The organism is Lentzea sp. NPDC058450, from assembly GCF_042721395.1.
Taxonomy (GTDB): Bacteria; Actinomycetota; Actinomycetes; order Mycobacteriales; family Pseudonocardiaceae; genus Lentzea.
Genome location: NZ_JBHXLO010000047.1, coordinates 1 through 57,671 on the forward strand (window position 1 = coordinate 1; position 57,671 = coordinate 57,671).

Annotated in this window: 32 protein-coding genes and 1 tRNA gene (1 of these 33 running past the window's edge); 16 read left to right on the forward strand and 17 right to left on the reverse strand. The window is 70.3% G+C overall.

Annotated elements, in window-relative coordinates; genetic code table 11:
* Window positions 1-67 precede the first annotated feature (67 nt).
* The 3 genes from ACFWNN_RS42395 to ACFWNN_RS42405 form a co-directional block, all read right to left on the reverse strand.
* Window positions 68-736, reverse strand: coding sequence for a phosphoribosylformylglycinamidine synthase subunit PurQ (locus ACFWNN_RS42395; protein ID WP_382445644.1), 669 nt, complete (start codon window positions 734-736; stop codon window positions 68-70).
* Complete coding sequence (locus ACFWNN_RS42400) at window positions 733-3,504, reverse strand: AIR synthase-related protein (RefSeq protein WP_382445645.1); 2,772 nt, start codon at window positions 3,502-3,504, stop codon at window positions 733-735. Before ACFWNN_RS42400 ends, ACFWNN_RS42395 begins: the two co-directional genes overlap by 4 nt.
* A 169-nt stretch (window positions 3,505-3,673) precedes the next feature.
* Window positions 3,674-4,294: a hypothetical protein gene (locus ACFWNN_RS42405; RefSeq protein WP_382445646.1), complete on the reverse strand. Its 621-nt coding sequence runs from the start codon at window positions 4,292-4,294 to the stop codon at window positions 3,674-3,676.
* 165 nt (window positions 4,295-4,459) lie between these two features.
* Between ACFWNN_RS42405 and otsB the strand changes: the two genes are divergently transcribed.
* Both otsB and ACFWNN_RS42415 read left to right on the forward strand, forming a co-directional pair.
* Entirely contained in the window at window positions 4,460-5,263 is an 804-nt protein-coding gene (gene otsB / locus ACFWNN_RS42410) for a trehalose-phosphatase (RefSeq protein WP_382445647.1), read from the forward strand.
* A gap of 108 nt (window positions 5,264-5,371) precedes the next feature.
* Complete coding sequence (locus ACFWNN_RS42415; protein WP_382445648.1) at window positions 5,372-9,031, forward strand: BTAD domain-containing putative transcriptional regulator; 3,660 nt, start codon at window positions 5,372-5,374, stop codon at window positions 9,029-9,031.
* Here the strand turns inward: ACFWNN_RS42415 and ACFWNN_RS42420 are convergent.
* The gene (locus ACFWNN_RS42420) at window positions 9,024-9,647 is read right to left on the reverse strand and encodes a LuxR C-terminal-related transcriptional regulator (protein ID WP_382445649.1); all 624 of its coding nucleotides are present in this window, start codon (window positions 9,645-9,647) and stop codon (window positions 9,024-9,026) included. The two genes, ACFWNN_RS42415 and ACFWNN_RS42420, sit on opposite strands and share 8 nt — an antisense overlap.
* A gap of 363 nt (window positions 9,648-10,010) precedes the next feature.
* On the opposite strand from ACFWNN_RS42420, the gene ACFWNN_RS42425 reads away from it, so the two are divergent.
* Entirely contained in the window at window positions 10,011-13,616 is a 3,606-nt protein-coding gene (locus tag ACFWNN_RS42425) for a BTAD domain-containing putative transcriptional regulator (RefSeq protein WP_382445650.1), read from the forward strand.
* A gap of 16 nt (window positions 13,617-13,632) precedes the next feature.
* On the opposite strand, the gene ACFWNN_RS42430 is transcribed toward ACFWNN_RS42425, so the two are convergent.
* The 10 genes from ACFWNN_RS42430 to ACFWNN_RS42475 all read right to left on the reverse strand — a co-directional run bounded on the left by ACFWNN_RS42430 (window position 13,633) and on the right by ACFWNN_RS42475 (window position 32,256).
* A complete protein-coding gene (locus ACFWNN_RS42430; protein WP_382445651.1) occupies window positions 13,633-14,229 on the reverse strand; it encodes a hypothetical protein in 597 nt (198 codons plus the stop codon).
* 15 nt (window positions 14,230-14,244) lie between these two features.
* Complete coding sequence (locus tag ACFWNN_RS42435; RefSeq protein ID WP_382445652.1) at window positions 14,245-14,694, reverse strand: hypothetical protein; 450 nt, start codon at window positions 14,692-14,694, stop codon at window positions 14,245-14,247.
* A gap of 134 nt (window positions 14,695-14,828) precedes the next feature.
* Window positions 14,829-17,894, reverse strand: coding sequence for a BTAD domain-containing putative transcriptional regulator (locus ACFWNN_RS42440; RefSeq protein WP_382445653.1), 3,066 nt, complete (start codon window positions 17,892-17,894; stop codon window positions 14,829-14,831).
* A gap of 310 nt (window positions 17,895-18,204) precedes the next feature.
* Entirely contained in the window at window positions 18,205-20,451 is a 2,247-nt protein-coding gene (locus tag ACFWNN_RS42445; RefSeq protein ID WP_382445654.1) for a transglutaminase-like domain-containing protein, read from the reverse strand.
* Window positions 20,448-21,593 carry a DUF58 domain-containing protein gene (locus ACFWNN_RS42450; protein ID WP_382445655.1) on the reverse strand — a complete coding sequence of 382 codons (1,146 nt, stop codon included), beginning with the start codon at window positions 21,591-21,593 and terminating at the stop codon, window positions 20,448-20,450. Before ACFWNN_RS42450 ends, ACFWNN_RS42445 begins: the two co-directional genes overlap by 4 nt.
* Before the next feature lies 1 nt (window position 21,594).
* Complete coding sequence (locus ACFWNN_RS42455; RefSeq protein ID WP_382445656.1) at window positions 21,595-22,563, reverse strand: AAA family ATPase; 969 nt, start codon at window positions 22,561-22,563, stop codon at window positions 21,595-21,597.
* A 25-nt stretch (window positions 22,564-22,588) separates the two neighbouring features.
* Window positions 22,589-28,750: an Ig-like domain-containing protein gene (locus ACFWNN_RS42460; protein ID WP_382445657.1), complete on the reverse strand. Its 6,162-nt coding sequence runs from the start codon at window positions 28,748-28,750 to the stop codon at window positions 22,589-22,591.
* Between the two features lie 103 nt (window positions 28,751-28,853).
* Window positions 28,854-30,323: a protein kinase gene (locus ACFWNN_RS42465; RefSeq protein ID WP_382445658.1), complete on the reverse strand. Its 1,470-nt coding sequence runs from the start codon at window positions 30,321-30,323 to the stop codon at window positions 28,854-28,856.
* Window positions 30,320-31,504, reverse strand: a complete 1,185-nt coding sequence (locus tag ACFWNN_RS42470; RefSeq protein ID WP_382445659.1) for an FHA domain-containing protein — start codon at window positions 31,502-31,504, stop codon at window positions 30,320-30,322. The genes ACFWNN_RS42465 and ACFWNN_RS42470 overlap by 4 nt, the downstream gene beginning before the upstream one ends.
* On the reverse strand, window positions 31,501-32,256 hold the full coding sequence (locus ACFWNN_RS42475) for a PP2C family protein-serine/threonine phosphatase (protein ID WP_382445660.1): 756 nt from the start codon (window positions 32,254-32,256) through the stop codon (window positions 31,501-31,503). Before ACFWNN_RS42475 ends, ACFWNN_RS42470 begins: the two co-directional genes overlap by 4 nt.
* Window positions 32,257-32,441: 185 nt before the next feature.
* Here ACFWNN_RS42475 and ACFWNN_RS42480 point away from each other — a divergent pair, with 185 nt between their 5' ends.
* The 13 genes from ACFWNN_RS42480 (at window position 32,442) to ACFWNN_RS42540 (ending at window position 55,666) form a co-directional block, all read left to right on the forward strand.
* Window positions 32,442-33,218 (forward strand): maleylpyruvate isomerase family mycothiol-dependent enzyme, encoded by a 777-nt coding sequence (locus ACFWNN_RS42480; RefSeq protein ID WP_382445661.1) that lies wholly within the window; start codon window positions 32,442-32,444, stop codon window positions 33,216-33,218.
* 719 nt (window positions 33,219-33,937) lie between these two features.
* Window positions 33,938-36,289, forward strand: coding sequence for a VWA domain-containing protein (locus ACFWNN_RS42485; RefSeq protein WP_382445662.1), 2,352 nt, complete (start codon window positions 33,938-33,940; stop codon window positions 36,287-36,289).
* 24 nt (window positions 36,290-36,313) lie between these two features.
* Complete coding sequence (locus tag ACFWNN_RS42490) at window positions 36,314-39,436, forward strand: tubulin-like doman-containing protein (RefSeq protein WP_382445663.1); 3,123 nt, start codon at window positions 36,314-36,316, stop codon at window positions 39,434-39,436.
* Window positions 39,433-41,598 (forward strand): hypothetical protein, encoded by a 2,166-nt coding sequence (locus tag ACFWNN_RS42495; protein WP_382445664.1) that lies wholly within the window; start codon window positions 39,433-39,435, stop codon window positions 41,596-41,598. The genes ACFWNN_RS42490 and ACFWNN_RS42495 overlap by 4 nt, the downstream gene beginning before the upstream one ends.
* Entirely contained in the window at window positions 41,595-42,590 is a 996-nt protein-coding gene (locus tag ACFWNN_RS42500; RefSeq protein WP_382445665.1) for a hypothetical protein, read from the forward strand. Before ACFWNN_RS42495 ends, ACFWNN_RS42500 begins: the two co-directional genes overlap by 4 nt.
* Entirely contained in the window at window positions 42,587-43,684 is a 1,098-nt protein-coding gene (locus tag ACFWNN_RS42505; protein WP_382445666.1) for a hypothetical protein, read from the forward strand. The genes ACFWNN_RS42500 and ACFWNN_RS42505 overlap by 4 nt, the downstream gene beginning before the upstream one ends.
* Window positions 43,668-45,269: a hypothetical protein gene (locus ACFWNN_RS42510; protein ID WP_382445667.1), complete on the forward strand. Its 1,602-nt coding sequence runs from the start codon at window positions 43,668-43,670 to the stop codon at window positions 45,267-45,269. The genes ACFWNN_RS42505 and ACFWNN_RS42510 overlap by 17 nt, the downstream gene beginning before the upstream one ends.
* 1 nt (window position 45,270) lies before the next feature.
* Window positions 45,271-46,125 (forward strand): SLATT domain-containing protein, encoded by an 855-nt coding sequence (locus ACFWNN_RS42515; protein WP_382445668.1) that lies wholly within the window; start codon window positions 45,271-45,273, stop codon window positions 46,123-46,125.
* On the forward strand, window positions 46,122-47,360 hold the full coding sequence (locus tag ACFWNN_RS42520; RefSeq protein WP_382445669.1) for a toll/interleukin-1 receptor domain-containing protein: 1,239 nt from the start codon (window positions 46,122-46,124) through the stop codon (window positions 47,358-47,360). The genes ACFWNN_RS42515 and ACFWNN_RS42520 overlap by 4 nt, the downstream gene beginning before the upstream one ends.
* A 63-nt stretch (window positions 47,361-47,423) precedes the next feature.
* Window positions 47,424-48,362, forward strand: a complete 939-nt coding sequence (locus ACFWNN_RS42525) for an AAA family ATPase (protein WP_382445670.1) — start codon at window positions 47,424-47,426, stop codon at window positions 48,360-48,362.
* On the forward strand, window positions 48,352-49,296 hold the full coding sequence (locus ACFWNN_RS42530) for a hypothetical protein (protein WP_382445671.1): 945 nt from the start codon (window positions 48,352-48,354) through the stop codon (window positions 49,294-49,296). The genes ACFWNN_RS42525 and ACFWNN_RS42530 overlap by 11 nt, the downstream gene beginning before the upstream one ends.
* On the forward strand, window positions 49,293-51,917 hold the full coding sequence (locus tag ACFWNN_RS42535) for a hypothetical protein (RefSeq protein WP_382445672.1): 2,625 nt from the start codon (window positions 49,293-49,295) through the stop codon (window positions 51,915-51,917). The genes ACFWNN_RS42530 and ACFWNN_RS42535 overlap by 4 nt, the downstream gene beginning before the upstream one ends.
* Window positions 51,918-52,048: 131 nt before the next feature.
* A complete protein-coding gene (locus ACFWNN_RS42540) occupies window positions 52,049-55,666 on the forward strand; it encodes an NACHT domain-containing protein (protein ID WP_382445673.1) in 3,618 nt (1,205 codons plus the stop codon).
* Between the two features lie 451 nt (window positions 55,667-56,117).
* On the opposite strand, the gene ACFWNN_RS42545 is transcribed toward ACFWNN_RS42540, so the two are convergent.
* From ACFWNN_RS42545 to ACFWNN_RS42555, 3 genes are all read right to left on the reverse strand, one after another.
* Window positions 56,118-56,191, reverse strand: a tRNA-Pro gene (locus ACFWNN_RS42545).
* A gap of 173 nt (window positions 56,192-56,364) precedes the next feature.
* Window positions 56,365-57,207: a sensor histidine kinase gene (locus ACFWNN_RS42550; protein ID WP_382445674.1), complete on the reverse strand. Its 843-nt coding sequence runs from the start codon at window positions 57,205-57,207 to the stop codon at window positions 56,365-56,367.
* A gap of 266 nt (window positions 57,208-57,473) precedes the next feature.
* Window positions 57,474-57,671, reverse strand: partial view of a response regulator transcription factor gene (locus ACFWNN_RS42555; protein ID WP_285647320.1) — the 3' end only. It continues 435 nt past the right edge of the window; the window shows 198 of its 633 coding nt (coding positions 436-633); its start codon lies off the right edge, out of view — the gene reads right to left on this strand; its stop codon occupies window positions 57,474-57,476.

Below are 57,671 nucleotides of genomic sequence, written 5' to 3' on the forward strand. Positions count from 1 at the left end.
ATTACTCGCCTCTTTGGGGTCTACAGTCCTGTGGTGGTCTACGGAGGTAACTCGGAGGTCGTGCGGTCTAGCGGACGGCGCGCACGCCGTTCTCGAAGAACGCCAGCCGGGTCTCGCGGTCCATCGCGCGCTCCGGGTGGTCCATCAGGCCGAACGAGAGGCCGTCGGCGCTGGTGATGCCGGCGATGTCCTCGAACGAGCCGTCCGGGTTGGTGTCCTTCTCGTACCGCAGCGCGACGCGGTAGCCCTCGGTCTCGCTGCCCGGGTCGAACCGGCCCTCGCCGTGCGCGCACGGGAAGCTGAGGGTCTGGCCCGCGAGGCCCGCGAGCCACGGGCTGTCGTTGCCCGTCTCGACGACGTGCCGCTGGTTCTCCTCGTTGCGGAACGTGCCGGCGCTGTTGACCTTCAGGCCCACCTTGCCGAAGCAGCCGCCGCGCACCGCGATCTGGAACCCGTTGCAGATGCCCAGCAACGGACGGCTGCGCGCCGCCTCGAACTGGTCGGCGAGGTGGCTGCGCAGCAACGCCGCCGCCACCGCGCCACCGCCGAGGTGGTCGCCGAACGAGAACCCGCCGGGGATGCAGAGGATGTCGGCGTCGTCGAGGCGGTCGGTGCCCGCGAGCAGGTCGGCCGCGAACCTCATCCTCGGCTCGGCGCCCACCTCGGCGAACGCGCGGACGGTCTCCTCCTGGCAGTTGGTGCCGGGCAGGTACAGGACGTTGACGGTCGGCTTCATGCGATCCTCGCCGTGAACGAGTGGAACCAGCCGTCACGCGCGGCCGGGGTGAACAGGTCGGTGCCGTCGAGCACGATGCTCGTGCCGTCGAGCGTGCCGAGGACGACGGGGTGGAGCTCGGCGGGCAGCTTCGCGACGTCGCCGGGGGCGACCTCGACGACCGCGCCGACGCGGTGCTCGGCGAAGAGCGACTCAGTGGTCGCGTTCTCCAGCCGCACGCCGATGCCGCTCGCCAGGACGCCCTGGGCGAGGGTGGCCGCGACGCCGCCGGCGCCGATGCGGGCACCGCTGCGCAGCAGGTTCCTGCTCTGCCCCAACGCCTTCAGGTAGCAGTCCACTTCGGACAGTTCCAGGTCGTCCAGGCCACCGGAGGCCAGCCCCAGCTTGCGCGCGGCGACCGTGCCGACCGGGGACGACGTCCGCAGGCCGACCTGGACGAGCACGTTGCCCTGCGCGGTCCACTGCTCGGCCAGCAGGCCGTCGCGGTGCGGGACCTTGCCGAGCGCGCTCAGGAACACCGCGGGCGGCACGCTGACCAGGCCCTCGTCGGTGTGCACGGAACCCGCCGACGAGTCCTTGCCCGAGATCAGCGGCACGCCGAAGTGGCGGACCAGGCCCGCGAGCTCGTCGACCATGCCGACGAGCCACTCGCGCCAGTTCTCGGACAGGTGCGGGGTGTAGAAGTTGTCGCACATGCAGACGTCCTCGACGGCCACACCGGCGAGCACCTGGCCCGCGATGGCCGCGCAGAACATCTGGCGGGTGGCGGCGACCGGGTCGGCGTCGAACATCCACGGGTTGAACGCGGTGTTCAGCACGGCCGCGGCGGGCGAGCCGTCGACCGGCGTGCCCGCCCAGTAGGCGGTGCGGACCGGCCGCTCGGTGCCGTAGTGCGGGCCGTACCAGGTGTTGCCCTGGACCGTGGAGTCGTACTGCGAGTCGGCGAAGTGCTGCGAGGCGACCTCGGCGTCCGAGACGACCTGGGCCAGCAGGTCGGCGAGCTGCGACGCGTCCAGCGCCGGCCACTCGGGAGCGCCCTGCGGCCGTGGCGGTGCGCCGACCTCGACGCGCTCGACCTCGAGGTCGAGCAGGTCGTAGGCCACGTCGAAGCCGAGCTCGCCCTGGTGCGCGGGGACGATGGACGGGTCCGCCGCGATGAGCGCGTCCTCGGTCAGGTCCGGGGCGTGGAACACGTGGTAGCGGCCCGTGTCCGCGAACCGGCCGATGACCGTCGAGCGCACCATGTGCCGGTCGAGGATCTGCTTCGCGCGCTCCTGCTGCTCCGGCCGCACGGCGAGCAGCATGCGTTCCTGCGACTCGGACAGCAGGATCCGCCACATCGGCAGCGCGGCGGTCTTGAGCGGCACCAGCGCGGTGTTGATCCACACGCCGCACGCCTCGCCGATCTCGCCGACGGCGCTGTTCAGGCCCGCGCCACCGACGTCGGTGAGCGCGCTCATGCAGCCAGCCTCGCGCAGCTCGATCAGCGCCTTGCGGAACTTGACCTGCTCCAGCGGGGCACCGATCTGCACGGCCGTCGTGTCCATCACCGCGCCCGCGGAGCTGGCCGACGCGCCGTGGATGCCCTCGTTGCCGGTCAGGCCGCCGATGAGCACGACGAAGTCGCCGGGCCGCGGCGTGCCCCGCTGCGCCGCTTCGACGGGCAGCAGGCCGATGCTGCCGCCGAGCGCGAACGGCTTGGCGCGGTAGGCCGGGTGGAACGTCATGCGCGACGACATCATCGGCACGCCGAACGTGTTCCCGTACTCCTTGATCGCGCGGATCGTCTCGCCCGCGAGCCTGCGCGCGTCCGGGCGGCCCTTGATCGGCGCGGGTGCCTCGGGCTCGCCGACGGCGGTGTACTCGAAGCTGCCGATCGGGTCCGCGGACAGCCCCGTGCCGAGGATGTCGCGCAGCACGCCGCCGAGCTTCGTCAGCTGTCCGAAGTAGCCGGAGATCGCGGACGGCCCGTTGTGCGTCTCGGCCTTGATGGCGATCGCGTGGCCGTCGTAGAAGTCCCAGACGCCGGCGTTGTCGTGGAACATGCTGAGCACGTTCGGGTTGTCGACGTCCTTGGCCGCCTGGATGAGCCGGCCGAGCAGGCTGCCCAGCGACTTCCACGTCGTGTGCGCGCAGTGGTCGCTCCACCGGGCGTCCAGCGCCTCCAGCAGCACGTCCGTGACGAACTCGTCCCCGAGCGTGTTCTGCACGTGCTGGACGTGCTTCATCTGCGCGAGCGACAGGTTCCGCCCACCGGCCGTGCCGAGCGCCGCGAGCCCCTCGTCGTCGAGGCCGCGCAGGTCGTACTGCTCCGCCGGGTCGTAGTGCCCCTGCGGCACGAGCGTGTCGTAGTGCGGTTCCTCGACGTGCAGTTCCTCGATGGTCGAGTTGAACCGCGTGGTCTCGATGAGCTCCCTGAGCTTCGGCGCGGCCGACTTGTAGCTGGTGGCGACCTTGCCGGCCTTGGCGGCGACGCCGAGCAGCCCGCACACCGTGACGATGGAGTCGCTCTCGTTGTCGACCACCCCGCGCTTGTACGCCACCTGCACGGCCCCGGAGTCCAGCGGCGTGTCGAGAGTGACCTCGACGTCGAGCTGGTCGCCCAGCACCGCCGCCACCTGGGCGAGCGCCCCGGCGTCCGGCGTGCTCTCGAACTCGACGTAGTAGTCGCGCCAGACCTCGAGGTCCTCGAGCCCCCACGATCGGCCGAGCTCACGGATGTCGGGCTCCGCTACCCCCGCGGAGCGAACCGAGAACTTGTGGATCAACAATCCTCCTGGAGCTGAACGGTCGGGGCTGATTGTCCCCGGCGGCGACCGCGCTCGTGGAAGCACCCAGGCAACCGGGCGAGGCCGCACTGCGACACACGCAGCACCCTATGTGCTCAGCCCCCACCAGCCCGAATCGCGCGACGCGCGTCACTCGACCGCCTGACGCTCAGCGGCGCCGCCACACCTCGTCCCCGAGGGAGATCAGCTCGGCGTACCCGCGCGGCATCGCGTCACCGGGCCGGTACGACTCCATCGACCGGTTCGGCACCTGCCACTCGTCCAGCGCGAGGTCCAGGTCGCGGGCCGCCAGCAGGATGTCGTGGTCGGTCGCGGACCGCGCGAACTCCACCAGGTGCACCCGCACCGGCGACCGCCCGCCGCGCCACGCCACCCGCAGGCTCACCGCGTCCGGCACGCGCGCGCAGGCCTCGGCGGCGGCGCGGTCTACCAGCACGTGCTTCGACGTCGTCGGCATCCGGGACGGCGGCAGCACGGGAACGGCGACGGTCTGGTCGGCGAGCGGGGTGAGGCGGGCCAGCCGGGCCGTGACGACGGCGTCGCCGGTGAGGGCGCGGAGGTCCTTGATCTCCCGCGCGGTGAGGCCGATCTGGCCTTCGGCCGCGCGGCCCGTGATCAGCTCGACGCACGTCTCGACGCGGTGGTCGCACAGCAGGGTGCGCGCCTCCGCGGCCAGGCGGGACGCTCCCGCCGACGCCAGCCTCATCGTCACCACGCGCAACCGCGACGACAGCGCACCCTCGGCGCCGGTCGTCCGCTCGTCCAGCACATCGACCTCCAGTACCGCACCCGCACCGGAATTCGATCACGGCAGGAACGCCGGACGGGGCCGCGGAAGGCGACCGTGCCCCCTCGGCACGGCGAATGTCGCCCGAAGGTGCAGACAGGTGTTTCCCGAGGTCCGCGACGAGCACCGGTACGTACCGTCGCCGCCATGCCCGCTCTGCCCGCTGACCTCCTCGACGCGCTGGTCCCGTTGGCGCGCACCCCGCACCTGTTGCTGGCGTGCGACTACGACGGCACCCTCGCGCCGGTCGCGGCACGGCCGGAGCAGGCGGTGCCGGACCGCGAGGCCGTGGCGGTGCTGCGCCGGATCGCCGTGCTGCCGGACACGACGACCGCGGTGATCTCCGGGCGGGCGTTGCGGGACCTGGCGCTGCTGTCCCGGCTGCCGGGCGAGGTGCGGCTGGTCGGGTCGCACGGCGCGGAGTTCGACGCCGGGTTCGTGCACGAGCCGCGCCCGCGGGAGCAGCGGCTGCTCGCGGACCTGCGGCGGGTGATCACGGACGGGGTGGCGCGGTACTCGTCGCCGGCGGTGGTCGAGGTCAAGCCCCTGAGCGTGGCCGTGCACCACGGCCGCTGCCGGCCGCAGGAGGCGCGGTGGCTGCTGGCCCAGCTGCGCACCGGACCCGGCGGCTGGGAGGGCGTGCGGGTCACCGAGGGCAGGCGGGTGATCGAGTTCTCGGTCGTGCCCGCCGACAAGGGCAAGGCGCTCGACGTGCTGCGGCACCGGGCCGGCGCCACGGCGGTGGCGTTCCTGGGCGACGACGCGGCGGACGAGAAGGCGTTCGCGCAGCTCTCCGGCAACGACGTCGGCATCCGCGTCGGCGACGGTGACACCGTTGCGGCGCACCGGATCGAGGGCACCGCGATGGTCGTGGCCACCTTCACGGCCCTGCTGGAGCAGCGAACCGCCTGGTTGTCCTCCGGTTTTGCCCGGACGGCCATCACGGAGTGACAATCGGGGCAGACACCCCGGAGAAAGCTCCGCTCACCCGATTAGCCTCCGTCCGCGAGCGGTGGCGGGACGCGGTGGCGCCGGTCGTGGAGACGCAGAGGAGCGGGAGTGCCGGAAGCTGGTGCGGGACAAGGGTTGCGCATCGGGCTGCTCGGTCCGCTGCGCGTCGTGCACGACGACACCGAGGTCCCGCTCGGCCCGAGCCGGCAACGCGCCCTGTTCGCCGTGCTCGCCTCCAGGGCGGGGCAGGCGGTCGGCCGCGACGAGCTGATCGCGGCGGTCTGGGGCACCTCCGCACCGGCCAGCGCGGCGGGCAGCGTCTACACCTACGTGTCCGCGTTGCGCAGGAACCTGGCCGGCGCGGGCGTCGAGAACAGCCGGGAGGTCCTGCTCTCCACCAAGAACGGCTACGCGTTGCGGGTCGCACCGTCCCAGGTGGACCTGGTGGAGTTCGGCGACCTGGTCGCCGAGGCGGACCGGCTGAGCGCCGCCGGGGAGCACCACGAGGCCGTGGAACGGCGTTCCCAGGCGTTGCGGCTCTTCCGCGGTGACCCGTACACCGGGATCCCCGGTCCGCACGCCGAGTCCGAACGCGGCCGGTGGACCGATCGCGGACTGTCCGCCGTGGAGGCACGGGCGCGCGACCGGCTCGTGCTCGGCGAGACGGCCGACCTGCCCGCCGAGCTGGCCTCGCTGGCCAGGAACTTCCCGTTGCGCGAGTCGCTGCACGCGTTGCTGATGCTGGCGCTGAGCCGCACCGGACGGCAGGCCGAGGCGCTGGAGGTCTACGCCGCCGCCCGCGAGGTGCTGCGGTCCGAACTGGGCGCCGAACCCGGCCAGGCGCTGCTCGACGCGCACGCCGCCGTGCTGTCCGGTGCCCCCGCCCCCGGTGTCGCGGCCGAGCAGGAGGACGAGCGGGAGAGCGCGATCCCCTCCCGTGGCGCCACCGACGTGTTCGTCGGGCGGGAGGACGAGACCGAACGCCTGCGCGAACGCCTCGTCGAGCTGTCGACCGGCGCGGGCGGCACCGTCTACGTCGAGGGCGAACCGGGCATCGGCAAGTCCGAGCTGCTCGCGCTCGGCCTCGCGGGCGCCGAGAGGCTCGGCTTCCAGGTCGGCTGGGCGGTCGCGGACCAGCTCGCCGCGCACTTCCCCCTCCAGGTGCTGATGGAGTTCGCGGGCATCGACCCGGTCCAGGCGTGCTCCCAGCGCGGCGAGCTGAGCCGCAGGCAGCAGGCGGGCGAGCTGCCCGGCGAGGACGACACACTCCAGATGGTCGCCGACCACACGGCCACGATGGTGGACGAGATGACCGCGCAGGCCCCGACCGTGCTGGTGATCGACGACCTGCAGTGGGCCGACGAGGCGTCCGTGCACGTGTGGCGCAGGCTCGTCACGGCGACCGGCCAGCTGCCGTTGCTGCTGGTCACGGCGGCGCGGTCGCGGCACGGCCGGGCCGACCTCGACGCGCTGCGCGCGCAGGTCGCCGCCACCGGCGGGGACGTGCTGACGCTCGGGCCGCTGTCCGGGCCGGAGGCCGCCGCGCTGACCACCGAGCTGGTGGGCGGGCAGCCGGGAACCCGGCTGCGCCGGCTCGTCGCGCAGGCCGACGGCAACCCGATGTACCTGCGGGAGATGCTCGGCGAACTGCGCCGCGAGCAGGCGATCGACCTGTCCGGCGGGGTGGCCGAGGTCGCGGAGGAGCACCTGCGGGACGCGCCGCGCACGTTGTTCGCCGCCGTCCAGCGCACCTGGCAGGCGTTGCCGGACCGCACCCGCGAGGTGCTGCGCTGCGCCGCCGTGCTCGGCGCGGACGTCACCGCCGAGCAGATCGCCGGGCTGTGGCGCAGGCCCGTCGAGGAGGTCGTGCTCGCGGCCGAGGACGCGGTCAGGGCGAACGTGCTCACCGAGGGCACGCACCGGCTGGTGTTCCGGCACCCGGTGATGCGCGAGGCCGTGTACGACGCCGTGCCCGCGCCGATGCGCGAGCTGCTGCACCTGCAGGCGGCCAAGGCGCTCGCCGCCGAGCGGGCACCGGCCCGGCGCGTCGCCGAGCAGCTGGTGGCCGCCGCGTCCGAGCCGGAGCCGTGGGTGCTCGACTGGCTCGTCGCGAACGTCGCCGAGCTGACCTCGCGCGCCCCGTTGATCGCGGTGGACCTGCTGGAGCAGGCGCTCGAGGGCGGGGGCCCGCGCGACCCGCGCCGCGAGGTGCTGCTCACCGCGCTCGTGCGGGTGCTGTTCAAGCTCGTCCGGGACCCGGAGGCGCAGGTCAAGCAGGCACTCGCGATCTCGACCGACCCGACCCGCTCGACCGAGCTGCGGCAGATGCTCGCGGCGATCCTGCTGCGGCAGGGCAAGCGCGACCTGGCCGTGCGGGCGCTGACCGAGGTCGAGACGGACCCGTCGGTGCCGGAGATCTGGCGGCTGCGGCACAAGTCGCTGCTGGCGCACATCGGCCGGGACATCTCCAACGTCGACGACGCCGAGCTGACCGCGAAGACGGCGCACGCGGAGGCCGTCGCGAACAAGGACGCGTACCTGATCGCGCACGCGTTGCAGACCCGCTGGCTCGTCGACACGGTCCGGCGCGACCACCGGGCGGCGCTGCGGCACGTGGACGAGGCGGTCGTCGCCGTCACCGGCCGCACGGACCTGGTGGCGATGCACGCGATCCTGCTGGACAACCGCATGTTCACGTTGCAGAACCTGGACCGCCTGGGCGAGGTCGACGCGGCGTTGCGCAAGGTCGACGAGCTGACCGTCGCGCACCGGCTGCCGACCGGCCCGCAGGTGCCCGCCGCGATCCACCACTACTGGACGGGACGCTGGGACCAGGCGCTGGTGGAGCTCGACGCGGCCACCGAGGACGGCCCGGCGATCAACTACGGCGGACTGGTGGACCCCGGTCCGTCGTGGCTGCTGCTGCACGGCGTCGCGGCGCTGATCGCGTTGCGGCGCAACGACAACGCCGCCGCACGAGCTCACCTGGACGCGGCCGAGGAACACCTCGTGACCACGGTGGCCGAACGCGAGAGCCACGACTTCCTGCTGGCCGCGCGGTCGCTCGCGGCCGTGCAGAGCGGTGACCGGAAACGGGCGCTGGAGATCATGGCGCCCGTGCTCGACCCGGCCTACGCCGAGCTGATGCTGCGGCACCAGTGGCTGCCGGAGGTCCTCAAGCTGGCGCGGGAGGCCGGTGACGAGGACGTGGTCTTCGAGGCGCTGTCCGTGGCCAAGCTGGAGGCGGACCGCGAGATCGTGCCCGCGCGCGCCCACACGGCGTTGCTGCGGTGCGAGGCGCTCGCGACCGGCGACCCGGAACCGGCGCTCGCCGCGGTGGCGCACTACCGCGAGGTCGGCAGGACGGTCGAGCTGGCGGCGGCGCTGGAGGAGGCCGCGGCACTGCTCGTCGCGGCCGGGCGGCAGCCCGAGGCACGCAAGGCGTTCGCGGAGGCGGTGAACGTCCTCACGGCGCTGGACGCGCGGTGGGACGTCCACAGGATCCTGGACCGGTTCGGTGCCTTCGGCTTCCGGCACGACCGGGCGGTCGGTCGTGCGGGCACCGGGTGGGAAACGCTGACACCGGCCGAAAAGCGCATCGCCGGCCTCGTCGCGAACGGACTGTCCAATCCGGACATCGCGGTGCGGCTGTCGCTGCCGCGCCGGGTGGTGCAGGCGCACGTGGCGCGCATCCTGAAGAAGCTGGGCGTGCGTTCGCGCGCGCTGGTGGCGGAGCACGCGGACCTCTCCGGCGACGTGGTCAGATGACGCCGGCCCGCATCGCGTAGGCCACGGCGTGCGCTCTGTTGCGCAGGTTGAGGCGGTTCGTCACGTGGTGGATCACGTTCTTGACGGTCCGCTCGGAGTACCGCAGCTCCTTGGCGATCTCGTCGGTGGCCCAGCCCTCGGCGATCAACCTCAGGACGTCGACCTCCCGCGGCGCGAGCCCCGCCGCGTTGAGACCGTTGGGCGCGAGCACGTCGCGCTGGAGCATCTCGACGCGCTTGAGCAGCTTGCCCAGCACGTCCCGGGGCATGACACCGCTGCCGTTGGCCGCGGCCTGGATGCTGTCGACCAGTTGCTCCCCCGTCACGGCGGTGCGCGGCAGGATCGCCACCACGCCGCACTCGACGACGGCGAGCAGCGGGGCGTCGGTCAGGGCGGTCGCCATCAGCACGATCGGGACCCTGCGGTCCGCCGACGTCTGCCGGAGCCAGCCCATGGCCTCCGACGTCAGCCTCTCCGTGGAGAAGACGATGACGTCCGGCGGGGTCATGCCGTCCTTCTCGACGACCTGGACCTCGGGCCGCGCCTTGAGGAAGTACGAGAGCCCGACGTAGCCCATGGGGTCCGTGCTGTGCACGGCGACGCGTACTTGCGCCATCACAGAACCTCCACACGTTCGATCACGGAAATCGAGTGTGAAGAGGCAACCTCTATGAAGTCTTGACGGCCGGGGCCGCGAGACGGGCCCGATCTTGACGAATTGTTCGCCTGATGTGTGGATCTTGGCGCCCGCTCACGGGCCCCTGAACCGGGTGTTAGCGCCTGCACCCGGTTGACCTGGGAGTTCACCCGGATGGCCCATCTTGACGTTTACCGGGCCCCCGTCTCGCCTCGTCAAGACCACGGTGAGTTCCGCCACGGTCTCATTTGGTGGCCTCCGCTGAACCGTCTGGTGCTCGCGAGCCGTGGCTAGACTCGACAGCCGCGCCCGTCGGCGCGGCCGAAGCTCGGAGTGGGGCAAATGTCAACGGAGCCGACCGACACTCCCGCTCCGCTGCGGGTGCAGCTGCTGGGCGAGGTGTGCGCCTGGCGCGGTTCCGCCGAGCTGTCACTCGGATCCGCGCGGCAACGTGCCCTTTTCTCCGTGCTGGCGTTGCGCGCGAACACCGTCGTGTCCCGGGACGAGCTGGTGGACGCGATCTGGGGCGACGCACCACCGGGCGCCGTCGACAGCTCTCTCTACACCTACGTCTCCCGCCTGCGGCGCGCGCTCGAACCCGTCCGGTCCAAGTGGTCCACCGGCAACGTACTGGTCTCCGAGGGTTCCGGGTACTCGCTGCGACTCGACCCGACCGCCCTCGACGTGCACGAGTTCGACCGGCTGCGGGACGAGGCACGGCACCTCTGGGCCGTCGGCGAGGCCGGGTCCGCGCTGGCCGCGCTGGAGCAGGCGCTGGAGCTCTGGCACGGCGACCCGCTGATGGGCATCGCCGGCCCGTTCGCCGCCCGGCACCGCGGCCGGCTCGCCGAACTGCACCTCGACGCCCTGGAACGCCGGGCCGAGATCATGGCCTTCTCGGGCGAGACCGACCTCGCGATCGACGACCTGCTCGCGCTGACGTCCGCGCACCCGTTGCGGGAGACGCCGCGCGCGTTGCTGATGACGGCGCTGCACCAGGCGGGCCGCGACGACGAGGCGCTCGCGGTGTACCGGGCGACCAGGGAGCTGCTGGTCGAGCAGCTCGGCATCGAACCGGGCCCGCAGCTGCGCCAGGCCTACGAGGACGTCACGTCCGGCCGCGGCCGCGGTTTCACGGCGTCCTCGTCGTTTCCGGTCCTGCCGCCGGTGCCCGAGGCGCCCCAGGCGTTCGCGGGCCGGGTGGACGAGCTGGCCGCGGTGCGGCACGCGCTGGAGTCCGCGCTGCACGGCACCGGGACCGCGCTCTGGGTCGAGGGCGAACCGGGGTCGGGCAAGTCCGCGCTGCTCGCGGCCGCGCTCGCGGACGCCCACGAGCTCGGATGCGCCGTGCGGTGGCACGCGGGGGACGAGTCCGACGACGTGTTCCCGCTCGGCGTCGTGACCGAGGCCCTGAACGTGCAGTTGCCCGACTCGCCGTCGCCGGTGGAGCCCGAGGACCTGATCGTGCTGGTGGAGCACCTCGTCAGGACCGTGCACGAGCTGTGCGAGTCCGGCCCGGTCGTGCTGGTGCTGGAGGACCTGCAGTGGGCCGACGACGCGAGCCTGCTGGTGTGGCAGCGCCTCGCGAGGACGGCGCCGCACCTGCCGTTGCTGCTGGTCGGGTCGTCCCGGCCGCACCCGGTGCGCCCCGAGCTGGACCCGCTGCGCACGGCCGTGGCCGCGTACGGCGGCTTCCGGCTGCGGCTCGGCCCGCTGGACGAGACGGCGACGACGGAGCTGGTGCGCCAGGCCGTGGGCGCCGACCCCGGCGCCGCCCTGCTGGCCGTCATCGACTGCGCGGGCGGCAACCCGCTGGTCGTGCTGGCGATGGTCGACGCGCTGATCCGCGACGACGCGGTGGTGCTGCGCGGCGGTGCCGCCCACCTCGACCGGCCGGCCGGCGCGCCGCAGCCCGCGATGGACGCCGTGGTCGCGGGCCTGATGGAGCACCTCTCCGACAGCACCCGCCGGCTGCTGCGGTGGGCCGCGTTGCTCGGCATGGAGTTCAGCCTCAACGACCTCGCGACGGTCGCGCACGAGCAGGCGTCCGGGCTGCTGCCCGCCGTGGAGGAGGCGACGGCGGGGCGGGTGATCAGGGAGTCCGGCCGGCGGCTCGCGTTCGAGCACCCGATGCTGCGCCGCGTCCTGTACGAGGCGGTGCCCGCGACGGCCAGGGTCGCGTTGCACCGGCAGGCCGCCGAGACCCTCGACACGGCGGGCGCGCACGTGGAGCGGATCTCCGAGCAGCTGCTCGCGGGCCCGGTGCCGGTGGACACGTGGGTGACGCAGTGGCTGCTCACGCACTCGAACACACTGGCGAGCCGCAACCCGTCGCTCGCCGTCGAACTGCTGGAGTACGCCGTCGCGAGCCCCTCCGTCCGCGACCGCGCCCGCGAGGTGTTCCTGGTGCGCCTCACCCGGCTGCTGTTCTGGCTGGGCAGGCACCCGGTCACCGAGGCCCGCGCCGTCCTCAAGACGGCCGAGGACCCGACGCGGGCGGCCGAGATGCGCCTGATGCTCGCGTACATGGACCACACGGCCGGCGAGAACGACCGCGCGCTGGAGGTGCTGCGCCAGGTGGCGGCGGACCCGTCGGTCCCGGCGCACTGGCGGGCGCGGCACCACTCGTTGCAGGCCAGGGTGGAACGCCGGGCGCTCGACGACCCGAACACCGCGCACCAGACCGCGGTCATGGCACTGGACCGGGCGAAGGAGTCCGCGGACCTGGTCGCGATCGCGCACGCGTCGGAGAGCCTCTGGGAGATCGCGTCCGCGCAGGGCCGGCACACCGAGGCGCTGGCCCACGTCGACCAGGCGCTGGAGGCGATCGGCGGCGACCCGGCGGGTGCGGACCTCGAACTCTGCCTGCTGGACGACAAGATCTTCACGCTCCAGCAGCTCGACCGGCTGGGGGCCGCGTCGAGGGCGTTGGACGCGGCGCAGCACCTGGTGATCCACCGCGGCCTGACCGGTGGCCCGCACATCCCGGCGGCGGTGCACCACTACTGGCTGGGCGACTGGCACGACGCACTGTCCGAACTGGACGCCGTCGTGCAGGACCGGCCGGAGATCACGTTCTACGGCCTGCGCCAGCGCACGTCGATCGATCAGCTGCACGGCCTTAAGGCGTTGATCGCCGCGCACCGCGACGACTCGGCGGCGCTGGAGACGTTCCTCAAGTCCGCCACCGACTACCCGCGTGCCTCGGTGGAGACCCGCGACGACTTCCTGCGCATGGCCCACTCCGCGGCGGCGGAGCAACGCGGCCGCGCGGACGAGGCGATGGTCGCGCTGCTGCCGTTGCTGCGCGCCGACTACCCGCGCATGGTCCCCCGCCACCAGTGGCTGCCCCGGCTGACCCGCCTCGCCCTGGACCGCGGCGAACGCGAGGTGGCGACGGCCGCCCTCGCCGCCTGCGACACCGGCACGCCCAGGGGTGCGGTGGCCGCGCGCTGGTGCCGCGCCCTGCTGGAGGAGGACACGGCGGCGCTCGCGGCCGTGACGAGGCACTTCGCCGAGGCAGGCCGCAAGGTCGAGCACGCGACGGCATCGGAGGACCTGGCCGTCCTGCACGCCGCGCTGGGCCACGTGACCGAGGCGCAGGCCGCTCTCTACGACGCGATGACCGTCTACACCGAACTCGGTGCGACCTGGGACGTGCGCAGGACCGAGTCGCGTCTCAAGCCGTACGACGTGCGCTGGCGGGTCGGCGTGCACGGCGACCTGAACGGCAGGCCGCTCGACCACCTCGAGAGCCGGGTGGCCGAGCTGGTCGCCGCGGGCTGGCCGAACTCGGACATCGCCACCCGGCTGAGCATGTCCCGCAACACGGTCCAGACGCACGTGTCGCGGTTGCTGCAGAAGCTCGGCGTGGACTCGCGGCTGAGCGTGACCCGCGCGGTGCTGGACCGCTACGCCTATCGCGCCGGAGAGGCCAACACGGCCTGAGGCCCGCCGAGTGTCCTCAGCGGACCTCGCCGCTGGGCTTGATCTCGGCCTTGGCGTCACCGGACGGCGGCCTGCCGGGCGCGGAGGTGATGTTGTCGATGACGTTGTTGTAGCGGTACGGGAGGTAGCCGCCGGCGACCACGGCGCTCCAGGTGTGCTCCCGGGCGACGGTGGTCGGGCTGGTCTGCTCGTAGGTCCTCATGACCGTCTTCGCGGCGTCGGCCCAGCCCGTGAAGAGGCGGACGTGGCCCATCCCGTCGAGATCGGGGTTCCGCAGCACCGCGTCGCCCGGTCTGAGGTCGTCCTTCGTGATGCGGTGACTGATGCTCGGCAACGATCTCGTCGTGAAGCCGGTGCTCGCCGTCCAGGCGTGGGAGACGAAGCCGGAGCAGTCCGTCCGGTAGCCGTCGCGGCGGTTCGTGGTCGAGTACGGGACTCCGGCGTCGATCCACACCTGCGCACGGGCGAGGATCTGGTCGCGGGTGACCGCGCGGTCCTCGGCCTGGGCGGCGGCGTTCTGGCCGGCCAGGGCGGGCGTGGAGACGCACGCGACGCCGGTGCCCAGGGTGGCGACGGCGGTGACGGCGAGCAGGACGGTGCGCAGGGCGGTCATCTCAGGGTCCCTCTTTCAGTCCTGGATCATCGGGTAACGACGGGGTAGGAAGGCGTCCCGCTCCTCGTCGTACGGGTAGCGCACGGCCCTGCGGACGGTGCCGATTCCTCGCACCTGCTCCATTCCCAGGTACGAGTGCCGGGAACGGTCGGTCCAGCGTTCGAAGACGATCGCGTGCCGGGTGGCCGTGTCGTGGCAGGCGCAGATCAGCAGGTCGCCGGCGAGCAGGTCGTCGCGGGAGACCAGCGAGCAGAACGCGGTGAGCTCGTCGATGCTCGTCTGCGGCAGCGCCAAGGCCATGCAGACGAAGCCGGCGCTGTCGGTGCGGTAGCGGCCGTGCTCGTTGGCGAACCGGCGGCCGGGGTGGAACGACACCGACGGCCGGAGCCAGCTCTTCGCTCGGACGATCACCTCGGCGCGGGTGATCGGCGGACCCAGCAGAATCGTTCCGGCGGTCGGGGGCATCTTCAGCTCTCTTCGTGTCCGTTGTTCCCTGACACGAGAAAGACTGACGGGCCGGTCTGCACGCGGCCTCCACGCCACCTACAGGTCCCGGCCCGTCCAAAGGCTTCGCCTACAGGAGTTCTGCAGAACGACCTTCAGAGGTGCTGCCGGACGTGCGCCCGCCAGTCCGCTGCGGTGAGTCCGCGCAGCTCAGCGGCCTCTCGGCCACCTACGGACGCCGCCAGCTCGACGGCACGGGCCCACAGGTCGTCCTCGATCGCCACGGCAGCCAGGTCGCGGAGAGTGCGGGCCTGCCACTGGGGCAGCCCGAGCTGTTCCCAGCGCACCAGGGCGTCCTCCAGCAGCTCGCGCGCCCTGACGTCGTCCCCGCCCGCCAGCGCGGTCTCGCCCATCGTGCGGATGGCGAGCGCGACGCCGAACCGGTCGCGGTGCCGGGCGAACACCTCGTGGCACGTGTCGAGCAGCTCGGCCGCCTCCGCGACCTTCCCCTGCCGCACCAACGCTTTCGCGAGCGACTGGCGGGCGTAGGCGGCGCCGAGCGCGTCCCCGGCGCCGGTCAGGATCGTCACGGCCTGCGTGCTCAGCTCGACGGCCGCGGTCTGCTCGCCGCGCGCCCGGTGGCAGAGGCTCAGCCCGCGCAACGCCAGCGCCTCCCCGCGCGGGTCGCCCATCTCCCGGTAGAGGCCGACGCACCGGCCGAGCGCCTCCACGGCGGCGTCGACGTCACCGTTCTCGCGGCTGATCGCCCCGAGTCCGTACAACGCGGCCGCCGCGACCTCCGCGTCCCCCGCCTCCTGCGCGAGTTCGGCGGCGGCGACGAGGTGTTCCGCGGCCGGTCCGGTCTCGCCCAGCTCCCGCTGCACGGTGCCGAGTCCGGCCCGCGCGACGGCCTGGGTGTGCACGTCGGCGACGACCTCGGCGTGGTCGCGGGCCAGGCCGAAGTGCTCCAGCGCGGCCGTGAAGTCGTCCTGCTCGTACTTCAGCTGCCCGAGCCCCGCATGCACGGTGGCGAGCGCGCCCCTGTCACCCGAAGTGCGCGCGCTCGTCAGTGCGACGTCCAGAATCCGTTGCCAGCCGTCGAACTCGTTGCGCACCGCGAACGGCGACGCCAGCAACGACACGATGAGCGTCGTCGTGGACCCCATGACCCCGAGCTCGTGCGCGCGTTCGATGCTGCGCACCACCGCCGCGGTCTCGGCCTTGAGCCAGCCCGTCGGGTTCTCCTCGACGTCGGCGCTCAGCCGCCAGTCCACCTCGCCGGTGTTCAGCCCCGGCGGCCGCAGCCCGAGCGTGACCCGCGGCAGCTTGCGCGCACCGATCTCCACCAGGTGCATCCAGACCGTCATCATCCGCAGCACGGCCTCGTCCGCGCGTTCGCCGCCCGCCTGCTCCGCGCCGAAGAGCCGGATGAGGTCGTGGAAGCGGTAGCGCACCCTGCCCAGCGGATCGACCCCGACGACGTCGAGCAGCCGCAGGTCCACCAGGTGCTCGACGACGTCCTCGGCGTCGTCGGCGGAGATCTCCAGCAACGGCGCCGCGAGCCACGCGCCGAAGTCCGGCAGGTCGAGCACCGTGAGCAGGTGGAACGCCCTGCGGTGCAGCGGACCCAGCTCGGTGTAGTTGAGCTGCAGGCTGGACCGGATCGCGAGGTCCCCTGCCTGCAGCTCGTCGAGTCGCCGCCGTTCGTCGGAGAGCCGTCCCGCGAGCACCTTCAACGGCCAGTGCGGCCGCGCCAGCAGCTTCGCCGCCGCCACCCGGATCGCCAGCGGAATGCCCCCGCACAACCGCGCGATCGTCCGCGCCGCCTCGGGCTCGGCCGCGATCCGCTGCTCGCCGGCGATCCGGCTGAGCATCCGCACCGACGCCTCGGCGTCGAAGAAGTCCAGCTCGACGAACTCGGCGCCCTCCAGCCCGGTGAGCCGCGACCGGCTGGTGATGATCACCAGGCAGTGCGACGAGCCCGGCAGCAACCGGCGCACCTGGTGCTCGTGGCTGACGTTGTCCAGCACCACGACCAGGCTCCGCCCGGCCACCTTGCGCCGGTACAGCTCGACCCGGTCCGTGAGGTCGTCCGGCAGGTCGGTGTTCGCCACCCCCAACGCGTTGAGCAGCCGCCTCAGCGCGTCCCTCACCCCCAGATCGGGGTCGGCCTCGCGCAGGTCGGCGAACAGCTGCCCGTCCGGATACCGGTCCCGCAGCATGTGCGCCGCGTGCACGGCCAACGCCGACTTCCCGGCACCGCCGAACCCGGACACCACGACGGTCGCGGTCGCCGTCCGGCTCGCCACCGCAGTCTTCTCCGAGATGCGCTGCAGGAGGTCGAGCTGGTCGGCGCGCCCGGTGAAGTCGCCGATGTCCGGCGGCAGGTGCCGGGGAACCGTGTACTGGTCCACCGCGACGGCCACCGGCGCCTCGGCCACCACGTCCGCAGGCACCACGACGGCGGGCACCGCGACCCGTTCCAACGACCCGTTCAGCACCTTGATGTGCAACTGCTGCAACATCTCGCCGGGCTCGACCCCGAGCTCGTCGTCGAGATACCGCCGCACGTTCTGGTAGGCGGCCAACGCGTCCGCCTGCCGTTCGCTCTCGTACAGCGCGCGCATCAGCAGCCCGTGCGCCTCCTCACGAGCGGGGCTCCGCGCCACCAGCCCGGACATCCGCGAGATCACCTCGCTGAAGTGCCGCAGCACCAGCTGGCACCGCGCGATCCCTTCCTCGGCACCGGCGCGTTCCTCGTCCAGCGCCACCGCCTTGGCCCGCGCGAACGGCGCGTCGATCCCGCTCAGCGCCGGACCGCGCCACAGCTCCAGCGCCCGCTGGTAGTGCGTCACCGCGTCCGCGTGCTGCTCGGCACGTTCCAGCCGCCGGGCCCGTTCGACGAGCGCCTCGAACGCCTCCAGGTCGCTCTCGCCCTCCTGCACGGCGAGCGAGTAGCCGGGAGCCCGCGTCACCAGCACCTGGTCCCGCCCGGCGCTCGCGAAGGCGCGCCGCAGCGTCGACACGTAGGTGTGCACCAGGGCCGTGGCGGACCGGGGCGGATCCTCGTCCCACAGATGACCGATGAGCTGCTCGATCGGCACGACCTGCCGCGGCTGCAACATCAGCGCGGCGAGCATGGTCTTCGGTTTCGTTCCCCCCAGCCCGATGGATCTCTCCCCGTCGCGGAGATCCACAGGCCCCAGCAGCAGAACACGCACGCCAAACTCCCCAGTTTGTCTACCGCGCCGCCCACCACACCTCCCTTGCGGGCGACGACGCTCCGGCCATGATGCCAGCCGTTCCGCGTTTTGGGACCGTTACCAGCGGCCTTTCCACCCTTTGACACCTGACCGGCCTGCGCTGACCGCGCTGCCGAACCCTCTCGGCAGAGTCACCAGCGGTGTCTCAGCCGGTCCGCGACGGTCGGCGCCGCGACGGTCCGGCCCCGCCTCTCCTGACTGTCCATTCAGAACTTCCGCACCCACGCGACGCGTTCGTGCACGACCTCGAAGCCGTGGCGCTTCCCGGTCACCTCGACCGCACGGGCAGGAACGTCCGCACGTCCACGGCGGCGAGCCAGCGCCGCCACCACGGCACCGACGCCCGCATCCGGCTCCTGGCCTCCCGCACGGCCGCCCAGTACGCGTCCACCGCGGCCTGGTCCGGCGTGCCGGGGCCGAACACCTGGGCGTCCGCGGCGGCGGCGAGTCCCCGCAGGTCGAACCGCTCCTGCAGCCTCGTCGCCTCCTGCCGCCTGGTCAGCCCGCGCGGCACGGTCGCCCCCAGGTCGCGCGCGTGGTCCACGAGCTCGCGCCAGCCCGTGGCGAACCGCGTCGGGGTGCTGCCGCGCGTCCGCCGCCGGTGCCGCCGGGTGGTCTTCGCGCCGACGACGAGGCCGACCAGCGCGAGGACCGGGAGCACGACCGTGCCGACGTCGGCGAGGAGTTCCCTCAGCCACAACGGGAAGAACGGCGGGGCGATCGGCGGCGTGGTGATCCCGTTGACGTCGGTGCGGCTGGCGTCGACGAGCGAGCTCGGCATCTTCACCGTGTTCGGCGGCGGCACCACGGCGGCGTCGGTGTTCTCGATCTCCTGCGGTGGCTGGTGATCCGGCTTCTTCGAGCGGTCGGGCATGTACTCGGTGTTCGGGATGGCGGCCCAGGTCCCGTCCGCGAGGTGGATCTCCACCCACGCCTGGACGTTCTCGCCGCGCACCACGCCACCGGAACCGGGCACGGCACCCAGCACTACCCGCGCCGGCATGCCGATCTCGTTGGCCACCAACGCGTACGCGGCGGCGTACTGCTCGTCGTTGCCCGCGGGTCGCTTGGCGTTGAAGAACGCCGTCAGCCTCGCCGCGCTGTGCCCCGGCAGGTACTCGGTCTCCCCCGGACCGCCGTCGGTGTAGGCGCCGTTGTCGCGCAGGTACGTGGCGGCCGCCTTCAGCCGTTCGGCGATCGTCGTCGCACCACCGGTCCACTTCGCGACCTTGCTGCGCACGAACGCGAGGTCGCCGGTGCGCACCGAGGGCCGTCCGAACGGCTGCGCGTCGTCCGGGACCCCGGCCGCGGGGAGCACGGTCCGCAACCGGTAGGTGTCCCCCTCCTTCAGGCGGTCGGCGACGATGCCCGACGCCGTCGCGAGGTTGTAGCGCAGGCTCTCGGTGTGCCCGGCCTTCCGCTCGCCGTCGAACGCGATCTCCCGCGCCTGCCCGGCGGTCGGCAGCCACGCGCTCAGCTCGTCCGCCGTCGCGTAGGCCGCCTCGATCCGGACCGTGACGTCCGCCTCCGCGCCGGTTCCGGCGACCGGGATCCGCACGCCGATCCGTTGGAAGTTGTTGCGCTGCAACGGCCCCGCCGCGCCGGACGGGTCGTTGGTCGCGCCCCACACCCGGCCGTCGTAGCCGTCGAGCGTCGCGATCCGGACCCGTCCGCCCTCCGGCAGGCCCTCGACGGTGAAGAGCGTCTGGTCCCACAGCTGGTTGGCGTCCTTGGTGTGCTTGCGGTACCCGACGAGCGGGCTCGCGTAGGCGCCGACCTCGAACGGAGGCTCGACGTAGTTGCGCAGCACCAGCCGGTCCGCGCTGCCGGTGCCGGGCAACGCTGGCGAGACCAGCAGCACCAGCCCCGCCGCCACTCCCGCGAGCGCCACGGCGGTCACGGCCCGCGTCACGCGGACTCCGCTCACCCGCGCTCCAGTGCGCCGCCGGGCCGCGCGGACCGCAGTCCATCCCGTGCCGATCGCGGCGAACAACGCGCCCAGCAGTCCGGTCGCCTCGCCGGTGCCGAGCAGGATCACCACGACCAGCACGGCGAGCGGCGCGCCGGCCGGGGCCGCGCTGAGCGACACCCGGCGCGCCAGCGTGAACCCGCCCGCGCCGCACAGCAGACCGAGGATGTACGGGAGCACCAGCAGCGGGCCGGTGCCGTCGACCGGGGGCAGCGTGGTGAGCAGCTGCTTCCAGCCGTGCACGCCGAGACCGGCCAGGTCCGACATCGTGGCGGGGGTCGGCACCGCGCCGCTGCCGCGCATCGCGACCGCCCCGCCCAGCAGGAAGAACACCGCGACCGTCATCACCGCGACGGCGATCATCGGCCGGCGCAACACCGACGCCACGTGCCCGGACACGACGCCGAGCAGCAGACCGGCGCAGCCCACGAGCAGGAAGCCCCAGTCGCTGTAGGTGCCGTGGAAACCCAGCAGCGCCACCACGAACAACGCGGTGAGGAACGCGGCGTCGGCGAGGTCGTCGCGGCCGGGTACGAGTCTGGTCACTGCAGGGTCCCTCCCGCGAGCAGCCCCGGCAGGTCCGCGAGCCGCCGCAACGTGAGCACGGTGAAGGAGGTGCTCGCCGACCGCGTGGTGCGCTCGTCCGGATCCACCCGCAGCACGACCTTGCGCACCTCCGGTGAGAACGCGGACGCCGCGACCCGCAGGTCCGCGTACCCGTGCCGCGCGCCGGTGACGAGGACGACCAGGGTGGCGTCCGGCGCGGCGGCCACCGCGCGGGTGGCGGCCTGCGCGAGGCTCTGGCCGCCGAGCTCCGCCCGTGCGAACACGTCCAGCACGTGCCCGCCCTTTCGGCCAGAGAGGTGGCCTCCCGCGACGACGGTGGTGTCGATCTCGTCGAGCGCGGCGCGGGCCACCACGGAAGCACCGGCGGACAGCGCGGTCTCGAAGACCTCGGGGTCCGAATAGGACTGTTGCGCGCCGTCGACGATCACGGCGATGTGCGCGCGCCGCGTGTCGAGGTACTGCCGCACCAGGAACCGTCCGTCCTGAGTGGACGAAGCCAGCTTCGCCGTGGAACGCCAGTGGATGTGCCTGCGGTCGTCCCCCGGCGCGTACTCGCGCAGCGCGTGGAAGGCGAGGTCGCTCATCGAGACGTCGTTGGTGGTGCAGCCTTCGAGGTCGCGCAGCAGGCCGGTGCCGAGCGGCTCCAGCGGCACGGTCACCGGGTGCACGAACAGCTCGACGACGTCCGTCATGCCGACGGTCCGCCGCACCAGCCCGAGCGGGTCGCCGCGCACCGTCACCGCCGGGCCGACCGCGATCACACCGCGCCGCACCCCGGCGATCTCGATCTCCCGGCCCCGGTCGAACACCTCGACGCGGTCCTCGCCGATCGGCAGCTCGACCTCGGGCGCGAACAACGACCTCCGGCCGTGGTGCTCGACCTCGACCGAGCACGCGACGGACTCGTCGGCCCGCAGCCGGCGCCGCGCGACGTCGACGCGGACCCGCACCGCCCCGCGCCCCAGCGTGAGCGCGCAGGCCAGCCCGAGCAGCAGGACACCGGTGGCGCCGAGCAGCACGAACTCGTCCCAGCCGAGCACCGCGCCGAGGACCCACGTCCCCGCCGCCGTCACGCCGAGGAGCCGGCCGGACGGCGAGATCGCCTCCAGCAACCGCCCCACGTCAGGCACCTCGCCGCACGGGCGGCTCGATGTCCGCGAACAGCGAGTCGATCACCTTCTCCACCGTCGCGCCGTCGAACTGAGCCTCGGGGTGCAGCAGGATCCGGTGGCCCAGCACGGGATGCGCGAGCTCCTGGATGTCGTCGGGCACCACGAGACTGCGGCCCTGCGCCAGCGCCCACGTCTTCGCGCACCGCACGTACGCGAGACAGCCGCGCACCGAGACGCCCAGCCGCACCGCCGGATGCGACCGCGACGCCTCCGCGATCCGGCTGACGTACCCGAGCACCGCCGGGTCGACGTGCACCTGGTCCGCCAGCGCGGTCAGCTGCGCCACCGCGTTCGCCGCGATGGCGGGCGGCACGTTCGCCGACCGGTCCCGCGTGGCCGCGTCCGCGAGCAACGCCACCGTCGCGTTGTGATCGGGGTAGCCAACACTGGTCTTCATCAGGAACCGGTCGAGCTGCGCCTCCGGCAACCGGTACGTGCCCGCCTGCTCGATCGGGTTCTGCGTCGCGATCACCATGAACGGCGACCCCACCTGGTGGGTCTCGCCGTCGACGGTGATCCGGCCCTCCTCCATCACCTGCAGCAGGGCGGACTGCGTCTTCGGCGACGCGCGGTTGATCTCGTCCGCCAGCACGATCGAGCCGAAGATCGGGCCGGGGTGGAAGCGGAAGCTGCCGAGCTGCTGGTTGTAGATCTGCACGCCGGTCACGTCCGACGGCAGCAGGTCCGGGGTGAACTGGATGCGGGTGCTCTTGCCCTGCACGGTGTTCGCGAGCGCCTTGGCGAGCGAGGTCTTGCCCGTGCCGGGGTAGTCCTCCAGCAGCAGGTGGCCGTCGGAGAGCAGGCAGGTGAGCGCGAGACGGATCACGTGCTCCTTGCCGGAAATGGCGCGCGAGATGTTCAGGACCATCTGTTCGAAGGTCTGCGCGAACAGCCGAGCCTGTTCAGGAGTGGCGGTCATTTTCTTTCCCTCGCTGTTTCGCACGTCACCAGACGATTGATCCCGACACACCACCACAAGTGGCGGTGACCGTACTTCCCTTGAACCCGAAGAAATTCCTGGTCTGCCTGCGTTCGTTCGGACCGAAGTTCTCATCGAAGAACCCACCGCCGGCACTGCTGCTGAAACTGCACCGCACGTTCCCCGGGAAATTCGCTGTTTGCACAACGATGTAGGCGCACTCAGACGAACTGCAAGAACCCACCGTGCCGACACAGCCTCCGGCAGGACACTTCGCCCCCTTCGAGACGGTCACCGTCGGTGGTGGCGGCGGTGTCGCCTGCTGCCGGGACTGGTTCAGCGACGGCCGTCCCGCGTCGGACACCGTCACGCTGACCGTCACGTTCTGTGAGTGGCCGACGTCCTGGCTGCCCGACCAGCTCCATCCGCCGACGCCGGTCGTGAACGTCTGGTTGAAGCCGTGGCTCGTCGTCACCTGCACGGTCGCGGGCTTGCCGTTCGGATTGACCGAGACCGAGAAGTTGACCACCGTGTTGTTGGCGGACGTGTTCAGGGCGAGGTCGCGCATCGGCCCGTACGTCGTCACGCCCGCGGACACCGCGCTGTTGCAGGGGTTGCCGGCGTACGCACCACCACCACTGCCGTTGCACGCCTGGAGGTTGATGGTCACCGGCTGCCCGTTCGGCAGGCCGTTGATCGTCTGCGTCGCACCAGCCTGCCCGCCCGTCGGGTAGGTCCACGTCCCGCACGAGCCGCCGGACCACGTGCAGCTGACGGTGTTGGACTTGCCGTGCGAGGCGGGTGCGTCGAAGCGCAGCGTCGCCTGGCCGTCCGACCCGGTGGGCGTCGCGGTGAACCCGGTGATCGGGTCCGGCGTCGCCGTCGCCTCCATCTGCGCGGGCGCGCTGGCGGGCGAGGTGTGGCCCGCGGGCTCGGACTCGGCGGCGGCGTTCGCGGCGACGACGGTGTAGCTGTAGATCGTGCCGTCGTTCTGCAGGCCGTCGTCGAGGCAGGTCGTGGCGGTGACCTTCGAGCACACGGTCTTGGTGCCGCCGCCGGTGCGGGTGAGCGTGTAGCTGGTCGGGCCGGGACCGTTCGCCCCGACCGCGCCCCACGACACCGTCACGGCACGGGTCTGCGCGTTCGCCGCGTTGGTCGCGGTGAACGACGGCGCCCCGGGAGCGTCGGGAGCACCCGCCGACTGCCCTTCGACGGTGACCGCCGGGCCGGGGCCCTGCGAGTTGACGGCGATCACGGTGAAGACGGTCCGGGCGTTGTTGTCGAGGCCGGTCGCGGTCACGTTCGTGGCGCCACCGGGTGCGGTCGTGCGACCGCCACCGGACCACGAGATCTCATGGCGCAACACGGGCGTGCCCTCGTTCGCAGCAGCGGTCCAGCTCAGCTGCAACGAGCCGTCACGCGGCGTGGACGTGCTCAGCCCGGACACCGCTCCTGGCACCGTGTTCGGCTGTGCGGGCGTGGACCCGCCACTGGGCTTGCCCCAGCCGACGAGGTTGTGCGCGCGCACGGTGAACGTGTAGTCGGTGCCGTTCGACAGCCCGGTGATCGTGCACGGCGAACCGGGGCAGACCTGCTTGCCGCCGCCGTAGTCGACCTCGTAGGAGTCGATCGGGGCGCCGTTGCCGGACGGCGCGCTCCAGGACAGCTCGACGACCTTGCTCAGCACCGTCCGGCCCGGCGCGGGAACGCCGGGGGCGTCGGGCACGCCGAGCACGTTCAGCCGGATCCGGCCGGTGACCTTGCGGTCGTCGCGCGCGGTGTCGGCCACGTCGGTCACGACGACGTTGAAGTCGATCGCCCCGTGCGCGTCGCCGTTCGGGGTGATCCGCACGGTCGACCCGTCACTGGTGGCGCTCGCCCCGGCGCCGCCCGCCTGATTGACCGAGACGACGGTGACCTTCGGGTCGCGCAGTTGCGAACGCACGTACGAGACGAGGTCGACGGTGGCGATGTCGCCGGCCTTCACGCCGTCGAGCGTCACCGGCGTGACCGAGGGCGGGGGCGCGGCGGTGACCTCGACCGCGATCTTGCCCTTGGGCCCGTCGCCCGCGCCGACCTCGATCGACCCGGTCGAACCGGGCTTCGCGCCACCCGCCGCCGTGACGGTCAGCGTGCGTTCGCCGGAGCCGTCGAGCGTGACGCCGTCCGGTTGCACGGCCCAGGCCGCCGTGTAGCGGACCTCGCCGAGCTTCGCGCGGTCCGCGACCCACACGTGGCACACGGAGGTGACGTCGATCTTGACCGGCAGCCCGCCCTCGACGACCCGCAGCGCGGACGGCGGACAGCGCAGCACCGGCGTGTCCGGACCGACCTGCACGGGCACCGTGATCAGGGCGAACCTGCCCTCGGGATCGGTCAGCGAGCTGCCGTCGGTGACCTGGAACGTCACCGCGGCGGGCCCGGTGTAGCCGCCGCGCGCGGTCAGCACGAGCCCGGTGTCGCCCTCGTTGCGGACCTCCAGCCCGGAGGCGGGCGCGGCGGTCACCTTGTCGACGGTCGTCAGCTTCGGCTGCTTGCCGGACGGCACCTCGACGTAGTCCTTGACCTGCACGGCGACCGAGCCGTCGGCGGGCACGGTGATCAGCTTGTCCGGGATGGCCCGCGGCGCTCCGGTGCCCTTCGACGGCACGTGGATCAGGCCCGCGGCGGTCGCGCCGGACTCGTCCTTGACCTCGTAAACGATGGTGCGGGGGTGGTCGCCGACGGGCACGGTGACCTTGAACCCGGACGTCTTGGCCTGGTCGTGGAAGACCTTGCCGATCTCCAGCTTCTCCTTCGCGCCGTCCGGGTCGCCGAGCACGGGTTCGAGGTCGACCTCGACGGTGCTGTCCTCCTTCTTCACGACGGGGAACAGCTCGCCCGCGATCGGCGGGATCCGGTAGTCGTCGCGGCTGCGCACGGTCAGCGTCGCGAGGGACGGCTGGCCCAGCCCGTTCGTGATGCTGTAGGTGATGACCAGCGGTTTTCCGGTCAGGTCCGGTGCGGTCAGGTCGATCTGGCCCTGGTTCTGCCGCACGTCACCGGGCAGGCCGGGGTTGCGGTCCGCCAGCGGCTCCACGACGACGGTGTCGCCCGGCGCCTGGACGTCGTTCGCAAGCACGTTCACCGCGAGCCGCGCACCCGGTGCGGCGGTCACGACGTCGTCGACGGCGACCGGCGGCTGCGGATCTCCCGGCGGCACCACGGCCACGCGGATCAGCGACTCGCCCTCGCGGCCGAAGGCGTCGGTGACGACGAACCCGAACGTGTCCGTGCCGTTGGAGGTCGGGAACGCCTCGTAGGTGAGGGAGGTGCTGGCGATCCCGACGACCCGGCCGAGCGTGGGCGCAGAGGCGATCCCGGTGACCGCGACCGAGTCGCCGTCCGGGTCGGCCCCGCTCGACGGAACGGTGATCGTGACCCGGTCGCCCGCGACGGCCCGCACCTCGACGGGTTCCGGCGCCGGCGGCTGGTTCGGGTTGGCGGGGCTCGGCGCCGGGTTGACCGTGACGTGCGCGCGGCCGACGGCCTGGTCGCCGTCCGGGTTCTGCGCCACGTAGGAGATCTCGGCGACGAACGGGGTGTCGGTGGCGCCGGGAGCGACGTAGCGGACGACCGAGCCGGAGACGTAGGCGGTGCCGGGGTCCTGGCGGCCGTCGCGCGAGGTCACGGTGAGCCGGCCGGTGCCGGGCGCGCCCTGCACGTTGGACTGCAGGGTGAGCGGCGCCCCGGCCGGGGAGATGTCGTTGTCCAGCACCGGGATCGTGGTCGAGTCACCGGCGCGGGCGGCCGCGCGGTCGTCCTTTGGCACCGGGGTGTCGTCGGCCGGCGGCGGCAGCTGGGTCACGGTGACCTCGCCGGTGACGGGACCGGTCACGCCGTCCGTCACGGTGTAGCGCACGACCTGCGGGTTGCGGTCGAGAACGGGCGCGGTCGCGCTGATCCGCAGCCACCTGCCCTTGACGACGGCGACCTCCAGCTGACCGGACGCGCTCTCCGCGTGCTGCACGCCGAGCACCGACCCGGCCGGGCTGAAGTCGTTGGCGAGCACGTCGGCGACGACCGGTTCCTGGCCGCGCACCACGGCGTTGTCCGGCATCGCGACCGGCGGCAGCGGTGAGTCGGGGGCGGCGGTGACGTCGACGCGGATGGCGCCCTTCGCGAACGGCGCGTTGCCGAACGCGGCGGTGTACTCGAGCGGGAACGTGCCGGGCTTGGTGGCGGTGACCGTGACCAGGCCGGTCTTGGTGTCGGTGGTGATCGTGGCGCCGGCCAGCGGGGCCACGTCGGCGGCGAGCCTGAGCTCGGCGGCGGGGTCGACGGGGTCGGCGCCGGGAAGGTCGTTCTCCAGCGGGCGGATCAGCACGGGCGTGCCGACCTGGCCGCGTGCGACGTCCGGGCGGGCGATCGGCGGCAACGCGGTGGGCGCCGCCGGGTCGAGCACGCGCACGGTCTCGCTGCCCGCGACCGGGTCCGCGATGCCATCGGTGACCTTGTAACCAACCGGTTGTTGACCTGCCTCGACGGGCGCGGCGTACTCGACGAACCCGGTGTTCGTGGTGGTCGCGGCACCGGCCTTGGCCTCGGCCTCGATGAGCACGACCGGGTCCCCGTCGAAGTCGCGCCAGTCGGCGAGCACCGGCAGCGTGAGGCGGCCGCCGGACGCGACCGACCACTCGTGCGGGACCGCGCCCTTGCGCACCGCCGGGGGTTCGTTCTGCGTGCCGGTGCGCACCTGCACGGTGACCGCGGCCGTGGCGTTGAGGCCCTTGCCGTCGTCGACCGTGTACTTGAAGTGCGCGTCCTGGGCCTGCTCGGGCAGCGTCACCTCGACGGTCTGGCCGTCCGGCGCGATGGCGAGCGTGACGTCCTTGCGGTCGAGGTCGCTCACCGCCGTGACGGACAGGATGTTCCCGGCGGGGTCGGAGTCGTTGTCGAGGACGTGCAGGACCGTGGTGCGTCCCGGCCGGGCGCCAAGCGTGTCGTCGGTGGCTTTCGGCGGCTTGTCCTTCGCGGACTCGGTGGTGTTCTCGTTCTTGTCCTTGTCGCTGGGGTTCTGCTCGGGCGGGGGCCGCACGGACTGCCAGTCGTCGACCTTGTCCTGGGTGGTGAGGTCCCAGACCGCGCCGGTGGCGAGGTCGTTCAGCACGATCGCCCTGCGGTTCATCCGGAACACCGGCTGGACCAGGGCCTTCGCGTCCTTGAGGTTGCCGGGCGACGCCTTCTGGCCGCCGCACGAACGGAAGTAGCCGCCGGACGCGCCCGCCCAGGCGGCGTGCACGCAGTCGCCGAGCCGCACCGGTTCGGCCGGGGCGCCGTCCACGCCCTCGTGCAGGGTCGCGGTGCCGTCGCCGTCGAGGTCGAACGCCTTGAGCTCGCCCTTGGTCGCCACGACGACCGCGGCCGCGTCCGGGCCGGACTGCTGGAGCACGGCCTCGCGGCCGGCCTGGACCGTGCGGCCTTCGGGGAGGTGGAGGGTGCCGGACTCGGCGTCGAGCACGACGGCGACGCTGCCGACCGCGGCGATCTTCGGCGCTTTCGGGCTGGTCGCGAGCTTGTCGTAGGCGGGTTCGGCGAACCCGGTGTCGGCCGGTGTGATCGTCACCGTGCGGCCGTTGGCGGAGACGGCGTGCACCGCGCCGTCCAGGCCGACGGCGAGCGCGGCGGTGTCGGCCGAGTCGAGGGTGGCGAGCGGCGGGGACTCCGGGCTCACCTGGTCGAGCGCGCTCACGCCCGCCTCGACGTCGACCCTGGTCGCCCACACCTTGCCCGCGCCGGGGTCGAGCACGGCGAGCGTGCCGCCCGCGAGCGCGACCTGACCGCCGCTGGGCAGCACCGCTCCGTGGTCACCGAGCGTGATCGCGCGGGAGACGTCGACGGGGTAGAGCTTGCCGCCCGCCCGGTCCCGCGCAACCACCGCGGCGGCGTCCTGCACGACGTCGAGCTGGTAGGTGCGCTGGGCTCCGCCGGGCGGGTTGAACGCGGCGTCGAGCGAGCCGACCGGTTTGTTCAGCCGCCCGAACAAGCCGTCGCGGTCACTGGTGACCCACACCCCGCCGTCGTTCAGGTCGACCTGGCGGACGGGGTTTCCGGTCGACGTGAAGGCGTACGCGACGAGCGAGGCGGCAGCGAGAACGAGCACCATTCCGGAGGCGATCGTGGTCCGGTGCTTTCTGATGAATCCCACTTTTCCCCTCGCTGAGGTCGCGCGTGCACGCCTGCGGTTCCGTCAACCGCCTATCGGGCCGATCCTCGAATTCGTTGCAGCATTCACTCGAATGCCGAGAAAATCAGGCGCAGGTCTCCTGGGACCACTCCGCGGTGGCGTTGCCGCCGTCCTTGCGCACGACCTTGACCTGGAGGCACAAGGGTTTCGCGCCCTCGACCACCACCTCGGGCTTCTCCTCCACGCCCGTGCGGGCGCCGTCCGGGGTGCGCCACGAGAACGTGTCCGTCGCCTGCTGAGCTGAGTAATTCCAAGCGAATCGGACTGACCTGTCGTCCAGTCTCGTCGCGGTGATCGCCGGCCTGCCCGGTGGAGCGTCGCCCGCGCCGGCGGACTGGTCGGACTCGTCGTCCTGGGCGGTCGTCACCACCGCTCCCCCGGCCGGGGACTCCTGTCCCGGCACCAGGAACACGCCCACGCCGACGATCGCCACCGCCACCGCCGCGCCGATCGCGTAGTGCGGCCAGCGCACGCGGACCTGTGGTTCGGGCCGCGGTGACGGCTCGGCGACCGGTGGGGGTTCCCGATAAGCCGTCGCCGGGGATTCCTTGCGCAGCACCGTGTCCGGCGCGGTCCGCTGTGGACGCGGGGCCGTGTGCACCGAGGGCGGGGCCTGGACCGGCTTGCGCAACGTCGGCGGGGCGACCTTCTGCGGTGGCATCACGAACGACGGCGCGGGGCTCTCCGGCGCCGGTCTGCGCACGTACTGGGTCTCGCCGAACCGTTGCGCCTTCTGGATTCTCCGCAGTTCGTTGATCAGCGCCTGCACCGTGGGCGTCCGGTCCGAAGGTTCCCCCGCCATGGTGGTGAGCAGCAGCCTGCGCAGGTCGTCCGGCGCCGACAGGGCCGTGGGCCGCCAGCCGGACACGATCCGCTGTTCGACCATCGCCGGGGAGTTGTCCGCTCCCGGTGGCATGAAAGGCGAATGTCCCGCGATGAGGTGCCAGAGCGTGGCGCCCAGCGAGAACACTTCGGTCGGCACGCCGTGCCCCGCGGTGCCGCGCAACAGTTCCGGCGCCGACCACGGCGGGGACAACGCCAGCTGCCCGTCCCCGCGTTCCTCGGTGAACCGGCCGGCGATGCCGAAGTCGGTGAGACACGGCTTGCCGTGCTTGTTGACGAGGACGTTGGCGGGCTTGATGTCGCGGTGCTGGATCTTGAGCTCGTGGGCGGTCTGCACCGCGCTCGCGATCTGCACCCCGATGTCGAGCACCTTCTCGACCGGCAGCGGCGTTCCTCCGGCGAGGTCGCCGCCGGGGCAGTACTCCATGATCAGGTACGGCCGCCCGTCGGCCGTGGTCCCGGTGTCGTACACGGAGACGACGTTCTCGTGGCTGCCGAGCTCCGCCATCGACTCGCCCTCGGCGATGAACTGCTCGCGCACCTCCCGGGACAACCCTGCGTCCCTGGGCGTCTTCACGGCCACATCGCGCTTGAGACCGGGCTGGAAGTAGCGGTACACCACGGCGAAACCGCCGCCGCCGATGTCGGCGCGGTACTCGTAGTTGGGGATCCGCGGCGGCGCCGTGCTCATCCGTTCACCTCGAAGGTGAAGAAGAACTGGTCACCGAGCATCACGCGGGTGCCGGGGTAGAGGAGCCCGGGGATGTGCGCGGCGAGCTTCTCCGGCGGCCCACCGGACCGCGAGACGCTGGTGCCGTTCATCGAGCCGAGGTCGCACACGAGGACGTCCCAGTTCTCCAGCCGGACCTCCACGTGCGTGCGCGAGATCTCCGTCCCCATCTCCTCGCCGACCTGCACGAGGTACACGCTCGCCCGGTCCCCGTGGGGATCGCGCCCCATCACGACGTTGCGGTCGAGCGGGATAGTGTCCCCGTTGGACAGTCGCAGCACCCCGAGCACCGGGACCGGCATCATGGCGGCGATCTGGTCGGGCAACGGCCCTTCGCACACCCGGCAGTACGTGGCGTGCTCCGAGCTGAGGTGCCCGTCGAGACACTTCTTCGCCCGAGCCATCCGCGTCCCGGAAGCCCTGCCGCCGTGCATCATCCGCGTGTGGTCGGGCGAAAGATCGCTGGTGCGCAACTGGGTCTCGGTCACCACCTCGACGTGCCGCACCGGCTCGACCTGGACGGCCCGAGGAGCCCAGTCGAGCGACTCGATCACGCCCGTCTGCCGCACGACCTGCGGCTGCGGTTGCGGCTGCGGTACCACCTGCTCGCGCACGACCACCGGTTCCCGTTGCTGCACAACGGTGTGCTCGACCTCCAGCACCGGCTGTTCGACGACCGCCGTCGGCTCGGGCTGCGGCACAGGCGCGACGGCACCGGTCACGCCGACCTCCAACGCACCCGCGAGCACCACCCCGCCCCGCAACGGCAACACCGGCCCGCCCGGTCCCGCGACCATCCGAAGTCCCGCCACAGCACCGAGATTGCGGTCGACCCACGTCCCGACACCCGCCGCGGTGATCTCCTCGACGGCCCCCGACTCACCGAAGACCTCCAGCCGTGCCGCGCCACGCACGACCGCACGCCTCTCGTCCGCGGCGATCCGCACGAGCACAAACCCGCTCACCGCACGAAAACCCTCGTGCATGATCGTGGCGAGCACCTCGTCCAGGGCCTGCTCCGACCGCACCAGCTCCCAGCACCGACCCACCAGATCGGCCTCGGCCGACACGGCCAGCAGGAGCCACGTGTGCTCCCCCACCACAGCGACCCAGTTCCCCGGCACGTAGCTGACTTCGCTCATCGCGGACTCCGCGGCACAGTGTCACAACCGGCAGCAGCGGCCTCCGCCACCACGGGGTAGTCGACCACCACAGCGGTGACGTTGTCCCGAGCCCCACAAGCCACCGCGAGCTCCACGAGCGCGGCCGCCGCCTCCCGAGCACCACCGTGCCGCCGAAGCACCTCTTCCAGCCCGGAGTCCGGCACCTCGTTGGTCAACCCGTCCGTGCAGATCAAGAACCTCTCACCCGCAGAAGGCGGAAACAACCACATGTCCGGCCCGACATCCCCGTCGTTCCCAAGAACCCGCGTGACAACGTTGCGACGCGGATACCTCCTGGCCTCGTCCTCGGTCAGCAACCCGGCGTCAACGAGCTCCTGGGCCTCAGAATGATCCACGGTGAGCTGCGCAAGCCGAGCCTCGTCCAACCGGTAAACCCGCGAGTCGCCGATGTTGAAAACAACCCAGTGCGGCCGCTCGGACACCGTCACCAGAGCAATCCCAGCAGCCGTCGTCATCCCCCCGTGCTCAGCCTCCACCAACGCACGCCGAGCATCGGCAAGGGCAGCCCGAACGTCGTCGGGCACAACCCCGTCAACCTGATCAAGCTCCCGAAGCCGCTCGACAACCACCGCACTGGCCACCTCACCGGCAGCGTGCCCACCAACCCCGTCCGCAACGGCGAAAACCCGCCGCCCGGCGATGGCGTTGTCCTCATTGACCTCGCGCACCACCCCGGGATGCGTGGTGAGCCCAGTAGAGATCGCAGTCATCGCACCCCCACCCCGCCTCCACTCGCCCGTTCGGACCTCTCATCGCTCGTCCCAGGCAAAGCGTTAGGCGGAATCACCGGACAAAAAGTGGCCACCCCCACCACGAAACGCCCAGGCCCCCACAAGCGATGTACGAAGCTCCAGATCACCGGAATACGAGCACCCCAAGCCGAGTTGCGCATGGCATGACCCAACTGGTGGACCGCACGATCGCGGCGCTGCGCTCCGAACACGACTCTCTCGCCGCGCTGGTCCGGGACCTCGCAGACGAGCAGCTGGCAGCCGCCAGCGGCGCCTCGGAGTGGACCGTCGCCCAGGCGCTGTCCCACCTGGGCAGCGGCGCGGAGATCGGCCTGGCCCCGATCGCCAGGGCAGCCGGCGAGAACGTCGAAGCAGAGGAGAACCAGACCATCTGGGCCCGCTGGGACGCGTCAGCACCACGAACCCAGGCCGAGGGCTTCCTGGAGCACAACACCCGCTGGATCGAGACCGTAGAGGCACTGACCCCCGAACAACGCTCCGAACTGCTGGTCGACCTGGGCTTCCTGCCGGAACCGGTCCCCCTGCTGACCGCCCTGGGCATGCGACTCAACGAGGTGGCCAACCACTCGTGGGACGTGCGAGTCGCCTTCGACGAGAAGGCCGGCGTGGCCCCCGAATCGGCAACGGTCCTCCTGGAACTCCTGTCCGGCCCCATGGGATTCCTGCTGGGCTTCCTGGCAAAGCCCGCCGAGGTGGCAACCCCGGTCTCAGTGGCCCTGCCCGGCGCCGGACTGGTGATCGACGACGCCGTGACGGTCGTGGACCACGCCATCGAATCCCCGTCCGCGACGTTCAACGGCCCCGCCGAGGCGTTCATCAGGCTGACGAGCGGCCGCCTGAAGGCACCCCACGACGCAGACGTCACCGTAGAGGGCACCCTCACCCTCGACGACCTGCGCAAGGTGTTCCCGGGCTTCTGACCTCGAAGGGTGGTGGTGCCGCACGCCGGCCCCGCCACCGATTCCGCTCGCTCGCAGCGGTCCTTCTCGTCCGAATAGACCGCCGGCGCTCAGGCCGGGGGTTCGTGAGCGGCGCGCCCGGCCCGTCGGAACAGGACACGGCACAAAAGAGAATCGTCGGGACGACAGGATTTGAACCCGCGTCCCTCGCCCGGCCGCTGATCCGAGGCTCAGCCGGAACACGACGGCCGCCGCACGCGACTCCCCGGATTCGAAAACACGATCAGGTGACGCGACGTCGCGCGGTGAGACGTGCCGAACCGTCCCGGCGCACAGTGCAGCTGCTGGCGGCAGCCTCCCGGAAGTGCTCGTCTTGCAGGTCGAACCGGTCAGCGAGTTCGTGTCTCCAGGCCTCGGCAACCGCGAAAACCTCCTCCTGAATATTCCTCATCACCGGGGCACGCCCTAGGACAGCGCGAATTCTGGCCAATATTTGGCCATTCGAGCGTGCGCCTGCGCCGAATGAGTGAACGAGGTTGCATCAAGTAACAGCAGAACACGGACGGCCTATAAGTCGGTCAGCGAACCGCATCCACCACCCCATAGAGAACCACTATGACGAAATAGTCCTCGCGCATCGGGTAATTCCAGCCTACTTCATTTCACCCTTCGCCGCTGCCGCAAAGCAGCGGAGCTGCGCGCGTGCCCGAATACCACGAACGGCAATCGAGGTCAGAGCCTTGACACCCCAGGGAAGCATCCGAAGCGGTAGTAGAACTCGTCTCTTCCACCGGCTACTGCGGCCGATCTGCGTGCTTGGCGTCGTGGCCACTTCACTCACCCCGGCGTCCGCGGCCGGCCAACCGGCGAACGACGAGCCGCAAGTGCGCCCGGTGCACATGGTCGTGCTGGTCGACGAGTCGGGGAGCATCGACCAGACCGCGATGGACAGGGAGAAGGAAGCCGCCTCGCTGATCGCGGTCGGCGAGTTCTCCCCCGGTTCCACGATCAGCATCGTCGGGTTCGCCAGCGACAACGGTGGACAGTCTCCGGTGGACCAGGTCTGCCCGACGACACAGGTCAAGTCCGCACAGGACCGGGAAAGCCTGACGAACTGCGTGCAGAAGCTGCGCAAGCGCGAGCAGAACCAGGGCGACGGAACCGATCACGCTGCGGCCATGCGGCAGGCATTGACCAACCTGGAGCAGGCCCCTCAGGACGAGGCCAAGGTCGTGTTCCTCCTGACAGACGGCAATCTGAACGTCAGCGACAGTCCGATCTACGGCAAGGACAACGTGGCCGACCGCCGCAACGAGGCGGCCCGCGAAGAGCTGCGAAAGCAGCTCACCAGAGCGAACGAAAAGAGCGTGCAGATCTGGCCGCTCGGCTTCGGCAACGTCGACCGTGCCCAGCTCGACCTCTTCGCGGCGGGCGGTTCACAGCGCACCTGTGGCGTGAACTCGCCCAAGCCTGAGGCCAAGGTCGTCAACGGGCCGGGTGACGTGCGCCAGTCGCTGCTCAACGCGTACCGGTCGAGCCGCTGCTTCGGCGGCGGGGCCGTGGTGGAAACACCGATCAAGCCGGGCGGCACGGTCACCGCACCCGTCGAGATCCCGCTCATCGCGACCGACGGCTCGATCATGGTATTCCGCCAGGACAATCGGATCAAGATCGAGTACATCGACCCCAACGGTCGCACGGTCCCGAAGTCGGATCGGCTGGACGACTCGCAGTTCCAGGTGAGCGGTGAGTCCGGGCCGGTCGAGGCCCTGCGGGTGGTGAACCCGCTGCCGGGAACCTGGACCGTCAAGATCACCACGCCCGGCGACGTTCCTCAGCAGAGCGTCGGGACCACTGTGATCTGGCAGGGGGCCGCCCGCGCGGTGCTGTCGGTCGACCCACCCGCCCCCGAAGTCGGCAAGCCGGTGACGGTCGGTGTGCGGCTGCAGACCCGCAAGAGCACAATCGTCGACACGGCGACGCTCACCCAGCTGACCTTCACCGCGCAGATGAGCGGTGAAGGGTTCGCCCCCATCCCGGTCACGCTCGCCGACAACGGGCAGCTGCCGGACGCGACGGCGAACGACGGCCAGTACACCGGCACAGTGGTCATACCGGCGAGTGCGACCGGTGCGCTCAAGTTCACCGGCGCCGTGTCCGGTCTCGGCGTCCAGGGCGACGAGCGCACGCAGTCCGCCGTACTCGCCCAGGGGCGGCCGCCGGTTCGCGCGCAGGCGCGGCTGACGGAGACGGCACCGTTCGTCCCGCCCGGCGAGGCACGGGCCGGGATCCTCAACGTCACGAACGACTCCGGCCAGGCACGCAAGGTCAAGCTGGTCATCGCGGATCCAGGGCCTGGCACCCTCGTCTCCGCGTCGCCCGCCGTGTTCGACCTGCCTCCGTCCGGTGAGGAGAAGTTCGACTACCGGCTCACGTTCGCGAGCAACACGACGATCGGCGTCAACTCCGGCACTCTGCAGGTGGTCGACGCCGACGACCCCACGATCGTCTGGCACTCCATGCCCTTCACTATCGCCGTGTCGTATCCGCCGACGTTGGTGCAGCAGCTGCTGTGGCTGTGGATCACGCTCGCGGTCCTGCTCGTGGCGCTGCTCGTCTACCTGCTCGTGAGGATGCGCACGCGGGCACGTCAGCGCGACGTGCGAGGGCTGAGCGTCCACGTCTCGACCAAGGGGCGCGACGGTTACCTGCCTGCCGGAGATCGCGCGGCCACGGTGTTCCGGTTCACGGTCCGCGACGAGGGCGGTTCACTGCGGCTGAACCACGCCGCTCAGGACGAACCCGGCTACGAGCTCCGTCGCACCGGCGGCGGTGCAGCGGAACTGCGCCCGCCGGACGGTGCGCGCGTGATGCTCGAACCCGGCAAACCCGTGTCGATCGGTACGGACGTCGAGCTGCTTTACCAGGACGCACGCCCGGCGAAAGCCGCACGGGTCCCACGCAAGCCACGTGACACCGGCCCGAAACGCAGGCCCGGCGCAGCGGGCAAGAGGGGCAAGCCAGTCACCCCTCAGCACACGCCGTCGCGACCGGCCGCAGACGCCGGCGTTGACACCGACGATCTCCTGTGACGCCCAGCTAGGAGCAGTGCGGACATGAAGATGTACCAACCGGTCCTGTTTGTGGGCCTAGGTGGAACCGGCTGCCTGGTCGGTGCCGAGCTCGAACGGAGGCTGCGCGCCGAACTGTGCGGCCCCGACGGCACCAACCTGCAGGAGATGATGGGCGGCAAGGGATTCCTGCCCTATCAACTGCCGTCGTGCCTCCAGTTCGTGTACGCGGACCTCAGCGAGGACGAGTTCACCCGGCTGCAACGCCGGATCGTACCTGGCCAGGAGCATCTGCCCGCTGCGGAACGAACCGCCCAGCTGGTGCGTGACCTCGTGCCCACCCAGGACACGTATCCCGAGGTGGCCAGGAGTCTACGACTCAACGCCGACGCCGCGGTCGGCTGGCTGCCTCCCGCGGACGGTGAACCGAGGATCGGGCCGCTGGCCAAGGGCGCGGGCCAGTTCCCCACTGTGGGCAGGGCCGCGCTCTTCGAGACGCTGCGTTCCGGTCTGGGGCCCGTGCTCGCCCCGCTGAACCGCGCGATCGGTGCCATCAACAACTCCGGCGGGCAGCTCGCCCAGCTCGGCGGCAAGCTCGGCGGATCGTGCGACGTGTTCGTCGCGTTCTCCGTGGCCGGCGGCACCGGCAGCGGCATCTTCTACGACTACCTGCACCTCGTCGGAGACGCGCTGGCGCGCAACGGAACCCGGGCTCGGATCTACCCGCTGGTGCTGATGCCGTCCGCGTTCGAGGAGGGACTCGGAGGTGGACGCCCAGCGCAGCTCAACGCGGGCAGGGCCCTGCTGGACCTGTTTCGCCTCGTCGACGACCAGAACTCGCAGACGGCCGGAACCGAGCTGACCGGCACCGGCATCATCGGCGCGTTGTCCGTCCGGTATCCGACCGGCGAGGAACTGCGGCTGCGGGCCTCCACGGTGCAGACCGCGTTCCTATTCGGCCGCAGCGCGGGCGTTGAACGCGAGGACCTGCACCGATCAGTCGTGTCACTGATGCTGTCGTTGATCGGCACCGGACCGACCGAGGGATCGGCGCTGGCCCAGGGCACCGACCGGAACTACCAGTCGTTCGCCGACGACTTCGTGAACCGTGCGGCAGAACGGGAACTGCCGTCACCGAGCGGCATCGGCAACCGCGGTGTGTCCACCAGCCTGGTGGCTTCGCTCACGGTGCCGGTGGACGAGCTCGCCGAGCTGGTGAGCTCACGGCTGCTCGCCGAGGCGGTGACCGAGCTCGTCGAACCGCCTCCTGGCCGGGCCGAGAGCAATCGCGAGCCGATCGAGCAGTTCTTCACGACGTCCAATGTGGATGCTCTGCGGCTGCGCCCACCGCTCGAATTCACGGAACCACCGATCGCCACGGGCGCCGAGGCGATCCTGCAGGCTCTGAGCACGAGAGCGCGGACCATGGAGGCGAAGCTGCACTCCCTGGAACAGGAGCTGGTCCAGCGCGTGCCGAAGCTGGCACAGGATTTCGACCCGCAGCGTGCGATCGACCTGTCGCTGGCCGAGCTCGACCTGTTCCGGCTGCACCGGGTGTTCGCCGGGCATCCGTCACTCGCCAATCCGGTCGACCAACGCGGGTTCGCGCGACTGCTGGAGAACAGACGGGGCGAACCCGATGCACCCGAGGGCATGACGCTGGCCCCGCCGCAGTCGCAGCCCATCCGGAACCGGCTACTGAGCCGCATCAAATGGGGCGACCCCGAAGTGCGCCAGACGATCGAGCGCCAGGACAAGTGGTACCGGTGGCGAGCACGGCGCAGCTGGCACTCCGCGTGGAACGAGCAGGCGACCCGCTGGGAGAGGACTCTGCGGCGCGCGGACGCCGACCTGCGTGCCATCGTCGACGCCTTCACCGAGCACGCCCGGACCGACGCCAGGCGCTTCACCCGGCGGGCACGAGAGCTGTACCAGCCACGAGTGGGCGTCGCCTACCTGCTGCCGCCCCAGGGTGGCGACCTCGAGCCGTTCTACCAGGCCGTGCGCAGGCGGTTCGTCGAGGTGTACGTCAGTCAGGGCAGGCTGCGCCCGACCGCGACCACCGGCGACCTCGTCAACGAGATCCTCGGCACGGACGGCTGGCGCGGCGCGTACCAGCTCGCACAGCAGGAGGGGCCCCAGCGTGCGGTCGGCGCGGTGCGCGACCGGCTCAAGCGCGAGGTGCAGATGTTGTTCCGGTTCAAGGACTCCGAGAACCGTCCACTGCTGCCCGCGCTGCAGGACCTGCTGTCGGCAGCGGCCGGCGCCGACTCGGCGACCGTGAGCGAAGGCGATCTCGGCCAGTTCCGGCAGAAGCTCGCTGGACTGGTGCCGGGTGGATTCTCCCCGCCGGGCGCCGGGCCGATGAAGGTGCTGTTCACCTACCCGGCCGACAACGTCAACCCCGAGCTGGAGAAGTTCCTCCGGCAGGAGATCAACCTGCAGCGTGCCGCGGACATGGTGGTCGAGTTCCGGCCCACCAGCGCGGAGTCGATCGTGGTCGTGTTGTTCCGCACGTCGATGAGCGTGACCGAGGTCCCGGAGCTGCGCGAGGTTCTACGCACCTGGTCCGACGCGCAGCGCAGGCCGACCGACCAGGACTTCCTGCGCTGGCGGCAACGAACCGGCTACGACTACAGCTACCTCGCCACCGCCGACGAGCACCGGGTGCTGATCCTGCACCGCCTGCTCTGCGCGATGTGGAACGGGCACGTGGAGACCGAGGGCGATCCCGAGTCGCCCAGCGCGATCGTGGTCCGGCTCGGCGGCCCGGACGAGGTGTCGATGCGGCTGAACCTAGTCGACTACTACCGCACGTCGTCGTGGGCCAGTGTCCTGTCCGCGTACGAGGAGTGGACTCTGACCGACGACTACGGGATCCGCCGCGACTTCGGGGCCAAGCTGATGAGCTCATTGCCGCACAAGATCGACGAGACCCCGGACACCCCGTCGGACCTCTACCACACGGTGCTCAAGGTCGCCCGCGACTACGCCGCCGACCTCCAGTCGTCACTGCACGGCCTTGGCAAGGCCAGTGCGAACAGGGTCGCGCAGCTGCAGGCCTTCTGGACCGTCACCTTCCCGGCCGCCCTCGACCTGCCGTTCCGCGGGGTCAGCTCGCCGGTGCAGGGAACCCTGCGCGAGCTCGAGGAGTGGATGGACCGATGACGGTGTACGTCCTCGACCTGACCGAAGACCTGGAGCTGTGCCGGTCCTGGCTGAAGATGGTCCGCGACGGCCAGTATGAAGCGCCTCGTCGAGTGGTGATCGTCGATCACCACTCGACGGTGGAGCAGAACTTCGCCGACTACCAACACCTTTACGTCGCGCGATGCCGAGTAGCGTGTGTCGTGGTCGGCTCCGGCAAGGAGTCGGAGACGGGTGCGGTGCTGCGGTTGCCCGAGACATTGCGGCAGGACGGTGCCGCGGTGCTCTGGGTCAGTGATCCGCGCGGCGTGCTGTGGAGTCCGGACCAAGGGCGCGGGCTGCCCGCCCCGGAGTGGCAGGGCACCTCCGGGCTCACCGAACTGAAGGACGCGCTGTCCATCGAAGACGTGTTCGACGCGGTCGTCGCCAAAGCGCGCGACATCCCTTACGCCACCTCCAGTCCCGGCCTGCACACCGTGTCCGGTTCGGTCGAGGCCGAGGAGGTGATCGCGGCGATCTGGCACACCGTGCCACGGCTGACGGACTCCACCGGAACACCGGGCGAGCTGCCCATGCCCGACACCGAGTCCGCAGCGGACGACAAGGTGGGGCTGGTCGTCGAAGGGTCGGTGCTCGCCCAGGCACGGGCGAGCGCGAGGACCCACGCCGAGACGGCGGACCACGCGGTGCTCGAACTCCTTGGGTGGCAGGGTCTGCTGGGTATCCGGGACGTGTGGGCGGCCCGCGAGGCGGTCGTGTCGGCAGGACGGGAACTCGACGCGTTCGCCGAGCTCGTCGGCCGGGTGTCCGACCTCGTCGACGCGGGCAACAGGACCGGAAAGCCCGCCGTCGGTGAGCTCACGGGTCTCGGTCTGGCGCCGCCCGCCGACGACGTTCCCGCCTCGGCGGTAGAAGCGGTGCGCACCACCGTGGTCCGGCAACTCCGCGCCGGGACTTCGCTGGGCGACGTCGCGGCCGGGCTGCGCAACGCGGCGACGTTGCTCACGCCGGGAGCTGCCCGCCAGGACTCTGGCGGCGTCACCTCCGACTATCCCCCCTCGTTGTCCGAGCGGCTGAACAACCCACCACCGCCGCGCCGGTGGATCGTGTCCGCGGTCGCGCTGCCACTGGCGTTCATCGCGACCGCGGTGGTTACGCTGTTGCCGGGCTCGTTCTGGCTGCTCGGCGTGGCTCTCGCGGTCTTGTGGACGGCCGGTGTGGCACGAACCGCCTGGTCGCGGCCTCGCGACGAGAGCGAACCGGTCTGGCTCGCCACCGTCCCGGCCGTCGCGCATGGGCTGACGGCGGGAGCAGGCGTGGTCGTCGCGCGGCTGGCTGGACCGCCAGCGCCGGTGGAAGTCGTCGCTCCCTCCTCAGCGTTGGTACTGCTCGTCCTCCTGATGGTGTTGCCGCTCTTGTGGAACCGGGCCGTACGCGAGTGGCACGCCACGACCGGGGCCCAGGACGCGATCCAGGCCGTCCAGGAGCTCGGCGACGCACTGGACGAGGTCGTGACCGAGCAGTGGCGGCTGGCCGGTCAACGACGCTTCTGGTCCGACGCGAACCGCGCGGTCGCGGGCGTGCTCACTGAGGTGGGCACGATGCTGCGCCTCATCGCGCAGGAGGCCAGCGGACAACGGACAGCGGAGAACCCCCTGGTGTCACAGGTGGTCGCGGACGACCTCGCCGACCTGGTGCTGGAGGCGCTCACGCCGTGCTGGGCCGCTCTGGTCGCACGACGTGGACTCGGACGCCTGGACGCCGATGTGGACGAACAGGTACGTGCCTTGTTCGGCGCGTACCGCAACCACCTGACCAGGCAGGGCATTCAGGAGGCCCCGGAGTTCGGCCGGATGGGAGACAACCGGGAGCTGCTCATCACCGAGACTCTGCGCTCAGTGCCGGACATCGAGGCCATCACGCATCGCTCCGGCCGGGAGAACATGCGGCAGCTGTGCGGGGCGGGCGACCTCGGCAGGCTGCACAACGAGATCACCGGTATCAAGGTCGTCCGGTTCGCACCCGCGTTGGCGCAGTCGCATCTGACGAGCGCGGCGGCCGACACGGCGCTGGAGACCTGCTGGACGACGGGCACGCTCGCCGCAGGCGTCATCCGGCTGGTGCCGGTCAGGCCGAACGCCGTGGATCGTTACTGGCCGCAGGGTGAGGAGGCCGCCCAGTGAACGGCGCGTGGGAAACGCTGAAATATCGGGACTTCCAGTACCTGCCGTGTGCCACGAACGTGCGTGAGACCGACGACGGCTACGTCACGGACAGCGCCCTGACGGTGCGCGGACTGGTGACGCACTCCGGGGAACGGCTGGTGCAGAAACTGGTTCGCCGGCCAGACGGACTCGCGAACCCGGAACTGTACGACCTGCTGGACCGTGAGATCCGCGCGGGTGCGCGGCTGCTGCGCCGGTTCCCCGGCGACGCCTACCCGGCGGAGCTGTCCAAGTTGGTCGGTTACGACATCGACGGCGAAGAGCCGTTCGTCCTGCTCGAGCACTACCTCGGCGAGCCGGTCGCGGCGCGTGCCGGGCGGCTGCTCACCAATGACCAGCACAGCTTCGAGGTGGGCTTGTTCCGTGCGCTGAGATACCTGGAGGCGGCCAAGCTGGTGCACGGCGGCCTCTCCCCCGACTCGATCCGGTGGGAGGACGGACGAACCCAGGTGGCCGGGTTCGAGCAAGCTGTTCTCGTCGGTGAGCCCAGAGTCCGCGGTGCCAGTCGGTGGTGCTCTCCCGAGCAACGCGACGGCAAGGGCGGCTCAGCGGCACGTGACGACGTCTGGTCCGCAGGCGCGATCGTGCTGGAGGTCGTGACCGGGCAACAGACCGGCACCCCGCCTGACCCCGGCCGCTCCGGCCCCGCACTGGCCGCGCTGCTCGCCGGAATCTTCGATCCCGGCGAGAATCGGCCGTCCGCGAGTGACGTTCTCCACCGGCTCACCGCGAGTCCGGTCGTTCCCGCCCGGCAGGACGACACGGCGACGAGGTTCTCCGAGTCACGGCAGAGGTTCGACGAAGTCCTGACCGGCAAGAAGGACGGATCTCAGCGGAAACCTCTCTCGGCAACGGGCGGACCACGTCCTGGCCGGCTCTGGTTTCTGTTGGTGTCGCTGGTGATCGCCGCGGCCGTGGTCGCGGGTCTCGTGTGGAGGATGATCGGATGACCGCGCCTGCCGCGGCGACCGGCAAGTGGATCCGCTGCCCGGTCTGCCTGGACGAGTTCGAGTGGCGGGACGACGAACTGTGGGTGCCCGCGAAGGAGGTGGGCGAGTACGAGAAGATCGACCTGAGCCAGGTCAACAACCCGGTGAAGCGCAACGACATCAGGCGCAACTGCTACCAGCGGTGCCCCAACCCGTCGAACGACACCGAAGCCCACCACCTACCCGCGTCCTATTTGGACTACGACGCACCGCTGGTGGTCGGGTTGGTCGGGCGTTCGGGCACCGGCAAGACGCACCTGCTCGCGTCGATGATCGCCGAGTTGGAGAAGGGCGGACTGCAGTCGTACGGGCTGACCGCCCGCGCCATGGACCTCATGCTGCACCGCCGGTTCCAGGTCGAGCACCTCACCCGGCTGCAACGCGACGAGGAGCTGGGTGGCACCAAGCACGGGATCACCGGCTTCACCAACGTCATGATCGTGACCTCGTCGTCCGGTACCCGGCCAGTCACGTTCTTCGACATCTCCGGCGAGGACTTCCTGAAGCAGGGTGACGGCGACCTGGGCCAGCGTGCACGGTTCCTCATCGGCGTCAACGCACTGCTCTTCGTCGAGACACCGGAGCACGCGCTCGGGATCCGGAACCGCGAGTCATCGGAGAAGGTCCAGGGCAACGCCGTGTTCAGCCAGGTGATCGCCCGGCTCGAGGATCTCGGCATGGCACGGGGCACCCCGGCGGCCGTCGTGCTCAACAAGTCCGACCGGCTCCGTTACGTCCCGCCGGTCGACAGGTGGATCCGCAAAGCGGACGACCAGCGCCTCGACGCGGCGTCACTGCTGGAGGAGAGCCGGGACGTCTACGGGTTCCTGCTCCAGCACAACGCGAACTCCTCGCTAACCCCGTTCCACAAGTTCCCCCTGTGCACCCTGCACTTCACATCGGCGACCGGAGCGGAGCCGATCGGTCAGCGGTTCAGCCGCGGTGTGCGGCCGATGCGGGTGCTGCGTCCGCTGGTGGCGTTGCTGGCCATGACCGGTGTGCTCACCGGGCCCGAGGCACGAGAGGTGGGCCGCTGGGATGCCCAGACCCGTTGACGAGACCCTGGAAGTCCACCAGATCCTGTTCGGCCCCGGCCCCAACGGGGTGGAGCCGATCGCGTCTACCTTTGCGTGGCAGGACGGCCTCGGACCGTGGAGCAACCGCCTGCTGCCGTTGTGCCGGCTGGAGTCGTACCCCGACCAGGAGGTTCCTCGTACCAGCCTGTCGTACTTCTCGTTCTCCGAAGAACACGCGGCAGTCCTGCGCCGCATCGACAACGGCCACACCAAAAGCCGGGGGCACGCGCACGCGCTCGTCGGCCGGCCAGACCTCCTCACTCCGGAACGCGCGGTCGCGCTGGCGGGGTGGTCCGGCTGGCTGGACAGAGCGCAGGCCGACCCGTCGAATTCCTTTCCCGCCGTTGTGATTCCCGCAGCCGGACACCATTTCCGCGTAGCAAAACCCGACGCGATCGCCTCCCTCCTCGCCGCGCTGCTGCGGCAGCCGACCGGGAACCTGACGGTCTGCGGCGCGCCGGACTCCGACCGGATTCCACTGATACGAGACTGTCTGCGGGTGGCGGGGGCGTTGTTCTCGGGCTCGGACATCAGGCGGAAATGGACGTTCTCCACCTACGAACAGACCGTGGTGCCCAGCACGAAGACCGCAGCTGAGATCGTCTTCCTGCCCGGGATCCTCGAAGGGATTACCCAAGTGGCCGGCACGGTCGTCGACCTGGGAGACGCGACAACAGACGACGCGGCGGACCGGATAGCCTTGATGCTCGCGGAAACCTATGTGGCGCAGGGCATGAATGCGATCGACAGCCTGCTGTTCAAGCACTCGGTGGCTGACCGCCCTGCTCTCCAGGACCGAATCGCCCTGCTCGGTTCGCTGTTCGACGTCTCCGCGCAGACGCCTCGGGTCAAGCCCGTGGAACCAGTCGATCCGCCGTTAGCAGGGATGATCCTGACGATCACGTCTTCCGAGTCGCCCGGCCCGATCCCCGCACCCGAAGGGCCCAGCCCGCTGGAGATCGCCCAGGAGCTACGCAGAGCCGACGACCCGGGCCGAACGGCCGAGTTGGTCGGACTGCTCTGTGATCTGGTGCCGCCGGAGTCCGCCGCGGTTCGCTCACGAATGCGTTCCCAACTGCTCGATGCACATTTCACGACAGAACGCGTCGACATCGTCGCCCAGCACGCGCAGGGGGCGTACCGCGCGATCTTGACGCACTGCCTCGGCCGGCACCTCGAAGACCTGACGCCGCGGGATCACCCGACGCTGGCCGCCGTGTGCGGCATCGTCAGCAGGCACAAGACATCTCCCGGACTGGTGAAGGAACTCGTCAACCAGGCCACCAGGACGGGCAAGATCACGCTCCTGCTGGCGGCGCTCGGCCTGCGGGATCTCCGGGGGCAGGGTTCCCCGGGACCTGAGCCCGCATGGGACGAGCTGTTCTGCGCCGACCCCGCCGCACACCACGCGGCTCCGGCTGCAGCACCGCAGTCCAGTCCGCCACGACAACGCGGCGCTCGCTCGCACCAGGCGGAAAGCCATGGCGGCGACTACCGCCTGGTGCTGTTCGTCAGCGCCGTGCTGATCTTTCTGCTGGGCCTTGTGGTCGGGGTGGTGGCATAAGGTGCGTGCGACAACGGTGGATCAGGTGTGGGGCAGGCAGCGCCGCTGGTCACTCGCGGCGGACGCGGCCAAGGCGTCACTGAGGAAGTGGCGCCTCGCCGTCCTGGTGTTCTCCCTGGCCGGAGCCGTCGCCGGCGCGATGGCCACCTACGAACCGCGGCTGGCGCTGGTCAGCATGGTGGCGACTGGGCTCGCCGGCTGGGCGGCCACCCACAGCGGGAAGAGCGCGATTCGCGAGTCCACGGGCCTGCGGGCCGTGTCGGAAGCACTCAAAGCGGAAGTGCACACCTACCTGGCCAAGGCATCTCGCTACCGCAGCGCCGATCGTGACGACGTGCTCGGCCAGCGGGCGGCCGAGCTGACGACCGCAGCGGGCGACCTGGCCAGCCGGGTGGCCAGAACTGAGGACGACGGCAGGAGCCTGCCCGCGGTACACAACGCGGAATCCTATGTGGATAATCGGCTGACCTACCAGGTGAACACCTTCTACCGTCCCAAAGCACACGAGTTCAGCACCGTCGCGGCGCGACTCCGCACCGCGCAGATCATCTCGGCCGGGCTCGGCACCGCGTTCGCCGCCGCCGTGCTCGTGCCCGGCTTCGCCCCGTTGTCGGTGTGGATCGGGGTGTTCACCACGGCGGGGACCGCCCTCACCGCACACGCCGCCGCGAGCCGCAGCGAGCACGTCGCCTTGGTGTACGAGCGCACGGCCGACGAACTGGAGTCGCTGCGTGCGCGGTGGTGCGGTGGCCAGGTCGGCGACGAGGTCGTCGAGGAAGGCGAACGTGTCCTCGCGAAGGAGAACGAGGCGTGGCTCGCTCAGTGGAGCTCGCCGGTCCCGGAGACCAGCCCATGATCAAAGTGTTCATCAGTCACAGCACCAGCGGCGAGACGGAGGACGATCCGGCCCTGCAGATCCGTGAAGCCCTCTACGCCCACCTGGGGGCCGCAGGCTATGACCCGTTCCTCGACCTCAAGGACATGCGCGTCGCGGAGGAGTGGACCCCGCAGATGCACCTGGCGCTGTTCCGGTGTCATGTCGCGGTCTTCCTGCTCACCGCGCGTGCGCTCAAGAGCCCGGTGGTCCGGCGTGAGCTCATCCAGGCCCTGGGCAGCTACCACCTGCTTCAGACTCCGCTGATCGTGCCTGTCCTGATCGGCGGTGTCACCACGGCGGACGTGAGAGCAGAGGGATTCTCGGACCTGCTGACACTGCACGCCGTTCATCATCGCAAGCATCGAACGTCACCCGCGGACGAGGTCTCCGCGACCGTGAACGAGATCTGTGCGCTGTTCCCCCGGATGAACCACAGCGCGGATGATCCGCTGGGTGACCGGTGGTCAAGGCTGATCGAGGTTGAGCTCAAGAACGTGGACCGCGAGGTACTGGAAGCCAGCGGCGAGAAACTCGGCCTGGACAGGACGGAGCGGGACAAGCTCATCATTCCGATGATGGGCCCCAGGTTGCTGGCGGTTCACCTGCTCACCCATGGCGGCCACCACGAGGTCGTTCGCGCACTGGACGAGATCCGGCTCGGCACCACCGGGCAGGACCGCATCAAGGCGCTCGTCGAGTATCTACGGCCCGCGTGGATAGATCGCGGGCAGGCGGCCCGGGTGCTACCGCCCGCGGACCAGACCGATTCCTTCGTGGTGGCGCTGAACGCGGACCACGACGAGATTGGCCACGACTACCTCCAGACGGCGACCTGTTTCCGGACTGCGGACGTCAAACATCGTGAGGTCGGCACGGCGACTGGCGAGGACGCTGCGGAAGACCTGCTCGCCAACATGGAACAGACGCTCGGCACGCTCGCCTGGGAGCGCCAGCGGCCGTTGCCCGCCGACTTCCAGCTGCCCTCACCGGAACGTTTCGTCCTCATCGTCTCGACGAAGGGGATGCGACTCGACGTGGCGCTGACCGCCACGAGGTCGCTGCACGCCCGCTTCCCCGAGGTCATCGTGTTCCTCCTGACCGGTGACAAGCAGCTGGACGGGAAGTCCGTGATCGAACTCGCGCCCCTGGCCGAAGGCGAGGAAGCGAAAGTGATCAAGCACATCAGGGCACTAGAGGACCTGCTGGCCTCATAGGGAGCGCACATGAGCATCACGTCCACTGTGGACGCACCGGATCAGGACGGCTCCGTCTACCTGATGACCGACGAGCTGACAAGGGCAGTCGAGGTGGCGCTGGCCACGGGAAGACCGCTGCTGCTGCGTGGCGAGCCAGGCTCGGGGAAGTCCTCGCTGGCGCCGTTCTTCGCCCAGCGGGAAGGATGGCGGTTCTGCAAGCACGTGGTCACAGCGCGAACGCAGGCGCAGGACCTGCTGTGGAACTTCGACAGCGTGCGGAGGCTGGCCGACGCGCGGTCTCGCCAGGTGGACGGCGAACCGTGGCAAGACTTCCGCTACGTAGAGCCGGGACCGCTGTGGTGGGCGTTCGCACCGGGTTCCGCCAGGCGACGCGGCTCGACGCTGTCCGAACTCATGCCGCCGGAGCTCTACGCGGCCGATCCCCGCTGGAAGGAGAACGAGACACGGCGGCAGGATCGCGCGGTGCTGCTGATCGACGAGATCGACAAGGCCGATCCCGATCTGCCGAACAGCCTGCTGGTGCCGCTCGGAACGGGTGAGTTCCAGGTCGCCGAGACCCGGCGTACCGTTGCCAAGGAACCCGCTTCGCCCGAGTCCGGCGACCTGTCGTCGTTCGTCCGACCCGGCTTCGCCCATCATCTCGTCGTCGTCACCACGAACGAAGAACGTGAGCTGCCACAGGCATTCTTGCGCCGCTGCGTGGTCACGTGGTTGTCCGAGCCGTCGGTCACGCGTCTCGTGGAGATCGCCTTGGCTCACCAGGAGAAGAGAAGCGGCGGCGTAGGGGCCGATGACGAAGTGCTCGCGACGGCACTGGCGAACGCGCTCGACGAAGCGCGCGCCGACGCGAAGAGCAAGGCCCGCAGGCCACCGAGCACCGCCGAGTTCCTGGACGCGTTCCGTGCCTGCCGCGAGCTCGAGATCCGGCCGCACAGCGAGGGATGGCACCACGTGGAGCAGCTCACGCTGAGAAAGACGAGGCCGGACGATGCGCGGTGAGATCTGGTTCGGTGACCTGGTGCGTGCCGTCGCCGTCCTGGGCGCCACCGACGATCCGGCCGAGGTTGAGCAGGTGGCGCGGCTGCTCGGTCTCACCGGCACCGACGCGCCCCCGAAGGGACCGGGCACCGGGGACGATCCTGCGGCTCCACCCGTTGCGGAACCAGGAGAGGTGAAGGCGGCCGCCCGCTCGTCCGGCGAACCACCGGCACCGGAGCGGTCGCCTCCGCGACCGAGGACGCCGTCCTCGGTCGTCGTGCGTGAACACCACGAGGTCGTCCCGCTCACCGAACGGGACTGGGCGGACGCGGTCCCGCTGGAGGTGCCCACACAGCGGCACCGCTCCGCGCGGCCACCTCATCACCGGCTGCTCCCGCCGAAGTCGGAACGCGCGATCCTGCAGGCGATCCTGTCCCACCGAGTACCGGACGGACAGATCGACGTCCCGCGGCTGGTCGACATGGTCGCTCGCGGCCGTCCCGTCCGGACACTGCCGAGGCTTCAGGTGCCCACGATGAGGTTCGGAGTTCAGGTCCTCGTCGACATGAGCCCGGCCATGGATCTCTTCGCCAGGGACCAGGACAGCCTGGTCGAGCAGGTGCGCGGACTGGTGGGCAAGCACGCAACCGACACCCGGAACTTCGTCGCGTGTCCCCTGCGGGACAAGGGCTACCGGCCGCCCGCACCCGGTAGCCGCGTCCTCGTCCTGTCCGACTTCGGCATGGGCGGAAGGCCGCTGACGCCGGAGCGGTGCCGGCCACGGGAGTGGGAGGCCTTCGTCCAGCTGCTCCGCTCGCACGAATGCTCGCCGGTGGGTCTGGTGCCGTTCCCGGCACGACGATGGCCGTCCTGGCTCGTCGCGCTCCTGCCGCTCGTGACCTGGGACCGGGAGACCACAGTCAGCCGCGCACAGGTGAGGATGTCGCGAGGATGATCAGCGAGCGACTGAGCGCCCTGCTCCGGGAGAACGCCTTCACGGACCTTCCGGCCGAGGCTCAGCTGGCCGTCGCACTGAGCCCGGCGACCAGGATCGAGCCGGAGCTGATCCGCGCGGTACGTCTCACGACGCTGCCCAGGCTGGACGTAGCCGTCGAGTCGGATCTGTGGTTCAGCGACTGGGTGGGTTCCCGCAGCACCGGTAGCGTCGTGCTCCGCGCCGAACTGCTGGCCCCGTTGCGCGCCGTGCTGGTCGGCCACCTGGCGGAGCACGAGGACGATCCGCTGCACCAGGTGTGGTCCGTGCTCGCCGCCGCCCACGACGACTGCCTGACCCCCGCGCTGCGCCTCGAAGAACGGGTCACCGAGCTGGCACTGACCGGCGGGGACTGGCAGCCCGCGCTTCGGGGCGTGCTGCGCTCGCTCGTCGAGGAACGCAGGGCGGGTATCGCCGACTGGACGTACGGTGCGTGGCTCCGGCTCCCGGACGAGGTGCTGAACAGCTCGATCGCCTGGCTGATCGGCCAGGCCGCGAAGGAGTTCGCGGACCAGGACCACCTGCCGCGAACGGTGCCTGCGGACCTGCGGGCCGCCGACGTGCGCCTGATCGCCGATGTGGTCGGCACACGCCACCTGCGCGTCACGGCCGAGGACGGGAAGCTCGGCGTCGGCGGGGAACCCGCCGACGGCGATGCCTCCATCGAGGTGGTGAACACCGATCCGGCGGTGGTCGACATCGTGCACCCGGACGGCGAGGAGACCACGATCCTGATCCCCGCCGACCGGACGGTCTGGTCGCCTGCCGGCGGTGCGCAGTTGTCGGCGGGAATCAGGCCGCCCGTCGAGTTCGTCGAACGGGGCGTTGCGACGCTGCCCAGCGTTCTGCTCTGCTGGGCGGACAGATTTCCGCCCCGCGATCAGGAAGCCGACCTTGACTCGCTCACGGACTGGCTCACCTCCGCCGACCCCGTCGCCCTGCGGCTGCTCTACGGCGGCACCGGGGAACGTCAGCTGGCCAACGCCCTGGCGGCCGTCGCGCGCCGGACAGGCTGGACCGTGCGCCGTGAGGACTTCAAGTCACCGCCGGGCAACCGCACGCTCGTGATCATCGAGACAGCGCTGCGCATGACGCCCGACGAGCTCGCCCATCTCGTCACTGCGGGTGGCACTCCTCTCCGGGTGCTGGCGCTCGACCAGACCGCCTCAGCGTGGTGGGAGGCAGCCACCCACCGGCTCGCCGAGGCCGGTTGCCACGCGGTGTCACAGCAGCGCCTGGGTTCGGTCGCCGCACCGGTCGCCGCGTTCCGAACGGCCGCGGCCGAGTTCGCCGGCCTGCTCGGGCTCCCCCGGCCCGACCGGCGGCCGCAGGCACCGATCCCGCGATCGATCGAAGGGATACACAGCGCGGCACTCACCTTCGTGCTCACCCGCGGACAGGGTCAGGACGCCGACGACCTGCCCGATCTCGAGGCCGAGGCCTGGCAGGCACACTCCCGGCTGGGGCCGCTGATGATCGTGGCCACACTCCTCCACCCGCTGGATCGAGCCGAGGCCACCACGCTGCTCTCCACGCTGAACATCGGTACCAGCGAGCTGCTCGACCAGTACGAGCGGTGGTACCCAACATCGCGGCACGGCGTCGTCGCACCGATGCGTCCCCGCCATCTGGCTGCGGTCATGCTCCGCAAGCTGCTGGCGGGCGAGAACTGCCTCGGAGTGCCAGGCGCCAAGGCACGATCGCTGTTCGACCGCCTGCGGGGGATGGACTCGAAGTACGCACGCCGGGCGATCTACGCGGCCGCCACCCTCGCACCAGCACAGGAATTGTTCGACCTGCTGGCGGCCGAGCACTCCGGCCTGCTCATCGACGCGCCGAACGCCGTGCTGGCCGAGTTCGCGACCCACGCGACCGCTGGCGCCCTGACAACGCTCTGGAACCGGCTGAGCCGTGGCTGGAACAACGACCTGGGCATCGCGATGGTCGCCGAGCGGATCATCGGCACGGGCCGGAGCGACGACGTCCACGGTCGCCGAGAACTGGCCCGGCGCTATACCGCTGCAGGCCTGGCGGACCGCGCGGTCAGGGCCACGACCGAGCTCGTGAAGACGATGCGCCTCAGGGCCGCGGCACATCCGGAGTCGTACCAGGCGCTGTATACCGAGGTCCTCGGCGACCACAGCCGCAACCTGTTGCAGGTCGGCAAACAGCAGGAGGCCGTCGCGGCCGCGCACGAAGCGGTGCGGCTCGCCCAGGACCTCGGCCAGTCGAAACTGACCGTCCACCGCCGAAACCTGGCCACCGCCCTGCTTCAGTACGGACAGTGGCTCGCAGTCCACGGAAGCGAGCGGGTAGCGGTCGAAACAACCGCCGAAGCCGTGGACATCCACCGGATGCTGGCAGGCCTCGGTGGCTCGCGGTACGACGCCGAGCTCGCATCCGCCCTGCAGGCCCATGGCGGTGTGCTCAGCACGAGCGGCCTGCGCGACCAGGCCATCGACACCCTTCGCGAGGCCGTCACGCTTCTCGAGGACCTCACGACCCAGATGCCGGCGATCTACCACGACCAACTGGGTGCGGCCGCAACGGCACTCAGCAACGCCGAACGCGCGAATCGTTAAGGCTCAACAATACGCCGGAAGCGTTCGGTGCCGACGTGACTCGACGTACGCAGCCGGTTCCTCGTCGAGAACACCGCCGGGCCCGCGAACGTCAACTCAAAGTTCTCGGCGGAGCACGTATTCGATCTAGGATGTTCTCCGACATGTCAACTCATGCCAGCCGCGGCAGCATCGCCGGAAGCACCGGAGACGGCGGTGTCCAGTATCGGCGCGGCGTTGCCGCGTACATCGTGTCGTGTGGGTTCGCCGGAAGACAGTTCTCGCCCATCGCCGAGGCCGGCGTGTCCCTGGGCGTCCGGGTGGTCGCCTTGGAGACGAATGACGCCGTCGACGACATCCGAATCGAACTCGACTCCGACGTGATCGCCCTGGTCCAGGCCAAGCGGACGCTGGCCAAGGGCCGGGCGCTGCGCGAGGTCGTCAAACAGTGGGCTGATGCCCATGAGCGCGGTTTGAACCCGGCCACGCATCGGCTCGTCGCCGTCAGCGGAGAACTCGAGGGGCCGACCCGGCACCTTCCGGCCGCGTTGCACCGACTCCGGCTCCCCGTGCCCGGATCTCTGACGTCGGCCGAAGCCGAGATTGTCGAGCACGTCAAGGAACTGCTCACCGAGCACGGTGTAGCTGATCCTGGCCAGGTTCTCAGGTGCGCGTTCATCTGGAAGCTCGCTGTCGAGGAACCTCGGCACAAAGACGCGGAGATCGGCATCTCCTACTTGCAGCAGGTGGTGGACGGCAAGGCTCAGCTCGCCGAAACCGCCTGGACGCAGTTGGTCGACGTCGTCGGAGAGGTGGCCAGGCTCCGCGGCGGTCTTGATCTCGCAGGCTGGCACGCCGAACTGCGCAAGAAGGTCGTCGAGTTCACGATCGTCGGCTCCACGCCGGCCGCGCGGTTCGAGAGGACGAGTCAAGTACTCGACCGCTACCGGGAACGGGTGCGCCGTGACGGTGCATGGCTTCAACTGCTACCGCTCGGCGCGAAGATCGGCCGTATCCGCGTCGACGACGCGGATGCTCGAATCCCGGTGGCGCTGAATCCCGACGATCACCGTGAAACCAGCAAGCTCCTGTGGGCGTTCCTGCGGCGATCCCGGATGGTGCTCACCGGCCTGCCAGGCGGAGGTAAGTCAACGGAACTCGGCGTGGTGGCAGCGCGCCTGTGTGATGTCCCGGATGCCCCGCTACCGCTCCGAGTCTCCCTGAGATCAGTGAACAAGGGCGATCGGTCGCGCAGCTTTCGTGATCGCCTGCTCGACGTCGCTGTGCGCGACACCGAGGTCTCGGACCGGGCGGCTCTACGCGATGAATTGGAGCGTCGTCTCACCTCTGGTCAACTTGCACTGCTGCTGGACGGCCTTGACGAGACCTACGACGACCGCTCTGAGGTAGTCGCCGAGATCGACCGATTCCTGGACGACGTCTCTCCCGACACCTTCGTCCTGCTGGCGACGCGAGATGTTGCGTACAGCGATGCGGCAACGCTGGAGTGGCCAAGTGTGCGGCTGCTACCGCCTCTTGAGATCGAGCAGACCATGACCGCGATCCTGCGCAAGGCCGCCGGGCGCGAGCGCGACAACCCGGCGGCCTGGGTGGCCGCGCGGTTGCACTGGGTCATGAGAGTGCTGGAGGAGAACAAGACCCTGCGAGAGACGCCGCTGATCCCTGTTCTGCTGACCATCCTGGCAACCAATCGACCGGAGCACCGCCTGCCTGCGCGGCGTGCGTTCGTGCTGACCGAGGTCGTGCGGGATCTGCTGGCGCCCTACGAGCTCAAGCGTGCCAATGGCAAGCCGCTCGGGCAACTGAACGGCAGCCTGCTGAGCCAGGCGTCGACGCACGCGTTCGGCGCCGAAGCAGCTGTGATCTTGAGCCGCGGCGGCCAGATCGACCAGCGTGAAGCAGTCGAGGCGATCGCCAACGAGCTGCGTGAGTTGTGGAATCTCAACCGGTACGAAGCGACGGCAGCCGCTACGGACGCGGTGCGTTTCTTCGACGAGTCAGGCCTCTTCGTCATCTCAGGGGCGGAGGGAACCGTCAGTCCACGCCTCATGCTGTTCGCTGAGGTCGGTGATGCTCTGCGCGTCGCCGATCGGCCGGAGCTCGCAAGATCCTGGGTGCCTGATCGCATTCGCGGACAGCAGCTCGAAGCCCTGATCCTCGCTTCCGCGTTGAGCGAGGAAGTCGTCGCGGTCTTCGTGGAGGAAGTCCAGCAGTACCCCGAAGATCTGTCCCTCGTACGTGCGCTGGCGCGCGCCGTTGCCGAAGGCGCAGCGGTGAGCGAACCTGCGATCCGCTGGTTGTGCGACGTGCTCATCCGCGACATCGCCACCGGCACCGACGATGGCTGGTCCAGCTGGAGCGACCTCTACCGGCTCCCGATGCCCGAAGACGCGCGTGCCGCAGCGGAAAGAGCCGCGAGTACACACAGCTTGTCTCATGCGATCGTGGTCAAGGCCGGGCTGGATCTGAAGTTCGTGGACAGGTCGACGATGACCCAGGCACCGCAGGTCCTCCTCGACGTTCTCGCGCTTCAAGGGCTGCCACGACAGACGGGCAAGAACCGGAAGCCGTTTCAGCCCAGCAAACCTGATCCAGCACTGACCGACGTCCAGGTTGCCGCAGCCGAGGTGCTCCTCGGGGCTGTCCCGGAGGCCACGGCCTTGATCGTCGATCGAGCTTCGATCTTCAAGGATGCGCTGCACCGCCCATTGCAGAGCCTGCTGCTCGATCGCGGATTCCAGGCCGAAGCCGAGGAGGTGAAGACCCGCCTGCGGAGGCAGTTGACCACACCTGGCACCAGCCGTTTTTCGCACCTGGCACAGAAATTGAGGCAATTCGACCGCACGCGAAAGTTCGCCATCCTGCACGTTCTCGCTGAAGGGGAGCAGGCCGAGCTCACGGCCGCTCAGGCAGGCCGGCTCGATGAACTCGCGGATCTGGTGACCCTGCTAGGTCTCGACGAGATCGGGGCCCAGAACCTGCTGTCCCAGCCGGACAACTTCCTGTGGTACCTGGCGGACACGGTTGCCGCCCTGTACGGACTCGACCTAGGCATCGTCGCGACGCAAGCCCAGGTCACATTGGACCGGCTCGACGAGTGCGGTAGCGACGCCCCTTATTACTCCTTGTTCGACCACACAGAGTTCGGCAACGCAGCCAGAAAGGCGCGGCGGCCAGACTGGAGCACGGTCGACGCGGGCGACGCGGCCGAACTTCTCGTGTGGCTGTTCGTTCCCGGCTGGGCGCAGGCGAACTTCGCGTTGAGAACCCTGAGTCTGGCTCCCGCACATGCCGCGACAGTCGCTGTTCCGGCTTTGAGAGACCTCCTACCTCAGCTGGGACACGTCCCTTTCAAGCGACGAGCTGCGGCTCACGCTCTCTGTTCACTGGTCGACGGACCAGAGCCAGCAAGCTGGGTGGAGCACGCCGATCCGAGCATGCGCGCAATCGCAGCGACTCTCATCTGTCCCACGTCGCACACCTTCGAGCGGGACCTGCGCCTGCTGCTAGACGACCCGGACGGCGATGTGCAGGTGAATGCCCTCAAAACTGCCGTAGCCGCAGGAGTAGCGGACCTCGAGGCTTTGCTGCTCGTCACGGCGAACCGCCCCGATCCGATTTGGGTGTGCGAAACGTGCGAGAAGGCGCACGACGGCAACAACACCTGTTCCCAGGTGGGCCCCAGCCCGCAGGAGTTGGCAAGAAAGCTGTTGGAAGACCACGTGGCCGAGCACGCACCGAGGTCCTGAGGCCTTCCTGCTGGTTGCCGGGCAGAAGATTCCGGTGATCAGGAGTACGCGCCGGAAGCATTGGGTGAACAGCTTCTACTGACCTGCATCGGCCTAATCGATGGTGGTTACTTCATCCGGCTAGCTCGGGTCTGCATCGGACCCGTTGAAGCCACGGCGCAGGATCGGAGCGATCAGCACCTCCACATGCCCTACCTAACTTCATCCTGATCTGACGATGCAGTGGACTGGTCAACGGCCAAGCGAACCTGGCCACCGCCCCTGTGGCACGTCCACACGGATCCGCGACCGTCCGAGGAGGCCGGCGAACTGCTGCACGACCACATCACGGGCACCCGGTCCCCAGCTGGTCCCCAACCGAAGATCGTCAGGAACAGCGCTTGATCAATTGAAAAACAAAAGAGCCTCGCTGACCTGGTAAATTCCAGATTAGCGAGGCTCTTTCAGACCGTCGGGACGACAGGATTTGAACCTGCGACCCCTTGACCCCCAGTCAAGTGCGCTACCAAACTGCGCCACGTCCCGGCCACACTCCCGGTTCCCCGGCGTGCAGAAAGAATCCTACAACACCGTGGACGGAGATCAAAAACGGCCCCCACCTAGGGCCTCTAGCTGCGGAAATACGGCGGGGACCCGAAGTTCGGGTCCCCGCGTCCCTCGGTCCGACCGATCCCCCGATCCTCGACCGACACCCAGAACTATGCGGTGGCGGCGGCTGAGGCGCCACCTCCGAAAGTCGAGTCTTGTCCGTCAACCTTCGACTTACCGGGCGGTAGGACCGCGCTGACGCTGAAGCCTCCGTCTGCCCGGTAGGAGGTGGTGAGGGTGCCGCCGGCGAGGCGTACTCGTTCTGAGAGGCCGTGCAGGCCGGCGCCGCCGCCTTCTGCCAGGGACGGGAGGTCGCCTGGGCCGTTGACCACTGTGACTCGTACTGGTGAGGCTCTGTCCACTGTGACTGTCACTGCGGCGCCTGGGGCGTGTTTCGTCACGTTGGTGAGGGACTCCTGGACCACTCGGAACAGGGCTCTTGAGACGGCTGGGGAGAGGTCTGCTTCGCCTGTTTCGCAGAGGGTCACTGCTACGCCTGCTACTCGGGCCCTGTCTATGAGCTCCTGCAGGGACGGGTAGTTGGTGTCGGAGTTGAGGAGGCCCAGGGCCGCTCGCATTTCGGCGAGGGATTCCTTTGCCAGGGCTCGTAGGCGCAGGGCCGTTTCGCGGACTGTGTCGTCTGGGGCGGTGGCGGCGAGGGCTGCTGATTCGACTGCTATCAGGGTGGCGTGGTGGCCTACCGCGTCGTGGATCTCGCGGGCTATTCGGGCTCGTTCCGCGGCACGGGCTGAGGTCTCTTGGGCCTCTAGCTCTGCTGCTCGTGCCCGGCGGGTTTCGTAGAGGGACTGGGTCAGCTCTTTGCGGGTGGTGATCAGGGCGCCGAGGGCTGTGGGGGCTGCTGCCAGGCCGAAGGCGAAGGCTGTTGCCAGGAGCAGTGGGCCTATGGGGATGGCCTGGGTCATCAGGACCGGCGCGATGGAGGCCACTGTCATCAGGAGGACCCAGAAGAGTTGGATCGGCAGGGATTTCTCCTTGCGGCCCAGGCGGTATTGGGCCACCAGCGCCGGGGCCCAGCCCAGGCCGCCTGCTACCGCCGGGACGCACAGGAGGGAGGCCAGCCAGGGCCAGCGCAGGCGTAGTGGGAGCAGCAACGAGGCTGCTACCGCGGTCCAGAGGGACCAGGTGAACGGGCGGTCCTGGGTCAGGAGGACTACGCCTGTGGTGACTCCTACGGTCAGAGTTTCTCGTAGGACCGCCTTCACCAGACGCCTACCTGGTGGGCCACCAGGGCCGCCTGCACTCGGTTTTCCACGCCCAGTTTGGTCAGGACGGTGGAGACGTAGCTCTTGACGGTGGCCTCGGAGAGGCAGAGTTCCTCGGCGATGGAGTGGTTGGAGCGGCCTGCGGCCACCAGTTCCAGGACTTGGCGTTCGCGTGCCGAAAGCGAGTCGAGCTG

Bases quoted from the DNA above. Each gene is read 5' to 3' on its own strand.
- ACFWNN_RS42510 (WP_382445667.1), top strand. From the start codon at position 43,668: ATGCCCAGACCCGTTGACGAGACCCTGGAAGTCCACCAGATCCTGTTC.
- ACFWNN_RS42540 (WP_382445673.1), top strand. From the start codon at position 52,049: ATGTTCTCCGACATGTCAACTCATGCCAGCCGCGGCAGCATCGCCGGA.
- ACFWNN_RS42535 (WP_382445672.1), top strand. From the start codon at position 49,293: ATGATCAGCGAGCGACTGAGCGCCCTGCTCCGGGAGAACGCCTTCACG.
- ACFWNN_RS42470 (WP_382445659.1), bottom strand. From the start codon at position 31,504: ATGAGCGAAGTCAGCTACGTGCCGGGGAACTGGGTCGCTGTGGTGGGG.
- otsB (WP_382445647.1), top strand. From the start codon at position 4,460: ATGCCCGCTCTGCCCGCTGACCTCCTCGACGCGCTGGTCCCGTTGGCG.
- ACFWNN_RS42465 (WP_382445658.1), bottom strand. From the start codon at position 30,323: ATGAGCACGGCGCCGCCGCGGATCCCCAACTACGAGTACCGCGCCGAC.
- ACFWNN_RS42455 (WP_382445656.1), bottom strand. From the start codon at position 22,563: ATGACCGCCACTCCTGAACAGGCTCGGCTGTTCGCGCAGACCTTCGAA.
- ACFWNN_RS42420 (WP_382445649.1), bottom strand. From the start codon at position 9,647: ATGGCGCAAGTACGCGTCGCCGTGCACAGCACGGACCCCATGGGCTAC.
- ACFWNN_RS42425 (WP_382445650.1), top strand. From the start codon at position 10,011: ATGTCAACGGAGCCGACCGACACTCCCGCTCCGCTGCGGGTGCAGCTG.
- ACFWNN_RS42495 (WP_382445664.1), top strand. From the start codon at position 39,433: ATGACGGTGTACGTCCTCGACCTGACCGAAGACCTGGAGCTGTGCCGG.
- ACFWNN_RS42475 (WP_382445660.1), bottom strand. From the start codon at position 32,256: ATGACTGCGATCTCTACTGGGCTCACCACGCATCCCGGGGTGGTGCGC.
- ACFWNN_RS42490 (WP_382445663.1), top strand. From the start codon at position 36,314: ATGAAGATGTACCAACCGGTCCTGTTTGTGGGCCTAGGTGGAACCGGC.
- ACFWNN_RS42550 (WP_382445674.1), bottom strand. From the start codon at position 57,207: ATGACAGTGGCCTCCATCGCGCCGGTCCTGATGACCCAGGCCATCCCC.
- ACFWNN_RS42480 (WP_382445661.1), top strand. From the start codon at position 32,442: ATGACCCAACTGGTGGACCGCACGATCGCGGCGCTGCGCTCCGAACAC.
- ACFWNN_RS42505 (WP_382445666.1), top strand. From the start codon at position 42,587: ATGACCGCGCCTGCCGCGGCGACCGGCAAGTGGATCCGCTGCCCGGTC.
- ACFWNN_RS42430 (WP_382445651.1), bottom strand. From the start codon at position 14,229: ATGACCGCCCTGCGCACCGTCCTGCTCGCCGTCACCGCCGTCGCCACC.
- ACFWNN_RS42525 (WP_382445670.1), top strand. From the start codon at position 47,424: ATGACCGACGAGCTGACAAGGGCAGTCGAGGTGGCGCTGGCCACGGGA.
- ACFWNN_RS42395 (WP_382445644.1), bottom strand. From the start codon at position 736: ATGAAGCCGACCGTCAACGTCCTGTACCTGCCCGGCACCAACTGCCAG.
- ACFWNN_RS42435 (WP_382445652.1), bottom strand. From the start codon at position 14,694: ATGCCCCCGACCGCCGGAACGATTCTGCTGGGTCCGCCGATCACCCGC.
- ACFWNN_RS42530 (WP_382445671.1), top strand. From the start codon at position 48,352: ATGCGCGGTGAGATCTGGTTCGGTGACCTGGTGCGTGCCGTCGCCGTC.
- ACFWNN_RS42520 (WP_382445669.1), top strand. From the start codon at position 46,122: ATGATCAAAGTGTTCATCAGTCACAGCACCAGCGGCGAGACGGAGGAC.